49 protein-coding genes and 1 tRNA gene (2 of these 50 cut by a window edge) are annotated in these 57671 nt (G+C 37.7%); 9 read left to right on the top strand and 41 right to left on the bottom strand.

The annotated features are described in order from the left end of the window. From pyk to dnaE, 3 genes are all read right to left on the bottom strand, one after another. Positions 1-608, bottom strand: partial view of a pyruvate kinase gene (gene pyk / locus IGJ63_RS03815; protein ID WP_135952880.1) — the beginning only. 1150 nt of this gene lie to the left of the window's left edge; the window shows 608 of its 1758 coding nt (coding positions 1-608); its start codon is at positions 606-608; the stop codon falls past the left edge of the window. Positions 609-672: 64 nt separating this feature from the next. Beyond that, on the bottom strand, positions 673-1635 hold the full coding sequence (gene pfkA, locus IGJ63_RS03810; protein ID WP_002355947.1) for a 6-phosphofructokinase: 963 nt from the start codon (positions 1633-1635) through the stop codon (positions 673-675). Positions 1636-1807: 172 nt separating this feature from the next. Beyond that, entirely contained in the window at positions 1808-5137 is a 3330-nt protein-coding gene (gene dnaE, locus IGJ63_RS03805) for a DNA polymerase III subunit alpha (RefSeq protein ID WP_284955266.1), read from the bottom strand. 117 nt (positions 5138-5254) lie between these two features. Between dnaE and IGJ63_RS03800 the strand changes: the two genes are divergently transcribed. Next, entirely contained in the window at positions 5255-5440 is a 186-nt protein-coding gene (locus tag IGJ63_RS03800; protein WP_002355945.1) for a YjzD family protein, read from the top strand. 54 nt (positions 5441-5494) lie between these two features. On the opposite strand, the gene IGJ63_RS03795 is transcribed toward IGJ63_RS03800, so the two are convergent. The 3 genes from IGJ63_RS03795 to IGJ63_RS03785 form a co-directional block, all read right to left on the bottom strand. Beyond that, entirely contained in the window at positions 5495-6691 is a 1197-nt protein-coding gene (locus IGJ63_RS03795; protein WP_002381323.1) for a multidrug efflux MFS transporter, read from the bottom strand. A 209-nt stretch (positions 6692-6900) separates the two neighbouring features. Continuing rightward, positions 6901-8307: an NCS2 family permease gene (locus IGJ63_RS03790; protein ID WP_002355943.1), complete on the bottom strand. Its 1407-nt coding sequence runs from the start codon at positions 8305-8307 to the stop codon at positions 6901-6903. A 152-nt stretch (positions 8308-8459) separates the two neighbouring features. Then, on the bottom strand, positions 8460-9035 hold the full coding sequence (locus IGJ63_RS03785) for a DUF1361 domain-containing protein (RefSeq protein ID WP_002386206.1): 576 nt from the start codon (positions 9033-9035) through the stop codon (positions 8460-8462). Positions 9036-9240: 205 nt separating this feature from the next. Between IGJ63_RS03785 and IGJ63_RS03780 the strand changes: the two genes are divergently transcribed. Then, positions 9241-10044 (top strand): Cof-type HAD-IIB family hydrolase, encoded by an 804-nt coding sequence (locus IGJ63_RS03780; RefSeq protein WP_002355941.1) that lies wholly within the window; start codon positions 9241-9243, stop codon positions 10042-10044. Between the two features lie 115 nt (positions 10045-10159). Here the strand turns inward: IGJ63_RS03780 and IGJ63_RS03775 are convergent, their stop codons facing one another. The 6 genes from IGJ63_RS03775 to IGJ63_RS03750 form a co-directional block, all read right to left on the bottom strand. Continuing rightward, on the bottom strand, positions 10160-11245 hold the full coding sequence (locus IGJ63_RS03775; RefSeq protein WP_438745951.1) for a hypothetical protein: 1086 nt from the start codon (positions 11243-11245) through the stop codon (positions 10160-10162). Positions 11246-11387: 142 nt separating this feature from the next. Beyond that, positions 11388-12998, bottom strand: a complete 1611-nt coding sequence (gene aspD / locus IGJ63_RS03770) for an aspartate 4-decarboxylase (RefSeq protein WP_002379214.1) — start codon at positions 12996-12998, stop codon at positions 11388-11390. A 159-nt stretch (positions 12999-13157) separates the two neighbouring features. Beyond that, positions 13158-13568: a nucleoside-diphosphate kinase gene (ndk, locus tag IGJ63_RS03765; protein WP_002381321.1), complete on the bottom strand. Its 411-nt coding sequence runs from the start codon at positions 13566-13568 to the stop codon at positions 13158-13160. A 109-nt stretch (positions 13569-13677) separates the two neighbouring features. Then, positions 13678-14331: a DUF4767 domain-containing protein gene (locus IGJ63_RS03760; RefSeq protein WP_010717525.1), complete on the bottom strand. Its 654-nt coding sequence runs from the start codon at positions 14329-14331 to the stop codon at positions 13678-13680. Between the two features lie 42 nt (positions 14332-14373). Further along, entirely contained in the window at positions 14374-15318 is a 945-nt protein-coding gene (locus tag IGJ63_RS03755) for an aminoglycoside phosphotransferase family protein (RefSeq protein ID WP_016617721.1), read from the bottom strand. A 79-nt stretch (positions 15319-15397) separates the two neighbouring features. After that, a complete protein-coding gene (locus IGJ63_RS03750) occupies positions 15398-17857 on the bottom strand; it encodes an amidase family protein (RefSeq protein WP_438745949.1) in 2460 nt (819 codons plus the stop codon). A 161-nt stretch (positions 17858-18018) separates the two neighbouring features. On the opposite strand from IGJ63_RS03750, the gene IGJ63_RS03745 reads away from it, so the two are divergent. Next, on the top strand, positions 18019-20256 hold the full coding sequence (locus tag IGJ63_RS03745; protein WP_141439557.1) for an ATP-binding cassette domain-containing protein: 2238 nt from the start codon (positions 18019-18021) through the stop codon (positions 20254-20256). Between the two features lie 48 nt (positions 20257-20304). Here IGJ63_RS03745 and IGJ63_RS03740 read toward each other — a convergent pair whose 3' ends face one another. Continuing rightward, a complete protein-coding gene (locus IGJ63_RS03740; RefSeq protein WP_016634667.1) occupies positions 20305-21360 on the bottom strand; it encodes an endonuclease/exonuclease/phosphatase in 1056 nt (351 codons plus the stop codon). Positions 21361-21382: 22 nt separating this feature from the next. Continuing rightward, positions 21383-21967: a hypothetical protein gene (locus tag IGJ63_RS03735; protein ID WP_033595348.1), complete on the bottom strand. Its 585-nt coding sequence runs from the start codon at positions 21965-21967 to the stop codon at positions 21383-21385. Between the two features lie 176 nt (positions 21968-22143). On the opposite strand from IGJ63_RS03735, the gene IGJ63_RS03730 reads away from it, so the two are divergent. After that, on the top strand, positions 22144-22878 hold the full coding sequence (locus IGJ63_RS03730; protein ID WP_002358908.1) for an alpha/beta fold hydrolase: 735 nt from the start codon (positions 22144-22146) through the stop codon (positions 22876-22878). After that, positions 22875-25406: a bifunctional lysylphosphatidylglycerol flippase/synthetase MprF gene (gene mprF, locus IGJ63_RS03725; protein ID WP_002358907.1), complete on the top strand. Its 2532-nt coding sequence runs from the start codon at positions 22875-22877 to the stop codon at positions 25404-25406. The genes IGJ63_RS03730 and mprF overlap by 4 nt, the downstream gene beginning before the upstream one ends. A 70-nt stretch (positions 25407-25476) precedes the next feature. On the opposite strand, the gene IGJ63_RS03720 is transcribed toward mprF, so the two are convergent. Continuing rightward, positions 25477-26289, bottom strand: coding sequence for a pyruvate, water dikinase regulatory protein (locus IGJ63_RS03720; protein WP_002355927.1), 813 nt, complete (start codon positions 26287-26289; stop codon positions 25477-25479). 12 nt (positions 26290-26301) lie between these two features. Further along, positions 26302-26931, bottom strand: coding sequence for a helix-turn-helix transcriptional regulator (locus tag IGJ63_RS03715; protein WP_002355926.1), 630 nt, complete (start codon positions 26929-26931; stop codon positions 26302-26304). 169 nt (positions 26932-27100) lie between these two features. Between IGJ63_RS03715 and ppdK the strand changes: the two genes are divergently transcribed. Next, entirely contained in the window at positions 27101-29746 is a 2646-nt protein-coding gene (gene ppdK / locus IGJ63_RS03710) for a pyruvate, phosphate dikinase (RefSeq protein ID WP_438745947.1), read from the top strand. 113 nt (positions 29747-29859) lie between these two features. Here the strand turns inward: ppdK and IGJ63_RS03705 are convergent, their stop codons facing one another. From IGJ63_RS03705 to sfsA, 16 genes are all read right to left on the bottom strand, one after another. Further along, positions 29860-30192 (bottom strand): putative quinol monooxygenase, encoded by a 333-nt coding sequence (locus IGJ63_RS03705; protein ID WP_002355924.1) that lies wholly within the window; start codon positions 30190-30192, stop codon positions 29860-29862. Between the two features lie 33 nt (positions 30193-30225). Continuing rightward, positions 30226-30299 (bottom strand) — tRNA-Arg (locus tag IGJ63_RS03700). 320 nt (positions 30300-30619) lie between these two features. Next, positions 30620-31813 carry a GNAT family N-acetyltransferase gene (locus IGJ63_RS03695; protein WP_010824490.1) on the bottom strand — a complete coding sequence of 398 codons (1194 nt, stop codon included), beginning with the start codon at positions 31811-31813 and terminating at the stop codon, positions 30620-30622. 57 nt (positions 31814-31870) lie between these two features. Then, positions 31871-33265, bottom strand: coding sequence for a glycoside hydrolase family 1 protein (locus IGJ63_RS03690; RefSeq protein ID WP_002355921.1), 1395 nt, complete (start codon positions 33263-33265; stop codon positions 31871-31873). Between the two features lie 83 nt (positions 33266-33348). Beyond that, positions 33349-34626 carry a PTS sugar transporter subunit IIC gene (locus IGJ63_RS03685; protein ID WP_002355920.1) on the bottom strand — a complete coding sequence of 426 codons (1278 nt, stop codon included), beginning with the start codon at positions 34624-34626 and terminating at the stop codon, positions 33349-33351. Positions 34627-34691: 65 nt separating this feature from the next. After that, positions 34692-35012, bottom strand: coding sequence for a PTS lactose/cellobiose transporter subunit IIA (locus IGJ63_RS03680; protein ID WP_002355919.1), 321 nt, complete (start codon positions 35010-35012; stop codon positions 34692-34694). A gap of 22 nt (positions 35013-35034) precedes the next feature. Beyond that, positions 35035-35361, bottom strand: coding sequence for a PTS sugar transporter subunit IIB (locus IGJ63_RS03675; protein WP_002355918.1), 327 nt, complete (start codon positions 35359-35361; stop codon positions 35035-35037). 275 nt (positions 35362-35636) lie between these two features. After that, positions 35637-36047 carry a DUF3284 domain-containing protein gene (locus IGJ63_RS03670; protein WP_016622502.1) on the bottom strand — a complete coding sequence of 137 codons (411 nt, stop codon included), beginning with the start codon at positions 36045-36047 and terminating at the stop codon, positions 35637-35639. Beyond that, the gene (locus IGJ63_RS03665; RefSeq protein WP_002355916.1) at positions 36047-36247 is read right to left on the bottom strand and encodes a DUF3188 domain-containing protein; all 201 of its coding nucleotides are present in this window, start codon (positions 36245-36247) and stop codon (positions 36047-36049) included. The genes IGJ63_RS03670 and IGJ63_RS03665 overlap by 1 nt, the downstream gene beginning before the upstream one ends. A gap of 13 nt (positions 36248-36260) precedes the next feature. Next, positions 36261-36479: a hypothetical protein gene (locus tag IGJ63_RS03660; RefSeq protein WP_002355915.1), complete on the bottom strand. Its 219-nt coding sequence runs from the start codon at positions 36477-36479 to the stop codon at positions 36261-36263. 43 nt (positions 36480-36522) lie between these two features. Next, complete coding sequence (locus IGJ63_RS03655; protein ID WP_002364646.1) at positions 36523-37986, bottom strand: PTS sugar transporter subunit IIC; 1464 nt, start codon at positions 37984-37986, stop codon at positions 36523-36525. A 141-nt stretch (positions 37987-38127) separates the two neighbouring features. Further along, entirely contained in the window at positions 38128-38445 is a 318-nt protein-coding gene (locus IGJ63_RS03650) for a PTS sugar transporter subunit IIB (RefSeq protein ID WP_002355913.1), read from the bottom strand. Between the two features lie 228 nt (positions 38446-38673). Further along, a complete protein-coding gene (locus IGJ63_RS03645; protein WP_002355912.1) occupies positions 38674-41379 on the bottom strand; it encodes a sigma 54-interacting transcriptional regulator in 2706 nt (901 codons plus the stop codon). Between the two features lie 44 nt (positions 41380-41423). Continuing rightward, on the bottom strand, positions 41424-42725 hold the full coding sequence (locus tag IGJ63_RS03640) for a DEAD/DEAH box helicase (protein WP_241408302.1): 1302 nt from the start codon (positions 42723-42725) through the stop codon (positions 41424-41426). A gap of 26 nt (positions 42726-42751) precedes the next feature. Beyond that, positions 42752-43750, bottom strand: coding sequence for a Gfo/Idh/MocA family protein (locus IGJ63_RS03635; RefSeq protein WP_002355910.1), 999 nt, complete (start codon positions 43748-43750; stop codon positions 42752-42754). Between the two features lie 105 nt (positions 43751-43855). Then, complete coding sequence (gene sfsA / locus IGJ63_RS03630) at positions 43856-44587, bottom strand: DNA/RNA nuclease SfsA (protein WP_142957270.1); 732 nt, start codon at positions 44585-44587, stop codon at positions 43856-43858. A gap of 198 nt (positions 44588-44785) precedes the next feature. Between sfsA and IGJ63_RS03625 the strand changes: the two genes are divergently transcribed. The 3 genes from IGJ63_RS03625 (at position 44786) to zwf (ending at position 47517) form a co-directional block, all read left to right on the top strand. After that, positions 44786-45154: a DUF4828 domain-containing protein gene (locus IGJ63_RS03625; RefSeq protein ID WP_002355908.1), complete on the top strand. Its 369-nt coding sequence runs from the start codon at positions 44786-44788 to the stop codon at positions 45152-45154. A 171-nt stretch (positions 45155-45325) separates the two neighbouring features. Next, entirely contained in the window at positions 45326-45994 is a 669-nt protein-coding gene (locus IGJ63_RS03620; protein WP_002358896.1) for a metal-dependent transcriptional regulator, read from the top strand. Then, positions 45994-47517, top strand: a complete 1524-nt coding sequence (zwf, locus tag IGJ63_RS03615) for a glucose-6-phosphate dehydrogenase (protein ID WP_002355906.1) — start codon at positions 45994-45996, stop codon at positions 47515-47517. The genes IGJ63_RS03620 and zwf overlap by 1 nt, the downstream gene beginning before the upstream one ends. A 51-nt stretch (positions 47518-47568) precedes the next feature. Here the strand turns inward: zwf and ileS are convergent, their stop codons facing one another. The 9 genes from ileS to IGJ63_RS03570 all read right to left on the bottom strand — a co-directional run. After that, positions 47569-50349, bottom strand: a complete 2781-nt coding sequence (ileS, locus tag IGJ63_RS03610) for an isoleucine--tRNA ligase (protein WP_438745943.1) — start codon at positions 50347-50349, stop codon at positions 47569-47571. A gap of 310 nt (positions 50350-50659) precedes the next feature. Further along, positions 50660-51361, bottom strand: coding sequence for a cell division protein DivIVA (gene divIVA, locus IGJ63_RS03605; RefSeq protein ID WP_002355904.1), 702 nt, complete (start codon positions 51359-51361; stop codon positions 50660-50662). A gap of 151 nt (positions 51362-51512) precedes the next feature. Continuing rightward, positions 51513-52295, bottom strand: coding sequence for an RNA-binding protein (locus IGJ63_RS03600; RefSeq protein WP_284955284.1), 783 nt, complete (start codon positions 52293-52295; stop codon positions 51513-51515). Positions 52296-52321: 26 nt separating this feature from the next. Next, the gene (locus IGJ63_RS03595; protein ID WP_002355902.1) at positions 52322-52579 is read right to left on the bottom strand and encodes a YggT family protein; all 258 of its coding nucleotides are present in this window, start codon (positions 52577-52579) and stop codon (positions 52322-52324) included. Between the two features lie 28 nt (positions 52580-52607). Beyond that, on the bottom strand, positions 52608-53252 hold the full coding sequence (locus IGJ63_RS03590) for a cell division protein SepF (protein ID WP_002355901.1): 645 nt from the start codon (positions 53250-53252) through the stop codon (positions 52608-52610). Positions 53253-53265: 13 nt separating this feature from the next. Then, positions 53266-53943: a YggS family pyridoxal phosphate-dependent enzyme gene (locus IGJ63_RS03585; RefSeq protein WP_002358890.1), complete on the bottom strand. Its 678-nt coding sequence runs from the start codon at positions 53941-53943 to the stop codon at positions 53266-53268. Between the two features lie 16 nt (positions 53944-53959). Then, a complete protein-coding gene (gene ftsZ, locus IGJ63_RS03580; protein WP_002355899.1) occupies positions 53960-55192 on the bottom strand; it encodes a cell division protein FtsZ in 1233 nt (410 codons plus the stop codon). Between the two features lie 26 nt (positions 55193-55218). After that, positions 55219-56541, bottom strand: coding sequence for a cell division protein FtsA (gene ftsA / locus IGJ63_RS03575; protein WP_002355898.1), 1323 nt, complete (start codon positions 56539-56541; stop codon positions 55219-55221). A 173-nt stretch (positions 56542-56714) separates the two neighbouring features. Next, positions 56715-57671, bottom strand: partial view of a cell division protein FtsQ/DivIB gene (locus IGJ63_RS03570; protein WP_002355897.1) — the 3' portion only. The gene runs 168 nt beyond the window's last position; the window shows 957 of its 1125 coding nt (coding positions 169-1125); its start codon lies off the right edge, out of view; it ends in the stop codon at positions 56715-56717.

The raw sequence follows: 57671 nt of genomic DNA, 5'->3' as shown, positions 1-57671 counted from the left end.
ATTTCTAAAACGTCAGAAGCACGACGAACGAAGCTAGCTGCGATAAAGTCAATTCCTTGACCAATTCCGAAACGGATATCGTTAGCATCTTTTTCAGTGATCCCTGGTAAGTTTACAGAAACGCCTGGTACGTTAACGCCTTTTTTGTTTTTCAAGACGCCTTCGTTTTTAACAACTGTTACGATTTCGTTTGCATCACGGTCGATATCAGTTACTTCTAAATCGATTAAACCATCATCTAAAAGAATGTGTGAACCTACGTTTACATCATTGATTAATTCTGGATAAGTGATTGAGAATTTTTCATTTGTTCCTAAAACTTCTGTCATAGAAATACGTACTGAGTCACCAATTTTCATTGTGATTGCGCCATTTTCCATGTCATTTGTGCGGATTTCAGGACCTTTTGTATCTAGTAAGATCGCTACGCGTTTCCCTGTAATTTTTACAGCTTCACGAATGTTTTTAATACGAGCACCATGCTCTTCGTAGTCACCATGTGAAAAGTTCAAACGGCAAACATTCATACCTGCATTAATTAAGTTTACTAGCATATCAACGGATTCACTAGCTGGTCCAATCGTACATACGATTTTCGTTTTTTTCATTACTAAAACGCTCCTATTCCAAATTTGTTTATACAAAGCTAATAAGATTAGCTAATATACAAGATTAAAAAGAAATTTCATGATTTAACTCATAAAGAGATAAATCTGGTTTGTGTTTATTGTTTTCTAACGTGTCAATAATATCAGCTGCAACTACTTGGTTATCTAACATACCGATACATAAACCGCCTTTGCCTTCTTTTAGAAGTTCAACAGCATATGACCCAAATTTACTTGCTAATACACGGTCACGAGCACTTGGCGAGCCCCCACGAACCACGTGTCCTAAAATTGATACACGCGTATGGAAATCACCGTATTCAGAAAGTTTATCAGCAAATTCATTTCCGCCCATTACGCCTTCTGCTAAAATGATTAAGCAATGTTTTTTCCCGCGGTCGCGGCCTTCTTGAATACGTTTGGCAACGTTTTTCATATCAAAATCATGTTCAGGAATAATGATTTCATCTGCTCCGCCTGCCACGCCTGACCACAATGCGATATCACCAGCGTTACGTCCCATTACTTCGATAACGAATGTACGAACATGAGAAGTCGCTGTATCACGAATTCGGTCAATTGATTCCAAAACAGTGTTAATCGCTGTATCAAAACCGATTGTGAAATCTGTTCCAGGAATATCATTATCAATCGTTCCAGGAATTCCAACAGCCGGGAAACCACGTTTTGTCAAAGCCATTGCGCCATGATAAGAACCGTCTCCACCAATAACAACTAAGCCTTCAATACCGAATTTTTTCAATTGTTCGATTCCTTTTAATTGCCCTTCTTCAGTAGCAAATTCAGGATAACGAGCAGAGTACAAGAATGTTCCACCACGTTGAATCTTATCGCCAACGTCAGCAACATCTAAACGACGGATGTCGCCTGCGACTAAACCGGCAAATCCATAGTTAATACCGTAAACTTCGATTCCATCAAAAATACTTTTGCGTACGACTGCACGAATTGCAGCGTTCATTCCAGGGGCATCTCCCCCGCTGGTTAAAATACCAATGCGTTTCATTCGCTATTTCACCTCATATAATATACTTTCAACTGCCAAAAGAAACCTTTTCGCAAAAATTGATATACAAAAATATTACGTCATTCATTTTACCATTAAAGAACCAAAATGTCTTGAGTTAAGAAGAAAAAAATGAAAAAAGTTGAAAACAACTAGTATTTTTTACCGTAAATCATTTGAAAATGACGTTTTGCTCGCCTAAAACGTAAGCTAATTGTTGCTGACTAGCGCTTGTATGAGCGACCCAATTTTCTTCATTTAATACTATTTTCTTACCTGTTTTTTCAAAATAGACAATCACTGGAATGTGTCCAGCGTGACGACTGAGTACCTCTTTCATTTTCTGAAAAACGTCCGTTTGTTCGACATCTTTTGTAATTCTGATAAAACACGTTTCGTCACTAATTGATGTTTCTACTTGTTGCGCTTTTTCTATTCGTTGAACCAATATTTGCAATTCTTGATTGTACGTACTGCGTTCCACTTTTCCTTCCACATAATAAACTTGCCCTTTCTCGACACTCTGTCTTAACTGGCGAAAAACGGTTGGGAACAACGTTAGTGAAATACTTCCTGTTGTATCATCCCCATCAACAAAGGCCATTTGTTCTCCCTTTTTGGTCCGAATCGTCCGAATGTTTTTGACATAAATCAATAATTTCGTGGGCTGATTTTCAACAAGTTCATGAACAAGTTGCGTTTGCTTGGCTAAGCGTGTTTTTTTGAACTCTTCTGTCGGATGTCCTGATAAATAGACTCCTAAATATTGTTCTTCTTGTTCTAGTCGCTCTTCTAGCGGATAATCGGCAATTTCTTCTTCCTTTGGCTTCAACGTTTCTAACAAATCCATACTACCACCGCTGAGAAGAATACTTTGGATATTACTCTCTAAACCTACCGCTAATTGACGGCGATTAGGCGCAATTTCGTCAAATGCACCGATGGCAATCAATGGTTCGATATTTTCAACTTTCAACCACTTACGGTCAATTCGCAAAAGAAACTCATCGAACGTTTTGTACGGTCCATTTTCTCGGCGTTCATTTAAAATATTTTGAATGAAGTCTCGGCGGATTCCTTTTAAAGAACTAAAACCAAATAAAATTTGCTGTTGCTGATTTAGGTAAAAGCTGTAGTGACTTTGGTTAATTGACGGCTGCAAAATCGTCTGCTTGTTTTTTCTAGCTTCGCCAATATATTCTTTAATTTTTGTTGGATTATGACGAACAGAATGCAACAATGCGACATAAAAAGCACTCGGATAATGAACCTTCAAGTAAGCCATTTGAAAACCAATAAAGGAATAGGCAAATGCATGCGAGCGGTTAAAGCCATAATTAGCAAAGCGCTCAATATAATCGTACACTTGGTTAGCTGTTTCTTGGGGATAGCCTTGTTGTAACGCACCATTAACAAAATGATTCCGTTCTTCATCTAGCACATCTTTTTTCTTTTTACTAATGGCCCGACGTAAAATGTCAGCTTGCCCTAAAGAGAAGCCAGCCATTTTCGCAGCAACTTGCATAATCTGCTCTTGGTAAACAATAATTCCGTAAGTATTTTCCAAAATGGGGGCGAGACTAGGCTCTGGATAACTAATTTGTTCCAAGCCTTTTTTCCGGCGGATGAAAACCTCAATATTTTGCATCGGACCAGGACGATACAGGGCATTGACAGCAGCAATATCTTCAATGCTAGTTGGCCCTAATTTTCTTAATACATTCCGAATTCCAGCAGATTCAAACTGGAAAACGCCACTTGTTTCCCCTTTTCTAAATAAAGCCAGCGTTGTTTCGTCATCTAATGGAATCTGATTCAAACGAATGGTTTGATTATAGACGCGTTTAACAGCTGTGAGGGTATCATCAATGATGGATAAATTTCTTAAGCCCAAGAAATCCATTTTCAGAAGACCAATTTTTTCAACATCATTCATAGTAAATTGGGTCAATAAAATTTCATTCGATCCTGGTTGTAACGGAACCAAATTCAAAAGATTTTCATCACTAATTACCACACCTGCTGCGTGCGTAGAAACATGGCGAGGCAATCCTTCTAGCTGAACAGCTGTTTTATAGAGCAATTGATTATTTGGTGAAAAATTGACCAATTCTTGCATCCGTTTTGACTCTTGGTATGCTTCTTCTAACGTAATTTTTAGCTTGTTGGGGACAGCTGCCGACCAACGATTCGCTTCACTCTGGGACAACCCGAAAACACGTGCAACGTCCCGTAAAACCATTTTCGCAGCCATCGTACCAAACGTGGCAATTTGCGCCATGTGATAATGACCATATTTTTGACTGACATAAGCTAAAACTTCCTCCCGCCGATTATCAGGAATATCTAAATCAATATCGGGCATCGTGTAGCGTTCTGGATTCAAAAAACGTTCAAAAAGCAAATCATATTTGATTGGATCTACATCTGTAATTGATAGCACATAGGACACTAAAGAGCCTGCAGCTGAACCTCGGCCAGCGCCTGTAACAATTTGATTGTTATGACAGAAGTCCATCACATCCCAAACGATTAAAAAGTAATCATCAAAACCCATATTGTGAATGATGGTTAACTCTTTTTCTAATCGTTTTTGGTAAACTTCATTTAGATGAGGCACTCTTTCTGGTAATTTTTCTAAACACAATGTGCGTAAATAAGAACCAGCCGTTTGATTATCAGGCACAGGAAAATGCGGTAATAATTTTTGATGTAAAGGAATGTCAACTCGGCAATTTTCAGCTAGCTGAATCGTATTCTGGACCACTTCTGCACCAGCTATTTGAAGCATTTGTTCCATCGTCGTCTCTGCTTCACGCAAGTAATTCAGACCTTCTATTTCCGGTGTTTGGCTTGTAATATTCAATTGATTATTTTCTTTGATGCTCTCAAGAACAGTTACGGCAAAGCCTTCTTCCCTTGTTAAATGACGTACCTCTTGCAAAGCCACGCCAGGTAATTGTTCTCTTTGGTAAAAAGAAAAGAGCGCTGGATTGCGTTGTTGATTCATTGAAAAAGAATGTTCAACAAATAACGACTGGGGATCAAAATATGAAGCAAGTTGTTGGAAAGCGTGAACCGCTTGTTGTTCATCTTCAAAAAATGTTTGGGCGACTTCTCCTTTAGCTGACAAAGTCACGGCAAATAAATCACTTAATAAGGATTGATGTTCCGCTAAGTAAAAGGGACCCTCTGTCGTCATTTTGCTGCTAGATAGTTGCATTAATTGCTGATACCCTTTTAAATTTTTAGCAAATAAAAGCAACTCGGAATGCCCTTCTTTTTCTGCTGGGGTATATTCTAATCTTAAACCGATAATTGGTTGAATTCCCGCTTCTTGGCATGCTTCATAAAATTCAACCGCCCCATGCAAGACATTGATATCGGTAATCGCTAATGTTTGATAACCTAACGCTTTCGCTTGTTTTACATAGGAACGAATCCTAACCGTACTAGATAAAAGCGAATAGGAAGTAACGGTATGTAATTGTGGAAATGACATTGGACAGCTCCTTTTTGAATCCTTGCTATTTTTTGCCTCTTCTCTTATTTTCCTATCGCGGATTCTTTACTTTTAAAGAAAATATGCTAAACTAAGAGCTAGAAAAGAGGTGCTCATATGCGTTATCTTGTTGTATTTTTCTGGACCTTCGCATTAGGCCAAGTCGTTGGATATATCGGCGGTGCATTATCTGGTGGTTCATACGACTTTAAAATGACAACGATTCTATCGTTGGCAACAGCCGTTATTATTTTATTAATTGCACACTTTGCAGTACCGAAAGAAACCAAACCTGTTAAATAAGAAAAAACCAGTTACTAAAGTTATTGTAACTGGTTTTTTTATCTTTTCAACTGTTTAGAGCTTTTTATTTAAAACTTTTCGGAAATTAAAGAAGGACAGCCCAATGTTTCCTAAAACGAAACAAGCGGTTACCAGAAAAACAGAAGAATAGCCAAAACCATGGGCAACTGTCGACCCTACCATCGGTCCTAAAACTTGACCGAAATTACTACACATCTGATTGTAACTATAAACTCTACTTACGCCCTCTGTTGGCGTTATTTTACTAATTAACGTATTGATTGATGGCATTAAAGCACCTGTTGAAAAACCTAAAAGGAATCGTAAAACACCTAACTGAAAAGGTGTTTGCACAAACGCCATGGGAATGTAACAAATAAAAGAAAGAATTAATCCGCCTAATAAAACTTTTTGGTTCCCAATGCGGTCCCCAATTTTTCCCAAAGTTGGAGAAGAAATAATTGCTGAAACGCCGGCAATCGAAACAATCAAACCACTAACAAATAATACATTCTCTGTATCGCCACTTAAAGATCGAATATATAGCGTTAAGATTGGGCTGATACTTGTAATTCCTAATTGTAAAATTAACGTAGTCACAAACAAACCAATCAATACTGAAACATGATCCATCTTACTAAAAATTTCTTTCGTCGTTAATAAATCCTTTTTCTCAACTGGTTGAAAATCTTCTTTAACTAAAAAGATAGTCAACAACGTTGTAATGAATAAAATAACGCCGGTAATAATAAAGACATTTTCCATTCCAAACCACTGTGCCAACGCACCGCCAATCGATGGCGCAATTAACGTCCCAGCAATTGCACCTGTTGATAATGTTCCTAGAGCCCAGCCATTTTTCTCTTTTGGCGCCTGCGACGCAATCATCGCTGTTGCGTTAGGAATATAGCCGGATAAAATCCCGTTCATAAAACGCATAATCAACAGCCAGTAAACATTAGGGACAAATGCTAACGCCCCCATTGTAATCGTCATTCCTGCTGCAGCCCGAATCATCATAATTTTCCGACCTTTTCGATCAGCTAAATTTCCCCAAATCGGCGCAACAATCGCAGCAGCAAATGCCGTGACAGAAATTGCCAATCCAGAAAACAACTCTACTTGGCTCTTAGGCGTCCCTAATTGTTCAACATATACTGGAATAAACGGCATAACTAAGCTAATACTCGCCCCTGTAAAAAAGCAACCAATCCATGCGACTAATAAATTCTGCTTCCATTTTATTTTCATACTTTTATCCACCTTATCACCTCTTCACCTACCACTATACTCTAAAAGAGTGAATCTCTCAAAAGAAAATTCTTTTAAAAAAAAGTCTGGCAGACCGGTCAAAACGACCAATCTGCCAGACTTCTTAACACTTGGGCTTAAGATAAATAGCTGAATAAATGCAACACCTTCAAAGCTAACCGCTGTTATCTTAGCCTCACTTCTGTTTACTATAAAATAGCTAAGATTACAAAGTTTAAGATAAATAACGCATCAATGACCCAAATAATTGGTGAAACTTCTTTGGCTTTTCCTTTGACTACTTTCACCACTGCATAAAAGATGAACCCAGCAGCAATCCCATAAGAGATGCTATAACATAATCCCATGAAAATTGAAGCAAAAAATGCTGGAATCGCATCTTCTAAATCCGTCCAATTGATGTCTTTGAAAGAAGCTAACATCATAATTCCCACTAAAATTAACGCTGGAGCCGTAGCTTGTGCTGGTACAATAGCAATAAGTGGTGAAAAAAGACTACTTAGGGCAAATAGAATTGCTACCACTACCGATGTCAAACCTGTTCGACCACCCGCACCGATTCCTGCTGCACTTTCTACATAAGTTGTCGTATTCGATGTACCAAAAATCGCACCGATAGATGTTGCAATAGCATCTGCAAATAGAGCTTTGTCCATTTTAGTGCTGAAGCCCTTACTATCTTCTAAAGCTAATTCATCTTCTTTAGAGAAAATTCCTGTTCGACGTCCCGTACCGATAAATGTTCCAATTGTATCAAACGTATCTGATAAACTGAAGGCAATAATGGTCATTAAAACTTGAGGAATTTTTGAAGAATCGCTAAACAATGACTGTAAGCCCTCAGCACCAAAAGCAGCGCCAAAAGTTGTACCTAATTCTTTAAATGAATTGCCCAACGAATTAGCATGCCAATCAACCGAAGCAGTGTCTACCACCCCCATTGGAATTGCGACTAACGTAGTAACCACAATGCCAATTAAAATAGCCCCACGAACATTAGTGACAACTAAAATCGTTGTTAAAACTAACCCAATTACCGCCAAAATAATAGCTGGATTATCAAAATTTCCTAAAGCGGGCACGATACTCGAACCATTCACAACACCATTTTGAGGTTCTGCTTGTACTGTGAAACTTAATAAGCCAGCATTTTTCAACCCTACATAAGCGACAAAAATTCCAATCCCACCACCAATAGCATGTTGTAAACTCTCTGGAATTGCTTTAATAATCATTTTGCGAATTTTTGTCACTGTAATCAAAATATTAATCAAACCACAAATAAAAACCATTGCTAATGCTTGTTGCCAAGTATACCCCATCCCAAAAACGACCGTAAACGTGAAGAAAGCATTGAGTCCCATTCCCGGTGCTTGAGCGTAAGGTACATTAGCAAACAGCCCCATAATTAATGTACCGATGATTGAAGCAATAATGGTCGCTAAAAAAACAGCCTGAAAAGGCATCCCTGTTTCTGAAAGAATGGACGGATTAACAAATAAAATATAACTCATTGCAAAAAAGGTCGTAACCCCCGCCATTATTTCAGTTGATACCGTTGTCTTGTTTTCCTTTAATTTGAAAAACGTATTCATAATTGCACTTCTCTCCCTTAAAATCCATGTTTTCGAATAATTACTCTTTGATTATAAGAGAATCGCTATATTTTTACAACAAAATATTAACTATTATATATACTTTTCTATATAACGTTCGTGTTTTGCAGATATAAAAAAAAGAAAAAGCTTTACATTGCTTCTTCTTTTCCTAATAATTGGATTAGCCCAAACAACAGCATCTGTAGAAACATCATTAATAAAATAAACATTAATTTTTGAAGGGACCAGTCAAAAAAGATAATTTTCACTGTTTCAATTGGACTCATAAAAAGATAGACACTGTGTAATCGATCAAAACGTCCAACATAAATCGCCAAAGCAGACAAGAAATGAAGGCTGGCTTGAAAGACTACAATTGTTCTATAGTCACAATAACTTTGCAATTTCTGACTAACAGTTGTTACTGTTTTCATCCCTAAAAGTCCATATATAACAATCCCGCTAGTTAAGCAAACAAACGCCCACCAATCACCAATTTGGTTTGCAAAAATCGTATTAAAGCCTCGATAAATAGATAGCGTTTCTAAATGAAAAAAATCCGTAAATAGGTACGGCGCATTAGGATAAAAAATTAACCAAGCAAAACCTATCAACCAATCCCTTTTACGTTTTTCTGCGTTTAAAAGATAACTAAGTTCAATTGGAATATAGGCTAACAACACGTTCAACGCCATAAAATGAAAATGCGTAGCAAATAACCACATATAGATACAATAGATTAAGGTGATCACTCGTAAATAATTTCTAGAATTTTTCAAGATGCTCTGCGCTCCTTTTTCAAACGGTTTATTTTAGTGTAGCATACTTCTTAAGCTTTTTTTTAAACCTTATAAATGAACATGCTTCTCCCCTTGATAATCTTCGGTTTTATGCTAGACTGAGTAAAAGGCATTTAGGAGGAATTTTTACTTGAAAAAATTAATTGCTATTGATTTAGACGGCACAACATTAAATGCACAGTCTTTAATCAGTCCAAAAACCGAACAAACACTAAAAAAAGCGATTGACAACGGTCATTACGTCAGTATTGCCACTGGTCGTCCCTATAGAATGAGTCATCAATTTTACCAACAACTTGGCCTAACGACCCCTATGGTTAACTTTAACGGCGCTTTAGTCCACATTCCAGAGAAAAAATGGGACTTGGAAAGCGAAGCCAATATTGAACGTGACCTAGTCTTTGATATTTTGGCACAGAAAAAAGAATTACAATTAGATTTTGTTGCTGCTGAAAACAAAGAAACATTTTATATCGATACGTTAGATGGGTTCGATCCGAAATTTTTTGCTTCCAAAGCAACCTTAGATAATTTACTTACTGCTAAAAATTTACGAACAAATCCTACCTCAATGATGGTTCGGACCACACCAAACCAAGCTGAAAAAGTTGCTGATACATTGACAAAACAATATGGTGATTATATTGATGTCCGCACTTGGGGCGGTCCAATGCCTATTTTAGAAATGGTCGCAAAAGGAATTCAAAAAGCCCATGGCGTTGATCAAGTGGCGAACTTTTTATCTGTCAAACCAGCTGATATCATTGCTTTTGGCGATGAACATAATGACGAAGAAATGTTAAGTTATGCTGGTTGGGGTGTTGCTATGAACAATGCCACGGATAAAATTAAATCCGTAGCCAACGATGTCACTGAAAAAACAAATGATCAAGATGGTTTAGCAGATTATTTAGAAAATTATTTAGATCTATAAAAGGCTAAGATAAAAGTATTTCTTTAAAAAGAACTTGCTTTGGTTTAGCTGATAATCTTAAGATTACGAAAGTAGGGCATAAGTCGAAACGACTTATGCCCTACTTTCGTTTTTTTTATTCCTTCAATGAATTTTGAAACGTGCTGATTTTTTCAGCCAATCTTTGATAAGTAGTAAAAGACGGATGCTTTAGCTCTTGTTCTTCGTTAACGGATAAAGTTTGTTGTGTCGTAATGGCCTTTGTTAGTGTATCTACAAAATGAATAAAAGAATTGTTGGTTTGTTTATTGTATCCTGGTGAATAATATTTCGATTGACGATAAAAAGGCCGCAGAGCTGTTTCTGTGATTTTTTCCTGTTCATCTGAAAAGTATTCATCATAGCTGAAATGTTTTATTTTCTGCTCTTCTGTTATCACTTGAAGTCGAGCGATTAGGCCATTGCCTAAATCTTCTGCGTAACCGATATACGTTTCTTTCGATGGCTCTTTTAGCCAAGTGTCCATCTCTGCTGCTAAAGGCATTAATCCTTCACGCGCAGAAGTTGATGAACCACGTACCGTATAAAAATTACCTGTGACACGATTTTCGTCACGCATTTGTTTTTCTACATAAGTAATACCATTAACAACGGTGACTAACGTATCGTCTGTGCGCGTGTTGCTTGCTTGAAATTCAGGATAATCCGACAGGCGTTTGTTGACACCCGAATATCGTGTATCGTAATAAGGATCACTAGCAAACTCTGTAAACTCAACATTCAGAATCCGTTGCGTTTCAGGTTCCGTAATAATCTCTACAATGCCGTAATTTCCGCCAGTAAATACACCTTCATTTTTATAATAGTTACCCGTCATTAATCCCAAAGGCGGTTGATTGGACCAAAACATTTTTTCCTTTTTTTCTTCTGGTGTATATTTTGCTGGTGGGGTTGTCCCAAATGTCGTTTGTGTGGCCCCTGTAACCACTTCGTACGTGTATTCATGAGAATCAAAAGTCAATTGATTAGCAATCAGTTCGTCATTTTTAGTCGGCGCTTGTTTTTCCACCGCAGAAGTCGTTTGATTGGTGACGGTAACTTGCTTCACTTGCTTTGTCTCTTGCGGACCACTTGTTGTTTGTTTCGTTGGCTCTTGATCTGGCGCACAACCAACCAAAATAAATAATCCGATAAAAACCAACATTCCTTTAATATGTTTCATTCACTTCTCTCCTTTTTATAAACGCTTAATTTCCTCTTATCTCCAGTGTAGCAAACATTTATAAACCAAAACTGACGGAAAAATGAATAAATAATAAACAAAAACGCTAAGTCTCCTGCAGCTTAAGAGACTTAGCGTTTTTTTATTTAATTGCTTGGCGCTTTTGGCGCAACCACTCTTCTTTAATGTGTTCAGATAGGCGAATCATTCGTTTACCAACTTCACTATATTGGTTAGTAGCTAAATTGGCTAAAGAAATTCGAACTGACCATTTGTCACTCCCGAAAGCATCCGCTTTTAAAAGCATTAATTTTTCTTTTTCTGCTAACGAAGTTAATACTTTTGTGATCGTCCACGATTTCGTTAAATAACTTGAAAATTCTGGGCCATAACGTTTTTCTGTCCAATCTCTAAAGTTAATTTCACAATAATAGGCTGTATTTAAACTTGCTAAAGGCTCTTCAATGCCTAAGGTGCGGAACAAGAGCTTTTCACGCGTATGACAAATATCCATCACTTCGTCTTTATATGCTTGACCGTCTTTTAACAAAGCATACAAACTAAATAAAGCCATCATTGCTTGCTGAATAGAAGAAAGTCCCGCTGCATGGTTCAACGCAATATCGCGGCTGTCTGCGACTAAGCGGCTGATAAAGTTAATTTGGCTTGTGTCTGCATTCAATGTAGCATAACGTGCCTGTAATTCCATTTTTCGAGCCACTGGCAATTCTTTTAATAATTGATCAAAGATGTTCTCTTGACTGACCGCAATAGTCCCCACACGCCAACCGGTAGCGCCAAAGTATTTAGAATAAGAATAGATACAAGCTGTATTGTAAGGTAACTCCGTAAATAATGAACGGAAAGCTGGCACAAAGGTTCCGTAAACGTCATCTGTTAAAATCATTAGCTTAGGGTTATCCACTGCAACGATTTGTTTGATTTGTTCAATGGTAGGTTTTCCCATAGCATTAGCAGTTGGATTGCTGGGATTTACGACAAAAACCGCTTTGATGGACGGGTCTTTTAGTTTATCAATTTCCTTGTTTGAGTATTGATACGTCGTTTTTCCATCAATAATCATTTGCTCTGCTTTGATTTTAACCACGTCAAAATCATAACGTGGTAGTTCTGGAATTTCTAGATAAGGAGCAAACGTTGGTAATAACAACGCAATACGATCACCTTTTTCTAGTAAATAATTATTTGCCAACGTATCAAACAAGTAACAAATCCCTGCTGTACCACCTTCAACGGCAAAAATATCAAACGGTTGTGCTTCGCTGGAAAATAATTCTTGATTTAAATATGCTTTAATCGGTTGTTCACACGCCTTCAAGCAACGAACAGGATTCGGATAATTATCCCCAATCACATAGTCTAACATGGCATCTAACCACATTTCCTTATCCATCCCAAAATAGTTATGCTCTGCTGTCCAAATTTCTTGTAAGAAGGTTGCCCCTTTGCTATGATTTTCTGCTAAAAAGTTTAAGAAGCGTTGCGTTCTACCAAAACTTGGCTGAATCATACCAGCCGTTTGTTCGCTCCCCTCTCTTAACGTTTCTTTTGTAGCAAATTGACCTAATAAAAAAAAGGCTTCCCTTGGTGTTGGCGCCGTCCAATTAGGATTGCCTCGCCCTGCATTTAACAATGTTTCTAAATTATGATTTTCTTCATGTAATTTCTTCTCTAAAAATAGACTTAATTCAAACGGACTAAGGTTTTCTGTCAATTCATCACTTGTTATCATTTTATCCTCCTGAAGCACACGCGGTCATTTAGTATTTAGTATGTAGTCTATACTACTCTTCTACCTCCAGATGTCAACCATTTAAGCGGAATATTCTGACAATTAATAAAAAAGAAACAATCCTTTATAAAAAATAAAGGATTGCTTCTTTTTTGATGATTAACCAAAGAACCGTTGCATCTCAATTTTTGCTGATTGAACAGAATCAGAAGCATGGATTAAATTTTTGGTGACAGACAACCCATAATCCGCTCGTAAGGTGCCACTTTCAGCATCTAACGGATTCGTTGCTCCAACTAATTTACGCACTTTTTTAACCACATTGTCCCCTACAACGACCATCACAACCACTGGGCCACTTGTCATATAGGCTAATAATTCAGGGAAAAATAGTTCATCTTTTAAATGCTCATAATGTTCCTTCACTGTTTCTACTGTTAGTCGTTCGAATTTAAGGTGCAATAAGTCAATACCTTTATCTTCAAAACGTTGAATGATTTTGCCAACTAACTTTCGTTCAACGCCATCTGGCTTAATAATTACTAAACTTGTTTCCTTCATTTTTTCCATCCCTTTCAAAACTTCCTTTTGCCCTTTCCCAAGGGGTAGCTACAGAATAAAATGAAAGCGGATACTTTGTCAATGATAAATTTTCTTTTCCTTTTGATTAAATAAAAAATTAAAGATTATTCACAAGGTTTGTGAATTGTTCTTTCAGTTCTGTATTGCTTGTTTCTTTTAAAAACAAATAAGGTTGCTCCTCTACTGGCTGTTCTTTACTCACATAAACTTTGGCTTCACCATTCACTAAAGTAAATAAATAGACATGCTTCTGGGCAACTTGTGTCGCACTGTCAGAGTATACTGCCACCAGACAATAACCCCCTTCGCTGCCTGTTTCTGACCAATTTAACCAAATGGGATTGTTCCCAATAGCTGGTTGTATTTTAGGTTCATAACTCAATAAATCATCAGGCACTTGAATCGTGTAAAAAGCTACAGAGTGACCTGGTTGGTACGCTTGATAGTTCTGATTGCGTTCTTGACCCCAGGTTTCCATGTATTGTCCTAACTGTTTTGCTTTTTGCTGATTCCAAATCGTCCCTTCTTCTGTAACTAATTCAATTAATTCTTGTGTTTGCGTTGTTTGCTCTAATTCCAACGCCGTGGTTTGACTAACTTCGGTTGCTGAAATTGCTCTTGTTTCTTCAGTATTTACATTGTTTGTTTGTACGGTTTGTACTTTCTGTGATTCCTCTTTCGATTTTTGCCAACCACAGCTAGATAAAACGCTTCCAACAATCGCTATCATAATAATCCCGTTTAGTTTCATTCCTTAAACTCCTGTTTTTATTTTTATTCTATCGAAATAAACCTAAAATCTCAATCCCTTTCTTTGGATAGTTGAAAACCATTTGGGAACTAGTAATTCTCCACAATTATAGTCCTCTAGTAATTGTTGGTATTGCTGTTCCATAGTCCTGATTTCTTTTTCACCAAAGCTCAGTGCCCAAACTAAAGAATAGAGTCCTGCGTGAAAAGTATAAAGCTTTTGAAACTGCCAAAATAAGGTAGGAACTTTCCCAGCAAAATAACCTTGTAATTGACCATAAGCAAACAATGGCGAAACATTTCTTGAAAAAAATTGTAACTTGTAAAATTCTTCATAAGGATCCCCAAAATCCCATCGATTAAAATCAATCACACCGACCTGCCTAGTTGGCAAGTAAATAAAATTTCCCACATGGAAATCTCCATGCTGATAAACTACAGGCCGTTGTTGCAATAACGGTAATTGTTTTTCTAAATATGAAATTATTGGCTGCTGGTACGGCATACAAAATTGAGATTTCTTATACTTATTTAGTTGGCTCTGCTTTTTTTCGTATAAATTTCGCGCAATCTCTCTTTGACTAATCCTTTCAGGCAACAAAAGCTTATGGATTTTGTTTAAATAGCGGCCTGCCTCTACGCCTAAGTTCAGTTGTCTTTTAGGAGAAAGAGCGGGTAAAACATCGCTTAAGTCTTCACCTTCTAGATACGTTAATAACATGTATCCTTGTTCACTTTCAGGAATAGGTGCACATAAAAAAGGTTTAGAACTGGGAAATCCTAACGCCGCTACTTTTTTGATAAATTGATATTCTTGTTGTTTGGCTAATAACTCTTCTTGTTGAAAAATTCGCAATAAAAAGGTTTCTTGATTTTTGGTAACTTTAAACTTTAAATCAGTTGACCAACCACGGTGAATAGCTTCAACTTTTTGCCATTGCTGAAACGCTGTAATCTTCTCAAACGCCCTCATTACTTTCGCCTCCATTTCCCTATTGGTTTTAGTATACCAAAGAAAAAAGGCTGGAGACAATTGGGGATAAATTGTCTCCAGCCTTCACTGGTTATCATTTTCTAGTTTTCCTTATATAAATCGTTCCACTCGTTACTAAGAAAGCTCCTCCTAAAACAATCCAGAAAGTACTAGGTACTTCTGCACCTGCTTTTGGTAATACTTTTTTGGGAAGCTGTTCTTGTTTCCCAATCATACTTTTATTAGAAAAAGCATGCGTACTTTCTGTTGATTTGGTTCCCTGATTTGCTGATGAATTCAGCGAATTATCTAAGGATGACTCACTAGTAGTTTTTCCAGCTTTGTCTGGGTTTTGGTTTTTTCCTTCGATTGGTTCTTCACTTGTTTTTGTTTCTTTGTCTTTTTCTGGTTTGCCACTTGCATCTGAGTCTTTGTCTTTTTCTGGTTTGCCACTTGCATCTGGTTCTTTGTCTTTGTCTGCTTCGCCACTTGCATCTGGCTCTTTGTCTTTGTCTGCTTCGCCACTTGCATCTGGCTCTTTGTCTTTGTCTGCTTCGCCACTTGCCTCTGAGTCTTTGTCTTTGTCTGGTTCGCCGCTTGCATTTGGCTCTTTGTCTTTGTCTGGCTCGCCGCTTGCATCTGGCTCTTTGTCTTTGTCTGCTTCGCCACTTGCATCTGGCTCTTTGTCTTTGTCTGCTTCGCCACTTGCATCTGGCTCTTTGTCTTTTTCTGGTTCGCCACTTATATCTGGTCCTTTATCTTTATCTGGTTCGCCACTTGTATCTGGTTCTTTGCCTTTGTCTGGTTCTTCTACATGTGGTTGATTTATCTTGTGGTTATTTTCAAATAAAGCACCTAATTGTAGCAACGTTCGGTCTTCATTTAATGCACTATTAAATTGAATCCCCAAAGGCAGTCCTTCTTTTGAAACGTAAGTTGGTACACTTAATGCTGGATGTCCAAATAAATTTGCTTGTTGTGTAAACGGTGTATATGTGAACGCCGTCAGCCATTGGTCATAAATCAATTGTTTTTGTTCTGCTGGTGACAATTGATCAATTTTTTCCATCTGTGCTGCATGTTCTGGTTTTAGTAACGGATTATCAATACTAGGTGCCGTGGCAGCTGTCGTTGGTGTTAATAAGATAGGATACTGTTGATAAAATTCGTCCATCGCTTGTGCTTGTAAAGCAATATCTGTCCAAGCCGCAGTTGTCTCTTCACTCGTTATATTTTTTCCTGTTTGAAAAAGCGCCCATGTTAACAGTTCTACATCATTTCGTTCAAGCGGTCTTTTCAATTTCTGCCGCGCCATAAAATCGGCAATTCCTGCTGAGCCAGCAGCTACAGTATAATAATTTTTCATTAAACGTTCCCCATCAACAGGGTGCTTCACTTCAACCAATGTGTACCCTTGGTCTTTTAAAAAAGCAACAGCTTCAGCGACCGCCTCTTTTGCTTCGGCACTTACAGGCGTTCCGGCAGGGGATTCTGTTGTATAAGCAATGGGTTGCGCTTGACTTAAATGTCCCGCAGGAAGATCTTTTTTGGTTAATAAGGTTTCAAATAATGCATTTGTATCCGCCACGGTTCGACTTAAACCAAAGTGAACAGTTTGACCTTTTGCACTATTAGAATTGCCAATGATTACTCCTCTAGAAGGTTTCAAGCCTACGGTGCCTGTCCAAGAAGCAGGGATGCGGATAGAGCCACCAGCATCACTTCCAGAAGCAATGGGAACAAATGCCGCGGCGACACTAGCACCCGCTCCGCCTGAAGAACCACCTGAATAATGGTTAGGATTCCATGGATTGACGGAAACGCCATATAACTTTGAATCTGAAATATTCTTCCAACCTAATTCTGGATAATTCGTTTGACCAATGATTATGAATCCGGCATTTTGTAGTGCTTTGACAAAGGTCGATGTCCCACCAGCTACTTGATCTCGGAGAAAACCAAAACCGTTCGTGTTGCTTTCACCTTTCAAGGATTGTCCTAACCCTTTTAGTAAGAGCGGCACACCTAGAAATGGTTGACCTGTATCTTGTAAAGCTTTTGCTTCTGTCAAAGCCGCTTCTTCTCGTAAAGTAATGACCGCATTTAATGTAGGATTTTCACGTTTAGTGATGGCCAACGCAATTTTTACTAGTTCTTCGCTCGTCACCTTTTTTTCTCTTACTAAAGTTGCTAACTCCAGTGCAGTTGCTTGTTTATAATCTGTTTCTGAAAAAACACTCTCTGCAGAAACAGCTTTTCCATCTGTATCACTATTTTGTATCTCATTTGTGGTTTCAGTGGTTACTGCAACCACATTTCGGCTACTGCTTTCGGCGATTGCCGAAGAGGATTCTTTTTCCTGCATCACCGTTTGGCTAGTAGTTTCAGATTCCAAGTTAGCTACAGTCTGACTGGTTTCTGTTGTTACTGATTCCGTCTCTGTTTGAACGGTTGTTTCTAGTATACTTTCTTGTGCCAACATTGGTACCCCTACCAGTGTTTGGCTAATTAATAAAATAATCCCTAACATTTTGAACAAAATCGACTTCTTCATAAGTCACATCCTTTATCTATTAATACAGTTAAAAAATCTGTATTACTTATAGCATAAATGAAAGCGATTAAAAAGTAAAGTTCTCTTGAAAATTCCCATGTTCAACTTTTAGGCTAGGTTCTTTTTATATGCTAAAATAGAATAGAAACGGAGGTTTTTTAATGGAATGGATTGAAATTAAGCACGCAACACAAAATAATTTGAAGAATATCTCTGTCAATATCCCTAAAAAGCAACTAACTGTTGTTACTGGACTTTCGGGTTCAGGAAAGTCCTCCTTAGTATTTGACACATTAGCCGCTGAATCACGTCGTGAACTAAATGATACATTTAGTTCGTTTGTTCAAAATTACTTACCCAAATATGGTCGTCCAGAAGTTGAAAAAATCGAGAATCTTCCTGTTGCAATTGTCATTGACCAGAAAAAAGTAGCAGGTAATTCTCGTTCGACAGTGGGAACGTACACAGATATTTATACGTTTTTACGTTTGCTGTTTTCACGAGCAGGTTCTCCATTTGTTGGTTATTCAGATACTTTTTCGTTTAATCATCCAGATGGAAAATGTCCAACATGCGACGGCTTAGGAAAGATTACCGAAATCAATCTTCATCAGCTAGTTGATTATGACAAATCATTAAACGAAGGGCCTATCGATTTCCCCACATTTACAGTTGGCAACTGGCGGTGGAAGCGTTATGCCCATAGTGGTCTATTTGATTTGGATAAAAAAATCAAGGACTATTCTCCTGAAGAGTTAGCATTATTTTTATATGCTCCACAACAAAAACTAGCTAATCCACCCAAAGAGTGGCCTCATACAGCTTTGTATGAAGGAATCGTCCCGCGCATGCAACGTAGCATATTGCATACAGACGAAGGCAAACGTCATCAAAAATACCTTAATCACTTTGTTACCGTAAAAAGATGTCCTGATTGTTTAGGAAGTAGAGTCAATGAACGTGTTCGTAGCTGCAAAATTAATCAGAAAAGTATTGCTGATGCTGTTGACATGCCACTCACTGAATTACATTCTTTTATTCGTTCAATGGACCTATCCTTAATAAAAACTATTCAAGAAGAGCTACTTGTACGTCTAGAAGCATTAATTAATATCGGTCTCTCCTACCTCACATTAGGACGAGCAACTGAAACACTTTCTGGTGGTGAAGCACAGCGGATTAAAATTGCTAAGTATGTAAACAGCGCCTTAAATGATATTATGTATATTTTAGATGAACCAAGTGCTGGCTTACATCCAAAGGACATCGAACGGATCAGTCGTGCATTGCTCAATTTAAAAAATAAAGGAAACACCGTGGTTCTCGTGGAACATAATCCACAATTAATTAGAGAAGCTGATTTTATCATCGATATAGGACCTTTCGCAGGCGAAAATGGTGGCCATGTCCAGTTTTCAGGAACGTATGACGCATTTTTAGCCTCCAAAACCTTGACTAGTCAAGCGCTTCAAGAGCCGCTCCTTTTAAACGTCCAACCAAGAAAAGCAAGGAAGTCTTTAACAATCGAACATGCGACACTGCATAATTTAAACAATCTATCTGTCGAAGTTCCGTTAGGAGTTTTGACTGTTATTTGTGGGGTCGCTGGTTCAGGTAAATCATCATTAGCGGAAGAAATTTATCAAAAAGCCCAGGCTGATAACCAAGAAATTATTCATCTTTCACAAAAAAGCATTACCGCAAATTTACGATCCACACCTATGACCTATCTTAATATTTTTGATAAGGTCCGCAAACTGTTTGCGGAAGAAAATCATGTTAGTCCAGCTTTATTTAGCTATAATTCCAAAGGCGCCTGTCCTACTTGCAAGGGGAAAGGCATAATTGTCTCCGATATGTCTTTTATGGAGGATGTTACTAGTATTTGCGAAACCTGTCACGGAACGCGTTACAAAGAAGAGGTGCTTCATTATCTGTATAACGGAAAAAATATCGTTGAAGTACTAGCTTTAAGCGTTAAAGATGGCTATGATTTTTTCAAAGACCAGCCTTTTGCTCTTTCATTAAAAAATTTACTGGAAGTTGGCTTAGGCTACCTTAAACTCAATCAATCGCTCTCAACATTATCTGGTGGCGAATTGCAAAGGGTAAAATTAGCAGACACACTTCACCAAAAAAAAGCTATCTATTTAATGGATGAACCTACAGATGGCTTACACTTAATTGATATCCAACAAAGTCTTCAACTTTTCAATCGAATGGTAGAAGAAGGAAACAGCTTGATTTTATTAGAACATCACATTGATGTGATTAAAAGTGCCGACTGGTTGATTGAACTAGGTCCCGAAGGTGGAGAAAATGGCGGACAGCTTCTTTTTACAGGAACCCCAGCAAATATGTTAAATTCCACTCACTCTATTACTAAAGGCTATCTGTAAAATAAAAAGTACAAACGGTGCAAGCAACAAGCACCGTTTGTACTTTTTCTATTTCAACCCCACTTCCATCTTCACAGGTTGGTGATCTGTATATTTAAATTGTTCGTCCTTTGTTTTCACGCTATGAACAGCCACATTATCAGAAACAATAAAACCATCAATTACATACACTTGGGATGTTTCATAAGAGCCAGTGTAAGGCTTATTAAGCACCCGCACAGTCGGTTGTTGGTCATCATAAGCAAGTGAAAAATGTTTAGGTAAGTCTGCTGGATCAATTTCTCCTGGTGCCCAACCAGCTTCACCTAGGTCAGGATATCGATGACTGCCTTTGAAAACTTGATTAAAGTCACCTCCAGCAATTACATAGTTTCCTTTAGCGTATTCTTGGGATAATACGTCAGCTAACTTTTTGCTTTGAGCAATCTTCCCTTCCCCATTGTCATAGGCTTCCAAATGTAAGTTAAAAACCACTAATTCTTTGTCTGTGCCTTTAATTGGAAAGCGCGTTTCTAGAAGCGCTCGTTTTAAGTTACTAATGCTAACGGGCCAACGAAAGGGATTGGGTAAAGCAATACGTTTGGCCTCTGTTATTTTTTCATTTGATAATGTTAATAAACCACTTTCTACTCGTCCAATCGGCGGCCAAGGAATGGGCACATAATCTACCTTAAAATTATAAGCAAATGCGCTGTTCAGCTGTAGCTGTTTTTGTAATTCTTCCTCTTGATTGACTTCATAAGAACGTTGCGAGCGACGATCAACTTCTTGAAATAAGTAAATCATCGCTGGTAATTCTTTTAAGGTTCCTTCAATGCCTGTTAAATTCTGTTGGACCATTGCCTTATTAACTGGTTGGACAGTTTTGCCACCGTCCATAAAAAAATCTTCTGTTTGTCCTAGGCCGGCATAGCCTATGTTATACGTGACTAAAGAAATGGATTGCTTTTTTTCGATGGTTTGCTCTGAAAATTGTTTATTTATAGCAACTGGTTCAACCGCTCGTGGTCGAAACTCTCGGAAGGTTAAATATCCTATCAAAATTAAAGCTATGCTTAGAAGAAGGACCATCAAGCTACCGAGATATTTAAAAAACTTTTTCATTGATTCCGATGTTCCTTTCACATTATGTCAAACCAAAAGTAGTAATTATCTTCGTTGCTACTTCTTCTGGTGTCATGTTTGAATTATTTATTTTCGTTATTTTTACATTTGGAAATGTACTTTCTAGTTCACCTTCGTGGCTTACTAATCGATGTTCTTTAAAGGTATTGAGTAATTCTTTTCGAGAAAAGTCGACATCGCGTTTTGAAGGTTTTGCCTCTAGCCGCTCTGGATGAACATTTCGTTCTAGGCGGATTGATGTTGAAGAGACGAGTTCGACGAAATAAACGGCCTCATGTTTATTAAGAAAAATTTCTGATATTTCTTCTAAAAATTGAAAATCCTGTTCTTGATCAAAAGCAATCACCACTGTAAAAATAATGTTTTTTGTTGTATTTGTGGCTGGATTTTCTACAAAGGCATGAAAAAGTTCCTTTCTAACGGAATCAGACAATTGAAATGCACGTTCCGTATACCCAAGATAGTTTGCAAATAAGTCAATGGTTTGATGATTAAATAGTAATTTAGCATCTAACTGCTTTTCTAAAGCCTTGCCAACGGTCATTTTCCCGACAGCTTGGGCACCAATTAAAACGATTAAAGACATCAACTTTCCCTCCTCTAGTCTAATTTTTAGGTGGCTATCTTCTACTATATCACACTATATTACAACACCTTACAAAACTGTTCGGAAAATTTTCTGTTTTTTATTACAAAAAAAAGACAAAAGACTCTATAATGAGAGAGGACTCGATTGATTATAGATGAGATAGGTGACGGAGAATGGCAATAGAAAAATATTTTCAAACAATAGATGGCAGTCAAATTTTTTATCAAATTTTTGGCAAAGAAACAAATTACCCCCTTGTGTTACTTCATGGTAATGGCAATGATCATACTTTTTTTAATTATCAAATTTCTTATTTCTCCAAGGAGTATCAAGTTATTGCGGTGGATACCCGCGGACATGGACGTTCCACCAATACACAAAGTCAATTAACTTTTCCGCTTTTGGCAGAAGATTTAGCTGGTATTATTCAACAAGAACACTTAACAAAAATTAATTTATTGGGCTTTAGTGACGGAGCAAATATTGCCATGGTTTTTACCCATTTATATCCTGATTTCGTCAACAAACTCGTCTTAAATTCTGGAAATGTCACCATGTCTGGTCTGAAAAAATATGTAACGATTGCCACTTATTTTCAATATTGGTTTTGTCGTATTGGCGCCTTTTTTTCAAAAAAATTGCGCGCACGGCTCCCTATCGTGGCTCTGTTATTTGAAGATACTGGACTGACAAAACAAGATTTAGAACACATCCCCTGTCCTACTCTTGTTATTACTGGCAGTCGAGATTTAATTGCGCTTTCCCATTCACGGGCGATTGCTGATGCCATTCCTGCTGGCAAATTGGTCTTGGTAAATAAACAGGGTCATTTATTTGCCAAAAACTCACCAGATATTTTTAATAAAACAATCGAAAAATTCTTAAAGGAAATGAAGGTGTCTAAATGAAACAAATTATTCATTGGATCAAAACGCATACAGGATTACTAAAAACACTGTTTGTTATTGCGGTCTCAATTATTGTTGTTGCCCAACTTTTATCAATTGGTAAAACGATCTCATTTGAACAGTTAAAACAGATTTTTGATGAGATTCCGCTATGGAAATTGTTATTGATGATGGTTATCGGTTTAGTTTCCGTTACTCCGATGCTAAATTATGACTTAACATTAAATCGCATTTTAAACTTGAAAGTCTCAAAACGGGAACTCCTTGAATCTAGCTGGATTGTCAATACCATCAATAATATTGGTGGATTCGGTGGTTTGGTCAGCATGGGACTTCGTTCTGAATTTTATGGAAATAAAACAGAGGAAAAGAAAATTTTACCTGCGTTAACCCATATTTTACTTTTTGTGTTATCCGGTCTATCTATTTATAGTATTCTTTGCTTTTTCCTTGTTCAGTTTGATCCAAAGATGGCTTATTTACAGCAATATTGGATTTGGTTATTAGGTGGCGGTCTTTATTTCCCGTTACTTTATCTTATTTTACATTTCCAAAAAAATAGTTCCTTTGGTAACCTCGATGCAAAAAATCGCTTATCTTTAGTTGTTTCTTCGTTTTTAGAATGGACAGGTGTTTTAATTACCTTTATTAGTATTGGTTACTTATTGGACGTGCCGATTCCTTTAATTGATATTGTTCCTTTATATGTAGCAGCTTCGATTATTGGGATTGCTTCGATGATCCCAGGGGCTTTAGGTAGTTTTGATGTCATGATGATTTTAGGACTAAGCAACTTAGGTGTCGATCGTGAAATTATTGTTTTGTGGTTATTGCTCTATCGTTTATTCTATTATATTATCCCTTTCTTAATTGGCTGTTTGTTCTTTACAAAACACTTAAGCCAAAAGTTGGATACTCACTATCGTCAATTGCTAAAACAAATTACTTTGGAAATTGCCCACAAGCTGGAAGTGGTTTTACTTTATTTTTCAGGAATCATGATGGTGCTCCTAGCCACTATTCCAGAAGCCTTCACTCAAGTGCATTGGTTAAGAGATATTAACCCCTTCCGTTCTCATATTATTATTCAAATTCCGAGTATTGTTTTAGGCTTTGCATTATTAATTATGGGACGTGGGATTGCTGATCGTGTTAAAAGAGCCTATTATCCAACGATTATTTTATTAATTGGTGCTATCTTGTATTCATTTGTTGTTGACTTTAGTATGTTTTCCATTTTCTATTTAGCTATTTTATTATTTATCGTTATTTTTTCAAAATCAGAATTGTACCGTGAACAACTGGTTTACTCTTGGGAGTGGATGACGATTGATGGGTTTATCTTTGGCTTGTTGACCTTGTTATACCTGGTAATTGGTGTTTATAATTTACCGAACTTCCCACACCATCGTCATCATTTTGTGGAATTTTTCTTGTTCCCTTCCGAACGGATCTGGTTGTCAGGATTTATCGCTATCCTCTTAGTTATGAGTTTTAACTTTCTATTTGTTCGCTACCTCCAAGGGAAAAAACACCAAGTGGGTGAGTTTCCAGAAGATAGTATCTTGCATAATATCTTAACAACTTATGGCGGGAATATTGACAGTGAACTTGTCTTTCTTCATGATAAACAGGTTTTCTTATATCCCAAAGAAGAACCGACTGTCTTTTTACAATTCAACACCATTAATAATAAATGCGTTGTGATGGGCAACCCTTCTGGGAACAAAGAAGATTTTCCTGCGGCGATTGATGCATTCCTTAAAGAAACAGATCGTTTCGGCTATGTACCCGTCTTTTACGAAACAAATGAGGACAGCGTGATGTTACTACACGAATACGGCTACGAATTTATCAAAATGGGCGAAGAGGCCTTAGTTAATCTAGAAACATTTACGATGTCTGGGAAAAAATTCAAAGGTACCCGCGCAGTGTTTAATAAAATTACCAAAGCCGGCTATTCATTTGACGTACTCCAACCTCCTTTTAGTGCCGAACAAATGCACGAATTAAAAGCTATTTCGGATAGTTGGTTAGACAATCGAAAAGAAAAAGGCTTTTCACTAGGATTTTTCGATGAAGCGTATCTTCAAAGAAACCCAATTGCTGTTGTCCGAAATGCTGAAGGAGAAATGGTCTCTTTCGCTAATATCATTCCTAGTTACACAAATGAAGTTGGTACCATCGACTTGATGCGTCACCATAAAGAAAAAGCCCCTTCTGGAAGTATGGATTTCCTATTTATTCATTTATTTGAATATATGAAAACAGAAAATATTCATTATTTCAATTTAGGGATGGCTCCGTTAGCCAACGTTGGTCAATCAAGAAAAAGTTTTATTCAAGAACGGATTGCTGCGTTAATTTATGAATTTGGTTCAGAAATCTACTCCTTCCAAGGATTACGCGAATACAAGGAAAAATTTGCTAGCAAATGGCAACCCCGCTATACACTTTATTCTAAAAGTAGTTGGATTGTCTACGTGATGATCGCTTTACTCATTGTCGATCAAAAAAATATTGACTAACAAAAAGAAGCCCAATTAAGTATAAAAAGCTTGGCAACTTCACTGAAATTTAGTGAGGTTGCCAAGCTTTTTAATTTCTTTCATCTAGTTTTTCTTTAATTAAAAAGGCTGTTTCTTCGACAGATTTTGCGGTTACATCAATCACTGGGATGCCATACTTCGCAAAAATTTCTTCGGCATAAGCTAATTCTTGTTCAATCCGTTCAACATTGGTATAACTGGTCTCATTACCTAAACCTAAGGAAGCCAACCGACTGCTACGAATCTGTCCTAATGTTTCTGGCGAACAAACTAAACCAATCATTTTTTGTGGATCCATTTCTTCCAAAATTGGCGGCAATGGAACTTCTGGAATTAATGGTAAGTTAGAAACGCGGTAGCCTTGATTTGCTAAATACATACTGACTGGCGTTTTTGAGGTCCGCGAAACGCCTAACAACAATATATCAGAATCAAGAAACCCTTGAGGATTTTTGCCATCATCATATTTTACAGCAAATTCAATCGCTGAGATTTTATCAAAGTAAGCACGATCTAGTTGGTGGCGTCGTCCAGGCTCTTCAATAGGATCTACTCCGGCTTTCGCTTGAATTAATTCAAAAAATGGCGCCATTAAATCTAAATATAACAACCCTGTTCGTTCACTAAATTCTTTCGCCGCTGTGATTAGTTGTTTACTGACTAATGTACTGACAACTAAGGCTTTATCTTTTAAGGCATCTTTTAAAATCTCCAATAATTCTTCTTCTGTTGTGACAAAAGAAAAATTGTATCGATTAAGAAAAGAAATATCTGGATATTGTGCGCTTGCTGCAGCTAACAATTTTTGTGATGTTTCTCCAAGTGAATCGGAAATAGTATAAACAATGATCTCTTTTTTCATAATTAAGCTCCCTTATCTGTTTTGTGCGGCTTCTTTCGCTTGTTGCGTAATATAGGTTAAAATTTTCGTTTTCGTAATTTTTCCAATAACTTTTTTAGGATTTTCTTTTTCAACGACTGGCAAAGAATCCACTTCGTATTTTTGCAAAGTGTCAGCAGCTTCAAGAATAGTAAATTCTGGTGTGCAGGTTTTCACATGTGGCACTCTTGTCATACAAACAGCAACAGGTGTGCCATCAATATTTGTATTTAAAGAGGCCCGTAATAAATCTTTTCGTGACAAAACCCCTAATAATTCTTTTGCTTCATCCATGACATAAAGAGAACCGACATCATACATAAATAAGTTGGTAATCGCATCTCGAATTGAGGTGTCTTGGGCAACCATCAATGGTGGACTCATGATCTCCTGAACTTTTGTTTGAAAAACATCAAAAAAGAAAAAAGCCTCCATATTATCACTTTCGTAAGTATACCCAACTTTCGGACTTGCTTTTAAAATTCCTGAAAGTGTTAAAAAAGACAAATCAGAACGCAATGTCGCACGTGAAACGGCTAGTATGTCCGAAATGCGTTCACCACTAACTGGCTGATGCTCTTTTACAACAGCGATAATTTGCTCTTGTCGTTTACTTAATTTCATCATTTCCTCCTCAATTCCTCTTAAACAAATTGTGCATTCGCTTACAATTATACACATATTTATTGTTTTTTCAACATATTGATAAGAAATTTTTTCTATTGACAAACTTATTTCCGTCTATTATGATGTTTATTGAACATATAAGACACATATTAAACGGAGGTCACGCATGAAAAAGTTTATTTATTCTTTTAACGAAACACACAATGAAGGTAAAGAGACTCTTGGTGGTAAAGGGGCGAACTTGGCAGAAATGACACGCTTAGGTTTGCCGATTCCGCAAGGATTCACGATTACAACCCGTTGCTGTATGGACTATTTGGCAGATGCTACTTTCTTTGAAGAACACTTACAATCAGAAATTTTGAAAGCGGTTAAAAATCTAGAAACTGAAACAGGCAAATCTTTTACCGCAGACAATGAGATTCTCTTAGTTTCCGTTCGCAGCGGTGCTGCCTTCTCGATGCCTGGTATGATGGATACTATTTTAAATTTAGGTTTAAATGATCAACGTGTGAAAAAATTTGCGACCTTAACCTCTCCTGGTTTTGCTTTTGATTGTTATCGCCGACTTATTCAAATGTTTGGAGACGTCGTCTATCACATTCCCAAAGAATTATTTGACCAACAAAAAGAGCGCTTGGAACAAGAGTTAAACAAAAAAATTACCGCTTTTCAAGAAGAAGATCATTTTGCCTTGATTGTCCGCTACCAAGAAGTTTTTGAACAACATCAGGTGGTCTTCCCGCAAGACCCTGTCGCACAACTTTTTGAAGCAATCAAAGCTGTTTTTGATTCATGGAATAATCAACGTGCGGTGGTTTATCGAAACTTACATCATATTGCACATGATTTAGGTACAGCTGTCAACATTCAAGAAATGGTTTTCGGCAATCGTGGACTAGACAGTGGCACTGGCGTTGTTTTCACTAGAAATCCGGTCACAGGGGAAAATCAACTGTTTGGAGAGTTTCTTTTGAACGCGCAAGGAGAAGATGTAGTGGCTGGTATTCGGACGCCAGAACCCATTCGTCGTTTACGTTTGACTATGCCAAAAGTTTATCAAGATTTTCGCCATTACGCAGAACTTTTAGAATATCATTATCGTGACATGCAAGATATTGAATTTACCATTGAAAATGAAAAATTATATATTTTACAAACAAGAAACGGGAAACGAACCGCCGCAGCTACGGTTAAAATTGCTTTAGACTTAGCCAAAGAAAATCGCATTACTAAACAAGAAGCACTGTTGCGTGTGACACCTGATACGATTGATCAATTAATTCATCCCGTGTTTGATCAAGAGAAACGACAACACATGGAACGTTTAGCTATGGGACTTCCTGCTAGTCCTGGTGCAGCAAGTGGCCAAATTGTTTTTACAGCAGAAAAAGCCAAAGAACTGACCAATCTAGGAAAGAAAGTCATTCTTGTTCGTCAAGAAACTTCACCAGAAGATATTGAAGGCATGGTTGTAAGCGAAGCAATTGTGACCAGTCGTGGCGGAATGACTTCTCATGCCGCTGTGGTCGCACGAGGAATGGGAACTTGCTGTGTGACTGGTTGTGAAAGTTTAACCGTCAATGAAGAAACCAAACAACTACACTGCGGGCCACAAGTCATCTTAGAAGGAACAATCATTTCCGTCGATGGCTCAACGGGGGAAATTTATCTTGGCGAAATTCCTACAATTTCTGCTGATAATAACGATGACCTTCAAGAGCTCTTGTCTTGGGCAGATGCGTATGCTGATTTAACTGTTCGTGCCAATGCAGAAACTACACAAGATTTAGAGACTGCTATCCGTTTTGGCGCAGCGGGGATTGGTTTAGCGCGAACAGAGCATATGTTTTTCGGTGAAGAGCGTGTCTTGGAAATGCGTCGCCTGATTTTAGCAGAGTCTGAAAAGGAAGCAACCTATGCGTTGGAGCAACTTCTTCATTTTCAACAGGAAGACTTTTATCAAATGCTGAAAGTAGTTCAAGACAAGCCCATGGTGGTCCGCTTGCTGGATCCGCCGATGCATGAGTTTTTACCTCATGAAAAGAATGATATTCAATTATTGGCGAAGCAACTACAACGGTTCCCAGTGACCATCGCCAAACAAATTGAACGGTTACAAGAAACCAATCCAATGTTGGGTCATCGTGGTTGTCGTTTAGGTGTGACCCAACCACAAATATACAAAATGCAAGTTACAGCCTTATTTACTAGTGCCATTCGATTAGTCAAAGAAGGAATTACTGTTTATCCAGAAGTGATGATTCCTCTAATCGCCGAAAAAGAAGAACTTCTCTATCTCAAACGCATTTTAAAAGAAACGATTGATGGTCTCTTTGAAGAACATAAAATGACTCCTTTCCCTTACGAAATTGGGACAATGATTGAACTACCTAGAGCTTGTCTGATTGCGGATCAGTTAGCAGAAGAAGCAGACTTTTTCAGCTTTGGAACAAATGATTTAACACAAATGACCTATGGTTTTTCTCGTGATGATATCGGTAAATTCATTAATACGTATCGGGAAAAGAAAATCATTACCCAAGATCCGTTTCAATCACTAGATCAAACAGGTGTTGGTCAACTGATTCAATTAGCTGTAGAGAAAGCGCGTCGTACTAAACCAAACATGAGTATTGGCGTATGTGGAGAAGTCGGTGGTGATCCGCAATCCATCACGTTTTTCCAAACACTTGGCCTAAACTACATCTCTTGCTCACCTTATCGGGTACCTATTGCGAAACTCGCAGCTGCCCAAGCCAAAATTTTAACCGAACCGGCTATGACTGAAGAGCAAATGGTCCTTCTTTAATTTAACGTGTGTAACAAATGATTCATCCTTACAAGATAAAAAGTGCTAGGAACATCAGTCGAAACGGCTGATGTTCCTAGCACTAAATTTTAAGATCAATGATTGCACTCTAGTTATTTTCTTATAAACGCGGCATCTTTTGTCAAGGGGTCTGTTACATCTGATACATATCTTTCTACTTTCATATGCAAATCATATTTTTCTCTAAGTTCCGTAATACGGGTCATCATTGGAGAAGCGTGGTGTTTGTCTAATGCTTCCTGATCTGTCCAACTATCAATCAGCAGAACTGTTTCTTCATCGTCCATTGGAAAAAAGTATTCATAGCGACTATTCCCTTTTTCTGCACGAATTGCCTCTACAATTCCGCTGGCAATCATTTCTTTGGCAAATTCTCTTGCACCTCCATTTGTCCCACTATAATAAATATTTATAGTAATCGCCATCTGTCTTCCCCCTTAAATTTACTTGCCTTTTTACATTCCCGACTGGAATTGAACCAGCGACCTACCGCTTAGGAGGCGGTTGCTCTATCCTACTGAGCTACGAGAACAATCTGTTTTAATTTTAGAAGTCTTCACTACATCTGTCAATAGACAAAAAGAAAGTATCTCGCATAAACAATTATGCGAGATACTTTCTTTCAGTGAAACACGTCGTTCTTTTATCTATTATTTTTTTTGCCGCCGATCAAGAATCATTTTTCCTAAATAATAAAGTCCTGTCGCAATAGCTATATATTGCCCAATTTTATTATTGCGTGCAACTTTTTCTTGTTTCGTTTTCGCCATTGTCCCCATCACCTTTCTAAAATAATTCTTTTTACATTTTTATTATAGTAGGTTCTGTCATTTTTTGCGAATAAACACACTTTTAAAAATAATCTTCTAAAATTGGCATGCCTTTGACTAAACGTTGGCCTAAACGTTGAACTGTCGTTGCGTCTCCTTGCAAGCGTTCATAAAAAGATAACGTTTCTGCTGAACGATAGCCCAAGAATAGTTGCGTCCACGTTTGGATATCTGCTTTCAAAGCAGCAGTCCCTTCTTTTTCCGCAGCACCTTTAGTCACTGTTGCTTTTCCTTGTTCGTCAATTGTGATTGTCCAAATGCCTTCATTCCATGGCCCATAGGAATCTTCAATCTCTAAAGAATACGTTTCTTTTTTTCCTGATTGAAATGGATACTTTTCCAGAAATGTTTGTAACTCAACGATTCGTGCCATCATGTAAGGTAAAATTTTTACAGAAGCTGCTGGCGTTGGCATTAAATCATTTAAATCTTTTCCAGCAAAACCATTAATCCAATGGAACGATTGAACGGAACCACTATGTGAGCCAATAAACCCAGCTAAAGCTTTAAAAGCTGTATTAGTTAAATAGTTCCATTCTACGATTTCAAAGGTGCCAGCAGCTATCCGATAAATCACATAGCCTTCCGCTTTCCCTTCTGACGAATAATAAATCGCTTGATTATTTGGTTTACTTGCACGATTCAGCGTATAATCCAGCCACCAAGTTTCACGGATCACACCACCAGAGTGCGCTCTTTGATTTTCAAGGTATACGTCTTTAATGACCTCTTTACCGTCAGCCCAAGAAACTCGTTTAATGGTACCTGGAACTCGTTTAACACGTGGCCAATCTTCCGTTTTAATTGTATACTCCGCTTGTTCAAATGTTTGTTCATAGCCATATTGACGATAAAATGGATATGAAAACGGTGCTAAGTAAGAAAGGGCAACCTTTTGTTTCGCTAAATCAGCCAACATTTCTTTCATAATAGCAGAGATGCCGCCTTCACCACGATATTCTGGATAAGAAGCCACATAGCCAATCCCAGCCATGGGATAGCCGACACCATGGAAATTCACTTGAAAAGGTGTCGCCATCACTTGACTTGTTAATTGCTCATCAATTAGGAAGCCATAGCTTTGCGTATGTGACAACAATTTTTCAAAACGTTCTTGGCGTTCCGCCGTGGGTTCCTGATTAAAAGCATAGATAACAAGATCAAACATCTCTTTCATTTCTTCTTTGCCCATTTTTTTGACTCTTTTAGTTGTCATTTTCTTTCCTCCTCGCACATTGTATCAATTCATTTTATCACAGAAATGGTTCTCTTTCTAAAAGCCGTTATTTGCTGTCATTTCTTTGAACCAACGACCGCTTTTCTTAATGGTCCGTTTCGCATCATCATCTAAATCCACAGCGATGAAGCCATAACGATTTTTATAGGCATTAAGCCAAGACCAGTTATCCATACACGTCCACATATGATATCCTTGAACATTACTACCTTCTTGAATCGCTTGATGCACCCATTTCAAGTGATCCTGCACGAATTCAATCCGATAATCATCTTCAATGACTCCTTGTTCATTGACAAAGCGTTCTTCTCCTTCTACGCCCATGCCATTTTCTGAAATGTAGCAGCGAATGTTGCCATAATTTTCTTTTAAATTCATTAATGTATCATAAATACCTTTTTCGTAGATTTCCCAGCCACGGTAAGGATTCATTTTTTTGCCAGGCATATCGTAGACATCATAAAAATCTTCTGGAAGTAAGCCTTCTGGTCGTGTTTCAACAGGTGTTTCTTTTGCTTTGGCACGACGTGGTTGATAGTAGTTTACTCCTAATAAGTCCACAGTATTTTCAGCAATTATTGCTAAATCTTCTGGCGTTGTTTCTGGCAATAAGTCATTTGCTTTCGCCCAAGCAACCATATCTTCTGGAAAATGACCTTTAACAGCCGGGTCTAAAAACGAACGGTTAAAGAAACCATCGACAAATTTAGCCGCATTTACATCGGCTTCGTTGTGCTCATCACGAGGATAAGTCGGCGTTAAGTTTAAAATAATGCCAATTTCACCTGATAAGTTCATAGAATGATAGACGGCAATCGCTTTGGCACTAGCTAAAGCTTCATGATAGAGTACTTGAATCCCTTCTTTTAGATTCACTTTATCAGGATAATGCCAGCCATAGAGATAACCACCTTCAACTGGTACAATTGGTTCATTGTGCGTAAACCATTTTTTCACGCGATCGCCAAACAATTCAAAACAGGTTTTGGCAAAGTCAACATACAAATCAACCACTTCACGGCTTTCCCAACCGCCTTTTTCTTGAAGTACCATCGGCATATCAAAATGATACAAGTTCATAAAGGGCTCAATCCCGTGTTCTAATAAATCATCAATCACTTGATTATAAAAATCAACTGCTGTTTGATTGACTTTTCCTGTTGTAGGATCTGGAATTAAACGGCTCCATTGAATGGATGTTCGAAAAGAGTTATGTCCCGTTTCTTTCATTAACTGAATATCTTCTTGGTATTTTTTATAAAATTGTGAGGTCTTATCTGGACCGACTTGTTGAAAGAATTTTTCTGGCGCTTCTTGATACCAAAAATCCCAAATGTTTTGACCTTTACCATCACCTTCAAAAACGCCTTCTGTTTGAGGACCGCTGGCTGCAGAACCCCACCAAAAATTTTCTGGAAATTGATATTTCATGTTATTTGCTCCTTTACGATTTAATCATTAAAAAAAGGATTGAACCCTCCGTAAGAGTCCGGACGATTCAATCCTTCGATTTTTTACTCAGCTGCTTCTGCGGCTGCTTCTTGTTTCAAGTATTGATCTGTTGCTACTTTTACGAAAGGCATGTAGATCAAAATAGAAATCAATAAGTTAACAGCTGCTAAAACTCCGCCGGCGATACTCTTCGTTGCTAAAAATCCGCCAATAATTGGTGGTGTTACCCAAGGTGGCATAAAGGTTGCAGCTGGTACTAAACCAGTTGCTGTCGCCACATACGCAACAGTTACAAGAACCATTGGGACTAAAATGAATGGGATAAACATAATTGGGTTTAAAACAATTGGTAAACCGAACATAACTGGTTCATTAATATTAAATAGTCCTGGTGCTAAACTTAAGTTTGTAATGACTTTGTATGGTTTGTTACGACGACCAACGATAAAGATAGCAATTAACAGACCTAATGTTGCCCCTGTTCCACCTAAGTTTACAAATGAATCAAAGAAAGGTTTGTTTACAATATAAGGAATTGCTTTACCTGCTTCTAAAGCTTTAATGTTCGCATCAATCGCTGGTACGTTGATTGTTTGCATTAATGGGTCAACCATGTTGGCACCATGTAAACCAAAGAACCATAAGAATGGTGTAATGAAAGCTAACAATAATGCTGATGGGTAGCTGTTTGCAAGTCCCATAAATGGTTGTTGAACTGCTTCATAGAATGAAATAACGATATTGTCAATTCCTAAAGCAAATAGAATTGATGTAATTAAACTAAATAAACTGATTGTAATCATTGCTGGTAATAATGCCGCAAATGATTTTGCTACTGCTGGTGGTACACCATCAGGCATTTTGATAACTAATTTAGGATTGCCAGATAAACGTTGGAATAGTTCTCCTGAAATAAGTGCAATAATCAAAGCAATAAATAATCCAGTTGCGCCCATGCCTTCTAAGCCGCCAACTGCGAAGAATGAAGCTACAGAAACTGTACCGGCTGCAATGCCGTCTTTTCCATAAGATTTAACTAAATTGTGTGCTACTAAAAAGGCTACTAAAACGGCAAAGATTGCGAATGTACCGTTCCAAATGTTACCACCAAAGCTTTTCCAAATTGGTGCATCGTTATACATCATTGGGAAAATTTTGTTTAAAAAGTCCTCATATCCTGGAATTGGAATATTATTAATTAATACCGCCAAAGCCCCTAAAATCATTAATGGCATCGTTACGACAAACGCGTCACGAATTGCTACCAAGTGCCGTTGCGCTGCGATTACTGACGCTTTCGGCATAAAGTGTTTCTCCATCCATTGAACAAATCCGTCCATTGTTATTCCTCCTAATTAACGCTTTCTCAAGCGCTTTTTTCTTATAAGACGCATTGACAACGAGATTACTCGTTATCAATACGGCGATAAAGATCGATAATTTCTTTTGCTAAATCTGTAAATGCAATCGCAGTCATTAAATGATCTTGACTGTGCACTGTTAACAATGTTACTTGCATGTTATTGCCTTTTGCTTCTTCTGTTAACATTCCTGTTTGCGAATGATGTGCATGTACAAGTGATTCTTCTGCATCTGCAATTTTTTTGTCTGCTAATTCAAAATCCCCCGATTTTGCTGCGGCAATCGCTTCCATTGCATCGCTTTTAGCATTTCCGCCATACATGATTAAACCCATGATTGCTTCTAAGTTCTGTTGTCCGTCCATTACCTCTACCCCATTTTCTGCTCTAGTTTGATGATCCCATTAATGAAATTGCTTGATCTAAAACTTTTTCGCCATTCATCATGCCATAGTCCGCCATGTTAATGACATCTAAAGGAATCCCTTTTGGTTGTAATTTTTGTTCAAATTGCCCTTTCATGAAACGAACTTGTGGACCTAAAAGTAAAACATTCACCTCTTTATTTTCCAAGTTTGTATCTGCTTCAGAAGCCGATACTGCAAAGATGTCTGCTTCCATGCCACGATCTTCTGCTGCTTTTTGCATTTTTGTTACTAATAAACTTGTGCTCATTCCTGCGGAACAAACTAACATAATTGTTTTTTTTGCCATTTTCCTTCATCTCCTAAATTCTCTTTGTTTTACTTTACACCTTTATATAAGCAAGAAGCGTGCCAAGTTTTAACACATTGAAAACATTGATATGACAACGTTTTTCAACATAGAAAGCGTGTACACACTAAAAATAAAACGATTACACACAGCTTTTTTGTGTGCGTTTCCAAAATAATAGGGCAACAAAAGAAAGTGAGCGATAAGCCGAAACGACTCATCGCTCACTTTCTAAAGCTGAAGAGAATCAACTGGACAAAAGCCACTTTTTCCCTTTAAGCAGTTTCCATCATTTTAAGCATTTTATAAAACTGTTTCTTTTTAAAATAACTTAAAAAGATACCTAATACTGCGTCATTCAGTTTTTGTAACGTCCCATAAGAAACCATTGTTTCTGTATAACGCAGTTCACAGCTTTTTTCATCAATTGGCTGGAGCTCATACCGCACCGAGAAATCATTTTTAGTTGTGGATGTTCGAAATTGATAGGTCTTATTTTCTACAGCTTCTTCAATAACTATTTTCGCGCGACTATTTTTACTATATTCTTTGATATATTCAAACTTACGTAACTGCTTTCTTGTAAGAGTTTTGCCTGTTTGCTTACGGATATCAAAAATAACAGAATTCATTAATTGCGTGTAAAATTCATCTGCTGAAATAGTTAATGTTTTCGTAATTTCCATTACCGTTTCACCTCATCCTTTGTCGCCTCTTCTTCAGCAACTTTTTTTCCTTTAAAAAACAGGTAACCACCAAGTCCAATGAAAAAAATCCCCGTTGTCAGACTTAATAAATCATAGTTTAAGGAGCTGGGATTCAACGAATACAAAACAATCAAGAAGCCAATACTACATAAAAATAATCCATTTCTAATCATTTTCATCCATCCTATCTTTTTAGACTACCGTTGCTTGGAAGTATAAAACGCCACCCCAAGGTTGTTCCTTAATCAGCTGTTTTGCAACTTGTGCAGCAGTTTCAGGGTCTCCTTCAACTTCAAAAAATAACTTAATACCATTCTTTTCTTTAAAAGTAAATGTTTCATTTTCCCCTTGATATGCCTCTAGTAAAGTAATAATTTCCTCTTGCTTCATTGCACTTGCAATCGAAATCATGCCGCTCGCTCCTTTCTATACAAGTAATTACTGTTTTTATTGCCTATTGCTCACTTTCGCCTAATGCAGGATCCATTTTGTTAGCAGCGATAACAAACGGTGTCCAAATCAAGAAAGTGACTACCATACATACCAACGCTACGATTGGTGCGCGCCAGTCGGCACCTGTCGCTAAGAAAGATAATAGCAACGGCGGTGTCACCCATGCGACTTGTTGAGAAACTGGTGCGACTAGCCCAAGATACGTTGCAACCCAGCCAATTGTAGTAGCAACTAATGGCGCAATTACAAATGGAATAAACATAATTGGATTCAGAACAACTGGTAAACCAAACATAATCGGTTCATTGATATTAAAGATCCCAGGTCCTAATGATAATTTACCGACTGTTAAATAATCTGCTCGTTTGGAGAATAACAAGATTGCAATAATTAGGACGATTGTACCGCCTGAACCACCAAACCAAGCGAAAGCATCAAACGAACCACGGACCCACATGTAGGCTTTACCGTCGTCAATAGCGGCTAAAACCGCAGCTGTTCCTGTTTTTCCTTCATAACCTTTTTGGAAAATATCAATATTGATTAATTGTGCTTGTCCCCAAATGCCTTCAAGAACTGGTGCCAAAACGTTTGGCCCGTGAATACCAAAGAACCAGAAAATTTGAACAAAAACTGTTACGATTAACACAGCGCCTAGTCCTTGTGATAACCCAAGGAACGGTTCCGCGATATATTTTTGAATTAAGTCAATTAATAATTGACCGCCTGAAAGTTTTGACACCGTAAAGTTAATAATTGCTACGACATACAATGCGATTGTTGCTGGTAAAATTGCCGCAAACGCTTTTGAAACTGCTGGCGGAACAGAATCAGGCATTTTTATTGTTAAATCCGCTTGCATTAATTTACAAAAAATAATGGTTGATAAAGCGCCCATAATCATCACTGTAAAGAAAGCGTTACCATTTAGATGGTTGAGATTTAACCAACCCCATGGATTGACAGTCAATTGATTATTAGCAATTGACGCACCAATTTCTGCCCCATTAATTGCGTTGGCAATCTTTTCTGGCACTTTCACAGCTAATTCAGCTGTGTTATTTGGTGCAAAAGCAACACCTGAAATTAAGGTAGCTAAACTGACAATCCCACCAGCTAGCTCATTCACATTGTATGCTTTCGCTAAGTTATAGCCCCAAGAAAAAGCGAAAATCAAACCAGCGATAGCCAATGTACCATTCCAAACAAAACCATTAATCCCAATGATGACATTCAATACTGCAAAAATACCTTTGTCTGCTTCCAAACTTGCCGCATAAGTTGAGACAAACTCTTGGGGAAGATCTCGAATAATTGCGTTAATCATTACGGCGACTGATCCAGCCATTGTCGCAGGTAATGTACCAATAAAAGCATCCCTTAGTGCCACCAGATGTTTCTGTGCACCAATTTTTGCGGCAGTTGGTAAGATATATTTTTCCATCCATGCCATTAATCCGTTCATTTTTATTCCTCCTGTATCCATTTATATTTATTAAAAAGGCAGTAGCCTCATTAAACGAATGAATCGAGCGTACAAAATAAAACCTTTGGTAACATGCACTATCCTTATTTGCTATTCACTTTTCTTGAACGTTTTAATTCCTTATCCCATTAATGAGATTGCTTGATCTAAAACTTTTTCGCCATTCATCATGCCATAGTCTGCCATGTTAATTACATCTAAAGGAATCCCTTTTGGCTGTAATTTTTGTTCAAATTGCCCTTTCATGAAACGAACTTGTGGACCTAAAAGTAAAACATTCACCTCTTTATTTTCCAAGTTTGTATCTGCTTCAGAAGCCGATACTGCAAAGATGTCTGCTTCCATGCCACGATCTTCTGCTGCTTTTTGCATTTTTGTTACTAATAAACTTGTGCTCATTCCTGCGGAACAAACTAACATAATTGTTTTTTTTGCCATTTTTTCTTCATCTCCTTAAAAGTTATGACGTTATACACTTTATTTATAGCAATAATTGTGCCAAGTTTTTTCCTTATTAAAATGCTGATATAACAGCTTTCACCATCAAAAAAAGCGTGCACACACTAAAAGAAAACGCTTACACACATGAAATTGTGTGTAACTTACAAAAAGAAAACATCAAGAAAAAAGAGAGCGTTTTCTCATTTCTTGATGTTTTTTTATTTATTATTGTTTACTTTTAATTTCATTTTCTAAAAACATTTGGGTAACATGCGCAACTTCCGCTTCTGGAATCGTCACACGATACGCCCGTTCAATTAACATAAAATTCGTGCGTACGACATCGATTTCTAAACGATGTGTTTTAACATATTCCGCTAAGTTTGGAAAAGTTCTTGCTTCTTCTCCTTTAATTAAAGCATCTACCAGAAAAGCCAAATGAATCATGATTCCGGCATCCACCCCTGGTTCAACAATAATATGCATGTCTGTTTGTATTTGATGAACTGTTTTTTGTAACATGAGAATTAATTTTTGTAAGGAGTCCACAGAAGTAATGACGCCACTTAGTGAATGAACAATTGTATCAATCGCCACTTCATCACTAGCAATCCGTTTCAGTACATTTAATTTTTCATCATCAAAAATATCATAGACGGAAAAGAAAGGAATATTTTGATATTCAACATCCACAGTTCCCGCAATGGCCTTAATTTCATATTCTTCCATCAAGTTGTCGATATGCTTTTTAAATGTTTCTCGTTCAATAAATTGCATTTGAATCAGTTCCACTTTTGTTTCATCAATAACTGGTAAGATTCGTTGGTATAGTTTTGCGGCAACCCCTTCTCCTGTAAAGCACGTCACGATTACTGCTTTTTTTACGTTTTGACGTTTTTGCAGACTAGAGCGAAATTGTTCTCTCACAACGCTTTCAAAAGAAAGTTGAATATTTTGGTAAATGTCCTCTAAACTTCGTCCCACGCTTGCCATTCGAATAGCTTCTAAGACAATCATTGTGCTCGTCATTGTAATCGCCTTTGTTCGGATACCTGTTTCTTCAAACAACATATTTCCAAACGAATTTAATGAACCCATATCAGTCAGTAATAAAATCCCATTATTTAACGATTCTTTTTGCGTAATTACTTGGTTTCGTAATTGTTCATACATTGTTTGAACTTCCATCGTTAACGGCATATTCATCGCTGTTCCGATTGACGTTCCTAAAAGTTCTTGGGCGGTTTTCAACATACTTGAGGCAGTAGAATCCCCATGCATTAAGACGAACACACCAACATTATTTTCTGGAGTTCTTTCTTCTTTACCGACATTAATAGATAAAAACATACTAATAAAGCCAATTTCATCGAAAGGAATCTCTATGTTGTTCTCTTCTTCAATAATAGAAGATAAATCTAAGGCTACTTGAAATTCTTTTTTCATGTTTTTACGGACATTATTTAAATCAGGATGGACAATCACATGACCTTCTTTGACACGTTCAATCGTACTTTGTAAATGAAGCGCAAAGGCAAAGCGCGCAGTTTCGTTGTACGTGTGTTCCAAACGCTCTTCTGCGATATCATAAAGACGATTCGTTAAGTCCCAAATAGCTTCTGGTAATAACTCCTTATGTAAAGAATGTTGGGTTAATTCTTCGACATAATTTTTAAAATACGCATTCATATCTTTAGAAATCAATTCTTCTAAATCAACATTTTCTAAGTCAGCTTCAGACAAGTCAGCGACTTTTTCTTCGATTTCATTGTAAACTTGCATGTCTCTAGCTGGATCTTGCGACCAAACAATTTTGTTGGTACCTGGTTGGAAAGATAAATAATTACTTTTACTGTCGACAAATTGATCCAAGCGCTCAGGTACTTCTTTAATTTTTAATAATCCTTTTTGGACAGGTAACGACAAATCCCGTTTACGGATAACCAAATGTTCTAAATTGTGCGTCCGATAATAAAGAAATGACTTAGCACAAACTAATTTTAAGTCCCGCTTCACCTGACCAATATTTCCTTCTGCATCGTATAACATGAACGCCAAAACTGCTTCGCGTTCGATATCAATTTGTTGGCCCAAACGTGTTGCCTCTTGCTGAATAAATAACGAAATAATGGCATAACGCTCATCTAGCGTCCGTGCGTCTAAAGATGGTAATGTAATCGACATCGGAATCCGCCGATTAAAAGTGGTTAAAAAGTTTTCTGAGGATTCCGTTGTCGCACCAATAATTTGAACAGAGGCTTCATAGGTTTGGCCACTTTCTCCTAATGGACGGTACACGCCTTTATCAATAAACGTAAAGAGCATTTCTTGACCTTCTGGCGGTAAGCGATGAATTTCATCTAAAAAGAGAATCCCGCCATCTGCTTTTGCCATTAAGCCTGGACTATCTTCATTCGCACCAGTATAGGCACCTTTTTTTACGCCAAAGATATGACCAAATAATAATTGTGGGTTTTGTGCATAATCAGCACAATTAAAAGAGACAAAAGGGGCATCTTCATCTAAGGTTTTTGAATCAATGGCAAAACGGTACATACATTCAGCAAAAAGAGATTTCCCTGTTCCTGTTTTCCCAAAGATAATCGTATGCAAACCTCTTGGTGGATATAAAATAGCCGCCTTGGCCTGCTGAATACTCACTTTTAAAGAATCATTGGCACCTACTAATGTGTCAAAACTAACAGAGGTGGACTCATCTACATGGACTTGTTCTCCTTCATTGATTGTTGGCACTGAATAGATAACAGGACGTCCAGTACTTCTAGTAATTTTCTTTTCTTTGAATAATTCATTTAAATAACGGCTGGCATTACTGCGATCAATCATTAACTGTTCTGCTACCGCTCCTGCCGTTAAGCCAGTTTCATTTTTTTGAAGTAACGCTAAGATTTCTTCCTTCCGAGATTTCATGGAATCCTCCTCGATACAACGTTCTGCTTGAAGCTCGTAAAGCGTTATTTCTTCGCTTTACGAGCTCCTTTGTTTTTCGTGTTTTTCTTTTTGTTTTTCTTCTTTTTGCGTGTTTCTTGTGGTTCTTTGACAACAGAATTTACTGTTTCTGGTTTTCTTTCTTTCGTACTCTTTTTTTCTGAATACGTACCTTTGACTACGTTCTTTTTTTCTAGTTCATCTTTGGCTTTTGGCTGTTCATGAAGTGCACCATCATATAAAAAGATTTCCTGATAGGGAATGGCCAATTGTTTCATCAAACGTTGATAATCTCTTTTGGTGCCATCGTTGATAAACGTAATCACTGCCCCTTGTGCACCCATCCGGCCAACGCGACCAGAACGATGAATATAGCTCTCTTCGGTTAAAGGAACATCTACGTTTACGACGTAAGGGACCCCTGTGAAATCTAAGCCCCGTGCCGCAATATCCGTGGTTAGTAACAACTTCACTCGTTCTGCTTTAAATTGATCGATCGCCAATTTACGCAACTGTTTACTTTGATCTGAAGCCAGACCAATAGCCGGCACATTCTCATAAACTAATTTTTCTTCTGCTGCACCTAAATCAGCAACTTGATTGAAAAAGACCATGCTTCTGAATGCTTCTGTATGGGCCAAACGACGTAAGTAATCAGCTTTTTTTCTTGGTGCTAACCGAATAAAGTAGTGGGCGACTTGACCTGCTGAAGTATCTTCTTCCGTCACATCAATCACCTGTAATTTTTGGCTTAAAGATTGCGCTTGATTCACGACACGATCAGCAGTCGCTGAATAAAAAACAAGTTGGTATTCGGTTGGTGTGTGTGTCAAAATTTGCTTGGTTAAACTTAGCTCTTCCTCTTGGAAAAGTTGATCAACTTCATCCATTACAATTGTTTTTACCAACTGAGCTTTGACTTTTTTGTTCTTCATTAACTCTAAAATCCGACCTGGTGTTCCGATTAACACTTCGGGACGTTTTTTTAACTTGTCAATCTGGCGTGAAACATTTGCCCCACCGATTAACGTTTGAACCGTTAATTGAAGTGGCTTAGCCCAAGTCCGAGCAACTTCAGCAATTTGCATAGCTAATTCTTGAGACGGAGCAATAATCAACAATTGATTTCCCTGTCCTTTTTCAACAGTTAAGAGTAAAGGCAGCATGTAAGCAAGTGTTTTTCCAGTTCCTGTCGGCGAAATTCCTAAAACATTTTCTCCTTCGCGAAGGGGCGTAAAACTTTTTTCTTGAATTGTTGATGGTTCGTTAAAGCCAGAAGCTTGCCACTGTTCTTGCCAAGCCTCTGGAAGTTGTTCTAAAAATCTCATATTGTTCCTTTCCTATCGCTTAATTCTTATTTATCAGCATCAAAAATAATGCCGGCACTATGACGTAAATCAGTGACTACTTTATTGACATTTCGAGCAAGCTCAACCCATTCTTCATACTTGGTGCCCCAATACTTATCTGTTGGGTTATTTAAAACTGCTGCAAAATCACGGGCTTCTTCAATCATTGGATTATCGGCTACTTGAATATCTAAGACATCACGTTCTTCATGTGCGCGATCATGGTACTCAGCCGAAGAAATAGCATTGACACTATCTAAAATCAAGGTCCCGTTTTCAAAGTAAATTTCGGATGGCGCAAAAGAATCACTAATTTTCCCAGTGTTTAACGTCACGTCAAACTGATCATATCGTAAAATAATTGTTCCTAAGCCATCGACACCTGTCGCAATTTTACTAGCAAAATAATGGCTTTCGTTTGGTACGCCAAACCAGCCCAAGGCTGCATAAACTAAATAAACGCCTAAATCCGCTAAGGCTCCCCCAGAAAAATGAGGAGAAAAAATATTTGGCTCTTTGCCTTCTAATACTTGATCATAGCGAGAAGAATATTTCATATACGTAAAATTCGCACCTAAAATTTGGTTTTTTAATGGCAATAATTCAGCAATTTTTTGGAAACTTTGCTCATGAATATTACGGGCCGCTTCAAAGAAATACACACGATTTTTATTCGCTAATTCAATAATTTCTGCCATCTCATCAGGTGTTGAAAAAGCTGGTTTTTCAACAATTACATTTTTTTTCGCTAAAATTGCTTGTTTCGCTTGTTCAAAATGTAATGAATTTGGTGAGGCAATATAAACCGTATCCATATGTGCAATACCAAAAAACGTCTCTAAATCAATTGCATATTCCACATCCCCATAGCGAGAACCAAATTCTTGTGCCGTTGCTAGTTTCCGAGAATAAACAGCCGTTAAATCATACGCACCCGTTTCTAAAGCTGCTGCAACAAATTGATGACTAATCCAATTGGTACCAATTACGCCTAAATGTATCATAATCAAAAACCTCCATTTTTTGTTTATTTACTCTCTTTATAATAGTAATCTCTCGTACAAAAGTCACGTAATTACCCTGCCTTAAAGCGCTAGGAGTTCTTCAAGTTATTTATTAGGATCATCAAATGCCTGTAATAAATCAAAGGTTACCTGTGACTTAAGTTCAATCGTTGCTGGTGTTACGTGGCAATTGTAAGCAAGGACTTGCACACCTTGATCAATTGCAGCACCCAGATTTTCAGCAAAGGCAGGTTGCATCTCTTGGTGAATCGTTGCTTGCTTAATTTCTTCAAATTGGACCACAAACAAAACGTAACAGCGGTAACCAGCTTTAGTTGCAGCCATTAGTTCAGTGACATGCTTCAAGCCACGAAGTGTTGGCGCGTCAGGAAAAGCACCGATGCCTTTATTTTCTAAAGTCATGCCTTTCACTTCGACAAAAGCTTGTTCGTCCGCATCCGTTTCCACTAGAAAATCAAATTTTGAATGTGCGAATCGTTGCTCACGTTTAACAGTTTGGATCGTACCAACTAAACCAGGAAGCACAATTTGACCATTTTTTAACGCTTCATTGACTAATGTATTCGGTACTTGGCTATCAATATTAATCCAAAAAGAACCTTTTTTTACTGCAATCAAATCGTAATCTGTTTTTCTTTTAGGCGATGGTTGATAACTAAGCGCCACAACAGCACCTGGTAAAAAAACTTCTTTCCCTCTGCCAGTATTTTTGACATGTGTGACCACTTCTTCATTCGTTTCCATTAAACGACAGTGTGCAATAAACCGATTGGGTCGTTCGATAAAATAAGCAAGTTGGACATTCGGGTACTTCATACACAGACTTCCTTTCTTACACACTATACCATAAAAAAACAAGGAAAAGTATAGACCAAAACCAACAATTTTACTATCTTGTGTCAATCATTAAATATTTGTCAATTCTCAGCGATTTAGTCGAATATTTTAGACAAGTTCTATATAATAAAGGTAACGAAGACGAATAAATGAAAATGAAGGTTAGGAGGAATTTCTTTGAAAAAACATTGGACTTTCTTGGTTGGTGCATCTTTACTTACTGGATTAGCAGGCTCTATCCTCTGGAAAAAAAATAAACAGCTCCCTTCCCCACAGGAGCTTCAACACAACTATACTGGGCATTGGTGGTTTGTAGACGTGAAGAAAGCCACGCAACACACCTTGGAAATCACCTCATCTTTCAATGTTTTCATTGATGGCAAACAAACGCATGCCTTGCTTGTTGAATTAACCCCTAAACGCTTAGTTATCTTAGACAAGTTAGGTTACCATTTAATCATTCAATGTGAAAATGGTGTCCCTGCAACGCTTTACGATGAAGCCGACGATGAAACCTACACACTAGAACGGGCCATTTACAATTAATAAATCACCCACGACACATAAAATGAAGTATGTGCGGTGGGTGATTTATTTTTTTACATCCCTTGCAAAAGCATTCAGAAAGTTTTCTTACAACTTGAATATTATTAAATAGTCAAATGCGCCTTTTTCTGATAAACTTAGGATGATGTTTTTTTGAAAGGATGAGCCCCTATGACACCAAATCGCGAAGACTATTTAAAATTAATTTTTGAATTAGGTGGCGACGAAGTTAAAGTGAATAATAAACAAATTGTTTCTGGACTCGATGTTTCGGCAGCTTCGGTTAGTGAGATGATTTCAAAGTTAGTAAAAGAAGATTTGGTTGAGCATTCTCCTTATCAAGGGGTACAATTAACTGAAAAAGGCTTAAAAAAAGCGAGTACGTTAATTCGCAAACACCGAATCTGGGAAGTCTTTTTAGTAGAGCACTTAAATTACACTTGGAATGATGTGCACGAAGAGGCAGAAGTTTTAGAACATGTCACTTCACAGACGCTTGTGAACCGTTTAGCGGATTATTTAAATCATCCAGAATTTTGTCCACACGGTGGTGTTATTCCCGAAGATAATCAACCCATTCATGAGGAGAAACGCCAAACGTTAACAGACTACCCTGTTGGCACAAAAATTCGGATTGCACGTGTCTTAGACGAAAAAGAATTACTGGATTATTTAGTTTCCATTGATTTAAATATTCAAGAAGAATATACGATTAAAGAAATTGCTGCATATGAAGGACCAATCACCATTTATAATGAAAACAAAGAATTATCCGTCAGCTTTAAAGCAGCAAACACAATTTTTGTTGAGCCGTTGATTAGAGAAAGTGAGGAAAACTAATGAATGAAAAAGTAGCATTATTTACTATTTTCGGGGGGACAGGTGATCTTGCCAAACGCAAATTGTATCCTTCCCTGTTCCGCTTATATAAAAAAGGATTATTAGCTGAGCGTTTTGCGGTGATTGGTACCGCACGTCGGGAATGGACAGACGAATACTATCGTGAAATCGTTCGTGAAACCATTCAAGACTTAAATCCCACGGCCGAAGAGGCGACTGAATTTTCTAGTCATTTCTATTACCAATCACATAATGTGAATGATACGGAACATTATAATACCTTAAAAGAATTATCTGATCGCCTAAATGAACAATACCACTTAGAAGGCAATCATGTTTACTATTTAGCTATGGCCCCTCAATTCTTTGGAACCATTGTTAATCACTTGAAATCACAACATATTATTTCGGAAGAAGGCTTTGATCGTCTAATTATCGAAAAGCCATTTGGTTCTGATTATGAATCTGCCTACGAATTAAATGAAGAAATTCGTGCTGCATTTCCTGAACAAGATATTTTCCGAATTGACCACTACTTAGGCAAAGAAATGATCCAAAATATTTCAGCCATTCGTTTTGCCAATAATATTTTTGAATCACAATGGAACAATCGTTACATTGATAATGTCCAAATCACCTTCGCTGAAAGCTTAGGTGTCGAGGATCGTGGCGGCTATTATGACCACAGTGGCGCACTAAAAGATATGGTTCAAAATCATATTTTACAAGTCGTTGCATTGCTTTCTATGGAGCCTCCTGTTGCTTTTTCTGAAAAAGAAATTCGGACTGAAAAAGTAAAAGCTTTACGTGCCATCCGCCTTTATTCTGAAGAAGAAGCCCTTCAAAATTTCGTGCGTGGCCAATACGGCGAAGGTCAGCTAGCTGATCAAACATTTGCAGCCTATCGTGATGAACCAAATGTGGCAGAAACTTCATCCACTGAAACTTTTGTTGCTGGTAAATTTTTAATTGATAATTTCCGTTGGTCTGGCGTCCCTTTCTATGTTCGCACAGGTAAACGATTAACTGAAAAAGGCACACGCATTAACATCGTCTTTAAACAAGTACCTATTAATGTCTTCAAAGATGATACGTGTGAAGAATGCGATAAAACCGATTTACCACCGAATGTTTTAACTATCTATATCCAACCAACTGAAGGATTTTCATTAACCTTAAATGGAAAAGAAATCGGTCAAGGGTTCAATACAACTCCAGTGAAACTTGATTTCCGTCAAAGTGCTGAAATGACTGAAAATAGTCCAGAAGCGTATGAAAAACTTCTATTAGACTGCCTAAATGGCGATAGTACAAACTTCTCTCATTGGGACGAAGTTGCCCAATCTTGGCGCATTGTTGACATTATTCGACATGCTTGGGATAAAACAGACGTTTCTTTCCCTAATTATGCCGCTGGCACAATGGGCCCGCAAGCTGCCTTCGACTTATTAGAAAAAGATGGCTTTACTTGGGAATGGCAACCAGATAACTGGTACCGTGACCGCGGTCAACTTGATCAATAAATAAGCCAAAAAAGATCCGCTAGTTAACGACTAGCGGATCTTTTTTCTTGTTTATTCGAATCCTTCAGCAACCGCTTCTGGATAATTTTCTTCAACAATGTGTGCACAACGGCCACAAAGTGTTGGTAATTTTTCATCTGAGCCGACATCTTGACGAACGGAACGACAACGGTCACACGTTTCGCCTTCTGCTTTTTCAACTAAAATAGCCATGTCTTCAAATTGAACAGCTTCACTAGGTGCTACTTCTTTTGATACTTCAAAGTCGGAAACAATTAGTAATTGAGCAATATCTGCATCAACAGCTGTCATTAATTGACGAATTTGTTCATTTGGATAAACGGTCACTTTGGCTTCTAACGATTTACCGATTAATTTAGAATGACGAGCTTCTTCCAACGCTTTTAAGACATTGTCACGGAAATCCATAAAGGCTGCCCATGTATCCATTAATTCTTCTTCATTAGTAAACGTTTCGTAACCTGGGAATTCAGCTAATTGCACATACTCTTCTTCTTCTTGTAAGAAACTCCAAATTTCTTCCGCTGTATGTGGAATAATTGGTGTCAATAATTTTGTTAACGAAACCAATGTTTGATAGAAAACAGTCTGCATACAACGACGTTGATAATCATTTTCTGCTTCAATATAAACGACATCTTTCGCAAAGTCTAAATAGAAAGAAGATAAATCTACAGTTAAGAAGTTCATAACTGTCCGATAAATATGCATGAAATTATATTTTTCATAACCATTTTCACGGATTTCTTGAATGACTTGATTTAAACGAACCGTCATGTATTTATCTACAGAACGTAAATCAGCATAAGCTACAGTATGCTCAGCTGGATTAAAATCACTCGTATTCGCTAACAAGAAACGCATAGTATTACGGATTTTCCGGTACACTTCAGATACTTGGTTTAAGATATCCATTGAGACACGCACATCGGCTTCCGCGTCAACACTACTTACCCACAAGCGTAAGATATCTGCACCCATTTGATTGATAACTTTTTCAGGTAAGATAGTATTGCCTAACGATTTACTCATCTTACGGCCTTCACCATCGAGAACCATCCCTTGAGAAATGATTGATTTATAAGGCGCTACCCCATTGATAGCAACACTTGTTGTAATACTTGAGTTAAACCAACCACGATATTGGTCAGAACCTTCTAAATACATATCTGCTGGGAAAGTTAACTCTTCTCTTTCTCGTAAAACTCCTTCATGTGAAGAACCTGAGTCAAACCAAACGTCCATGATATCTGTTTCTTTGGTAAACTCGCCATTTGGTGAACCTGGATGTGTAAAGCCTGCTGGTAGTAACTCTTTTGCTTCACGCATAAACCAGATATTTGATCCATGTTCTGCAAATAAATTCGCTACATGTTCAATTGTTTCTGGCGTAATGATGGCTTCCCCGTTTTCAGCATAGAAGATCGGTAATGGTACACCCCACGCTCTTTGGCGAGAGATTACCCAATCACCACGGTCACGAATCATATTATATAAACGTGTTTTTCCCCAAGGAATTAGCCATTCAACTTTCTCAACTTCATCTAAAATATCTTGACGGAATTTAGAGATTGAAGCAAACCATTGTGGCGTTGCACGGTAGATAACTGGTTTTTTGGTACGCCAATCATGTGGATAACTATGCGTAAAGAAATCTAATTTTAATAACGCGCCTTTTTCTTCTAATAACTCAGTAATCATTGGATTCGCTTTGTCATAGAAAATTCCTTCAAAACCAGGTGCTTCATCTGTAAAGACCCCACGACTGTCAACAGGAGAAATAACAGGCAAATCATATTTACGGCTAACGATATAGTCATCTTCACCATGCCCTGGTGCGGTATGAACTAAGCCAGTCCCAGCATCTAGCGTCACGTGGTCGCCTAGCATAACAAGTGATGTTCGATCATAGAATGGATGTTGAGCTGTCATACGATCTAATTTTTCACCAGAAAATTCTCGCAAGACTTCTACTTCTTCCCAACCAACCGCTTCTTTAACTGTTGCTAATAAATCTTTAGCAATTACAAATTTACGACCGTCTGCCTTCACTTCAACATACGTAAAATCAGGATTAACTGAAATACCTAAGTTGGCTGGTAATGTCCAAGGGGTTGTCGTCCAGATGACGAAGGCTGTCTCGTTATCTAAAAGACCTTTACCATCGGCCACATTAAAAGCTACGTAAATAGAAGGTGATTTTACATCTTTGTATTCAATTTCTGCTTCTGCTAAAGAAGATTCACTTGAAGGAGACCAATAAATTGGTTTTAAGCCTTTATAAATATAGCCTTTTTCTGCCATCTTACCAAAAACACGAATTTCTGCTGCTTCATACTCTGGATCTAACGTAATGTATGGATGTTCCCAATCGCCTGACACACCTAAACGTTTAAAATCGTTACGTTGTTTATCGACTTGTGATAAGGCATACTCTTTACATTTTTCGCGATACTCAGCGACAGTCATTTCTTTACGTTTAACCCCTTTATTGGTTAACACTTGCTCAATTGGTAAACCATGAGTATCCCAACCAGGCACATAAGGAGAACGGAAACCAGACATTGATTTTGAACGAATAATAATATCTTTACTGATTTTATTCAAAGAATGTCCTAAATGAATATTTCCGTTTGCATACGGAGGGCCATCATGTAAAACAAAGGTTGGTTTTCCTTCGTTTAATTTTTGACGTTGTTCATATAAGCCTTTTTCTTCCCAGTCTTTTTGCCATTCTGCTTCACGGTTTGGCAAGTTCCCACGCATTGGAAAAGCTGTTTTTCCTAATTGCAATGTTTCTTTCATTTTCATATGCATTTGCCTCGCTTTCATTTTATCGATTTAATTGTGTTAGTTCATACTAAAGATGAACGATAGCTGATAAAAGTAGATAAAAAAAGAGTACTCCATCCCAAGGGACGAAGTACTCGTGTTACCACCCAAATTCAAAGTAGAGTTGCCCCTACTTTCTCTGAAATTGATAACGGTAATTATCCGGCAATTCCTACTCAAGTGTTCAGAACTGCATCTAGGATAGAGGATCTGTTTAATGCCAGTGTCTGTCAAACTTTCACTATCATTGACTCGCTGCTAAGAATAAACATTAAACGTTCTGTTCTATCTATTTTGATTCTTCTTCAATTGTTTCTTCAGTGACTTCAATTACAGGCTTTTTTTCTACTACAGCATCTGTGTTCTCTTCAGAGTTTACAACAGTTTCATTTTCGTTGTCAAGGTCTTGTTCATCAAGAATTTCCTTAACTGCTGTATGTTTGTCTCCGACATAACTAGAAAAAGGCTTTAAAATCTCTTCCCACTCTTCACTCTTCACTTGCTCTAATTGAGTTTCAAGCATTAAGCTTAAGCGTTGATGGAAGACACGTGTTTTCTTCTTCAAGTCCTCTGTTTCCCCAGCTAATTGGCGAGCACGTTCAATTGCTTCTGCTAAGATTTGTGTTGATTTCGCTTCAGCATCTGCAATCATTGCATTTGATTTACGTTCAGCTTCTACCAAGGTTTCTTTGGCTTGGTTATCTGCCGAAGTGATAATCATTTCTGATTCTTTATTGGCACTTGATTTCACTTTATCAGCGGTATCTTGTGCAACAATAATTGATTGGTTCAATGCATCTTTCAATTCATTGAAGTATTGTAATTTTTCTTCTGCGTGTTTTAATGATTTCTCAAGTTCACGATTTTTTTGTAATGCATCTTCATAATCACGTGTGACTTGATCTAAAAAGTCATCTACATCGTCTTGGTTATAGCCTCTCATTTTTGTTGAGAAGTCTTTGTTTTGAATATCTAATGGAGTTAATGCCATATTCCTTCACCTCTTTGGATTATTTTTGTAAAACCCCTTATGAACACATTCTCATACTAATCCTGAAATAGCAAATATCTTACTTTTTTTATTATACACAACTTCGTCTGAATGAACAGCCAAAATGGTTTTCTTAAACAAAAGTTCGAGATTATTTTCTCAATACCCCTAAGAGGACACGAAATTTTTCTTTCTTTGTTTTTCCTTCTAATTCTTGAATCTGAAGGCGCCCAAATCCTCGTATCGAAACAATATCTAATAAGTCTAAGGCAAAATCTGGTCGTGTCGTTTCTGTCCAATTGACTTTTACTTTACCAGATTCGATCAATTGTTTTGATCGCTGCCTTGAAATATTAAATACGGCGGAAATCACACTATCCAGCCGCAAAGAGCTCATAGTCGTTCGCTCTTCTTGCCAACCATCCTTCGGTATCAAAATTTGTGTATAATCCCGCTCTTCTAAGCGAACAGTAATTTTACCAATTTTGTCGACTTGGTTAACAACGAAGGCAGCTACTTCTTGTGCTATAAAAACCTGCCACTTATCACCATCGGAAATAATATCTCCAAAGGCTTCCCTACGAACCCCAACATTCATCAAGGTGCCTAAAATTTTCCCATGAGATAATGTCGCAAATTTAGATGGATAAATAATTTCAAATAATACAACACCAAAATCTGTCTCTTCTGGTATGTAATACGCTGGATAAATCAAGCAGCGTTTTCGTTCTGCTTGCTCATAACCACCATAAAAAGTAAACGATAAATCACTGTTTTGTCGAATCAACGTTTCCAAAATATACGCCTGTCTAGGATCAAGAAAGTCTGTCAAATAAGGCGCGTATTGCATCTCCACTTGCTCTAGCCAATCCCCGACAGTGTCAATAAAAGGATGTTCATCTTTGCGGAAATGTTGATACACATTTGCGTTCATAGATAAATCATCCTTTCTAAAAGTTATTAATAAACAATAGCTCGTAAAATGACTGCTAAGCCACCCGCTGCTAGGTTAAGGACAATAATCCCTACCATTACGTTAAATCCAACCATTCCAATCCTTAAATTCAAACGGTCAAACAAACTTAAGTATGGTTCACAAATTCTAGAGAGCAAACGCCCGAAAGCAGAATCATATGCTCCTGGAAACCATGAAAGTAGCGCGTAAATCACTAGTAATCCTGAATAGATTTGAACGCCTTTGTATAATAGAGTAATCAGTGTTGCGATAATAACACCTCCCTAAGGCTTAGAAATCAAAGAACTGTTTGTTGGCTAAAGATTGTGCTGTCGCACTATCAATTTCCATATTCGCTGGTGTGCATAAGAAGATTTCATTGCCAACGCGCTGAATATCTCCGTCTAAAGCATACACAGTACCAGTTAAGAAATCAACGATGCGTCGTGCTTGGTCTTCTTCTACTAATGTAAAATTAACTAGCACAGCTTCTTCAGCAAATAAATGTTTCGCAATGCTCATTGCTTCTGAATACACACGTGGTTCAATAATAGTAATTTTATGTGTTTTTGCATTGGCGGTGCTTTCTTGTGCTCGTCTTGTATTCGTAGTCGCTGATTGATTAGAACTACGCATAGAAACCACTTTTTTCTCTGTGTAAGCCGCTTGTTGTGTGTCTCTTTCTTGATGCGCTTCAGCAGAACGATAGCGTGCAGAAGGTTTTTCAACTACAGGCTCACTTTGTTGTGTATAAGCTGGCTGACTGTAACTTTCCTGTTGTTGAACAGGGCGTTGTGGTTTAGGCCGAGCTGCACGACGCGGTGGTTCATTAACTGCTTTGCGCTCTTCATATTCTTCGTAGTTATCATAATAATCATCTTCTTCGCCAGATAAGCCAAAAAAGCTCGATAACGCATCCTTGTTAAAAATTGACATAAATTCCTCTCCTTTACGCATCTCTGAATAACGCTGTTCCGATTCGTATAAAAGTTGCACCTTCTTCAACTGCGATTGGGAAATCGTTACTCATTCCCATGCTAAGTTCTGTACAAGGAGCAAAAGATAAATGTTTCTCATTTACGGTCATTTGCAGCTCTTTTAATTCTCTAAATGTTGCATGTAATACTTCTTCACTTGCCCCAAAAGGTGCCATAGTCATTAGACCGACGATTTGAATTTTGTCCAAATCAGCAAGTTCTTGAATGAAAGGTAAGACGTCTTCTTTACGAAAGCCGTGCTTGCTTTCTTCCCCAGTTATATTCACTTCAACAAAACAACGAATAACTTTCGTTGCTCTTTTTTGAATTTCTTTGGCCAGACTCAGACTATCTAATGCATGAAAATAATCTATCTCATTAATAATTAATTTTACCTTCCTACGTTGTAAATTACCAATTAAATGCCACTGAATATCATTAAATTTTTCCAATCCAGCTTTCTTTTCTAGTAACTTATCTACTCGGTTTTCAGCTAAATTCTGGACACCAAGCTGAACAAGCTCTGCTGCTTCCTCAATTCCTACTGATTTAGTGACGCCAATCATTGTCACATCAGCAACAGAGCGCTGTGAGCTTTTGCATGCTAGCTGAAGTTGATTATTAATATTTGTTAAGTTTTCAGCTATCATTTCTAATCGATGCTCCTTATCGTTTTCTGCGGAAAAATGGTGGCGTACTTAATTCGTCATCATTGTGATTTGGTTCTTCACGGTGGAATGTGTCAAATTCTTTTTTGTCTACTTGTTCTAATGAAGATTCATCAACTTTTGGACGTGTATTTTGTTCTCTGCGAATATCCCAATCGCCAAAAGCACTTGCTTCTTCTTGTGATTTTGGTTGATCCATTTCCACAGATTGAGTTGTTTGTTGCATTGGTTGAACCGCTTGTCTTGTTTGACGGTGCGGTTTTCTATCCTTTTTTGATTCATCAATACCTGTAGCGATTACTGTTACACGAATTTCGTCGCCTAAATCTTCGTTGATTGATGTACCTAGGATGATGTTCACATCACCTGAAGCAGCATTTGTAACGATATCTGAAGCATCTTGCGCTTCAAACAAGGTCATATCTAAGCCACCAGTAATGTTTAATAAGACTTGTTCCGCACCATCGATTGATGTTTCTAACAATGGTGAAGAAATAGCTTTTTTCGTTGCTTCAATTACGCGTTCTTCGCCGCTCGCTACACCAATTCCCATTAAAGCTGTTCCTTGGTTTTCCATCACTGTTTTCACGTCAGCAAAGTCCAAGTTTACGTAACCTGGTGCAGTGATTAAATCTGAAATCCCTTGAACACCTTGACGTAATACATTATCAGCTTCTCTAAATGCTTCAAGCATTGGCGTTTTCTTGTCAACGACTTCTAATAAGCGGTTGTTTGAGATAATTAATAGTGTATCAACGTTTTCTTTTAATAAGGCAATTCCTTCAGCGGCAAAACGACCACGCTTTGGACCTTCAAAACTAAATGGACGAGTTACTACACCAACTGTTAAAGCGCCTAATTCTTTAGCGATTTTTGCAACTACTGGCGCAGCACCTGTACCAGTTCCGCCACCCATACCAGCAGTAATGAAAATCATATCCGCGCCTTGTAATGATTCTGAAATCACTTGTTCACTTTCTTCTGCAGCTTTTTGGCCAACTTCAGGTTGTGAACCAGCACCTAAACCACGAGTGTATTTAGGGCCTAATTGAATCACTGTTTCTGCTTTTGAATGTTTTAATGCTTGAACGTCTGTATTGGCTGTGATAAATTCCACACCTTTAACGTTTTCTTCGATCATACGGTTTACAGCGTTTCCGCCGCCGCCACCTACACCGATAACTTTAATGACTGCACCGTTGTTAATGTTATTGTCTAATGAAAATTCCATGATATCGTATCCTCCTGTTTGTGTGATTAGTCGAAAATGTTCGAGAAGAAGTCTTTGATTTTGCCTGTCACTTTTTCACCAGACTCACGTTCGTTGAATTCTTCGTATTCTTCTTGAGGCTGTTCAGCATATGTGTCATAGCGAACTTCTTGTTGGACAGCGACTGATTGTGCTGGTTTCGATTTTTCACCAGGGATTGCATATTTGGCAATGTGATAAATATCGTTTAGTTGCGCTGAATATTCCACAATGCTAATGACATTAGCAAAGACTGGGTTACGTAAGCCCATGTGATTTGGTACGTATAGTTTTACGTTGGCTTCAAAAATTTCTTGCGCCAAATCGACAATACCTGGCATACTAGCGGCGCCACCAGTTAACACAACGCCTCCAGGTAATTCAAACGCATCAATTTCATCCAGAACTTCTTTTGATTTTCTCAAAATTTGTTCCACACGCGCTTCAATAATTTCTGAAAGGTAACGTTCGTCCACTCTTACAGGCTCTGACTTACCGATAACATCAACAGGAAACTCTTCGTTTGCTGAAGTTCTTTCTGGATAAGCATCCCCATAATTAATTTTTAAGGCTTCGGCGTTGTTAAAAGAAGTATTCAATACGATTGAGATATCTTTCGTGATGAACTCGCCGCCTTCTTGGTTAACATGAGTAAATTTCAATTGTTTGTCGTGGATAACAGATGTCGTTGTTTGACCGCCACCCATATCAATGACAATTGTTCCAAAGTCTTTTTCGCCATCTGTTAAAATTGTTTCCGTTAAAGCAAGCGGTGTAATCACTAATTCGTTAATTCCTAAGCCAGCTTTTTCAACACATTTACGGATGTTATGGATGATTGTTTTTGGTCCAGTATAGACAACGCCAAACATCTCCATGCGAACGCCAAGCATTCCACGTGGGTCTTTGATGCCTTCAAAGCCGTCGACGGTAAAGTCTTGCGGTAAGATTGCAACAATTTGACGTTCAGGAGGAGTTGAACGAACCAAAGCTGCAGATGCGACGTTGCGCACATCCTCATCTGTAATTTCTTTTGATTCACTGCTAACAGCTATCATTCCTTGACAGCTTTCTACTTCTAATAAATTCGCTGGTAATCCAACATTTACGCTTTTAATTTGAATGCCGGCTTTTTCTTCGGCTTGTCGAACGGCCCGTTGGATTGCTTGAACTGTTTGATCAATATCGACGACAATCCCTCGATTCAAACCGTCTGATTTTGCATTTCCAACGCCGATGATGTTCATTTGACCTTCAATATATTCAGCGACAACTACTTTGACAGAAGTTGTACCAATATCGAGGCCTACATACATTCCTGTTTTTGCCATGAACGGAATTCCTCCTCCTATTAATTCCAATATCTAAGCGGACAAAGGCGTCCGTTTAACTATCTCTTTTTTAGTATTATTCACTTCTTCCAATTTTACCATAAAAATGGGGGTTTTAGAAAGCAGATTATACGAATTTGTTCGTTAATTTTTGAAACATTTTTGTAAAAAACTTATTCTGCTTGTTGCACTTCTTGATTTTCTCCATTTGTCGGCGTACCGTTATTCGCTTCATCCGTTGCTGCGCCTGCATTTGGGTCCACAACTTCTTGATTTTCAACCGCTGAATCTTCGGAAACTTCACTGCCCGTTTCTTCACTTTCTTTTTCATACGGATAAGAAAAAATGCCGACTTCCATATCAACGATTCCAGGTTTGTCCATTTGCTCGGCTACTTGTGAATAATAAGCCATTTTTTCACTTAAATCAGAAATATTAACAATCACTCGATTTCCATCATTCATATAGACATTAATCAAGTCTTTATTGGTTTTTGATGGTGCATATTTAATTTCTGAAATTCCTTGTTTAATTTCTTGAGGTAATTTGTTGTAAGAGGCCATTAATTCAGGGATTAATTTATCCTCTTTGAAATTCTCAAAAATTGGTTTGCCACTTTCAGCAGCCTTGGTGGTTTCCGCCAAAGTTTTACCATTCTCTAAAATCGGATGATAGCCGCCTTTAGTCGCAGCAAGAGCGACAATTTGATACTCTTGAATATCAATTTTAAATGAATTAATACCATTTAACTTAATGTTCGCCTTTTTTATAATTGGAAACTTTTTCTGAATATTTGCAGAAAAATAATTTCTATTTGAATACTGCTCCCATAAGCCACTACCCGTTTCAAGTTTTGACTGCTGAATAATCGCTTGGCTCTCCACACTTTTGTTACCTGAAACTGTTACTTCACTCAATCGACTAAGAGGCGAAACAAAATACAATGCCACTAAAATGGCTGTCCCTAAACAAGTTAAAATAAAGGCTAAACGCCTGTATAAGCGCTTGTTCCGTGTTTTCTTAACGTTCGGTAAACGATCTGCAAAATGCTCCTCTTCTTCCACTGTTTCTTGTGGAAGATGTTGTTGAGGCTCTTCTTGACTTTGTTCTTGTAAAGTGATGGTGACTTC

It is taken from the genome of Enterococcus sp. DIV1375a (assembly GCF_051712205.1).
Lineage (GTDB): Bacteria > Bacillota > Bacilli > Lactobacillales > Enterococcaceae > Enterococcus > Enterococcus faecalis.
This window is presented reverse-complemented; position numbering and strand designations above follow the sequence as displayed.

Bases quoted from the DNA above. Each gene is read 5' to 3' on its own strand.
- IGJ63_RS03795 (WP_002381323.1), bottom strand. From the start codon at position 6,691: ATGAAAATAAAATGGAAGCAGAATTTATTAGTCGCATGGATTGGTTGC.
- ppdK (WP_438745947.1), top strand. From the start codon at position 27,101: ATGAAAAAGTTTATTTATTCTTTTAACGAAACACACAATGAAGGTAAA.
- IGJ63_RS03640 (WP_241408302.1), bottom strand. From the start codon at position 42,725: ATGAGATTTTTAGAACAACTTCCAGAGGCTTGGCAAGAACAGTGGCAA.
- IGJ63_RS03645 (WP_002355912.1), bottom strand. From the start codon at position 41,379: ATGAAATCTCGGAAGGAAGAAATCTTAGCGTTACTTCAAAAAAATGAA.
- mprF (WP_002358907.1), top strand. From the start codon at position 22,875: ATGAAACAAATTATTCATTGGATCAAAACGCATACAGGATTACTAAAA.
- divIVA (WP_002355904.1), bottom strand. From the start codon at position 51,361: ATGGCATTAACTCCATTAGATATTCAAAACAAAGACTTCTCAACAAAA.
- ftsZ (WP_002355899.1), bottom strand. From the start codon at position 55,192: ATGGAATTTTCATTAGACAATAACATTAACAACGGTGCAGTCATTAAA.
- IGJ63_RS03670 (WP_016622502.1), bottom strand. From the start codon at position 36,047: ATGGAAATTACGAAAACATTAACTATTTCAGCAGATGAATTTTACACG.
- ndk (WP_002381321.1), bottom strand. From the start codon at position 13,568: ATGGAAAAAATGAAGGAAACAAGTTTAGTAATTATTAAGCCAGATGGC.
- IGJ63_RS03655 (WP_002364646.1), bottom strand. From the start codon at position 37,986: ATGAACGGATTAATGGCATGGATGGAAAAATATATCTTACCAACTGCC.
- IGJ63_RS03730 (WP_002358908.1), top strand. From the start codon at position 22,144: ATGGCAATAGAAAAATATTTTCAAACAATAGATGGCAGTCAAATTTTT.
- IGJ63_RS03590 (WP_002355901.1), bottom strand. From the start codon at position 53,252: ATGTCAATTTTTAACAAGGATGCGTTATCGAGCTTTTTTGGCTTATCT.
- dnaE (WP_284955266.1), bottom strand. From the start codon at position 5,137: ATGTCATTTCCACAATTACATACCGTTACTTCCTATTCGCTTTTATCT.
- IGJ63_RS03785 (WP_002386206.1), bottom strand. From the start codon at position 9,035: ATGTGGTTATTTGCTACGCATTTTCATTTTATGGCGTTGAACGTGTTG.
- IGJ63_RS03650 (WP_002355913.1), bottom strand. From the start codon at position 38,445: ATGGCAAAAAAAACAATTATGTTAGTTTGTTCCGCAGGAATGAGCACA.
- IGJ63_RS03760 (WP_010717525.1), bottom strand. From the start codon at position 14,331: ATGAAACTAAACGGGATTATTATGATAGCGATTGTTGGAAGCGTTTTA.
- IGJ63_RS03585 (WP_002358890.1), bottom strand. From the start codon at position 53,943: ATGATAGCTGAAAACTTAACAAATATTAATAATCAACTTCAGCTAGCA.
- ftsA (WP_002355898.1), bottom strand. From the start codon at position 56,541: ATGGCAAAAACAGGAATGTATGTAGGCCTCGATATTGGTACAACTTCT.
- IGJ63_RS03755 (WP_016617721.1), bottom strand. From the start codon at position 15,318: ATGGAGGCGAAAGTAATGAGGGCGTTTGAGAAGATTACAGCGTTTCAG.
- IGJ63_RS03705 (WP_002355924.1), bottom strand. From the start codon at position 30,192: ATGGCGATTACTATAAATATTTATTATAGTGGGACAAATGGAGGTGCA.
- IGJ63_RS03680 (WP_002355919.1), bottom strand. From the start codon at position 35,012: ATGGACGGACAACAGAACTTAGAAGCAATCATGGGTTTAATCATGTAT.
- IGJ63_RS03745 (WP_141439557.1), top strand. From the start codon at position 18,019: ATGGAATGGATTGAAATTAAGCACGCAACACAAAATAATTTGAAGAAT.
- aspD (WP_002379214.1), bottom strand. From the start codon at position 12,998: ATGATAACAAGTGATGAATTGACAGAAAACCTTAGTCCGTTTGAATTA.
- IGJ63_RS03775 (WP_438745951.1), bottom strand. From the start codon at position 11,245: ATGAAACATATTAAAGGAATGTTGGTTTTTATCGGATTATTTATTTTG.
- IGJ63_RS03750 (WP_438745949.1), bottom strand. From the start codon at position 17,857: ATGAAGAAGTCGATTTTGTTCAAAATGTTAGGGATTATTTTATTAATT.
- IGJ63_RS03620 (WP_002358896.1), top strand. From the start codon at position 45,326: ATGACACCAAATCGCGAAGACTATTTAAAATTAATTTTTGAATTAGGT.
- ileS (WP_438745943.1), bottom strand. From the start codon at position 50,349: ATGAAAATGAAAGAAACATTGCAATTAGGAAAAACAGCTTTTCCAATG.
- IGJ63_RS03740 (WP_016634667.1), bottom strand. From the start codon at position 21,360: ATGAAAAAGTTTTTTAAATATCTCGGTAGCTTGATGGTCCTTCTTCTA.
- IGJ63_RS03660 (WP_002355915.1), bottom strand. From the start codon at position 36,479: ATGATTTCGATTGCAAGTGCAATGAAGCAAGAGGAAATTATTACTTTA.
- IGJ63_RS03665 (WP_002355916.1), bottom strand. From the start codon at position 36,247: ATGAAAATGATTAGAAATGGATTATTTTTATGTAGTATTGGCTTCTTG.
- IGJ63_RS03720 (WP_002355927.1), bottom strand. From the start codon at position 26,289: ATGAAAAAAGAGATCATTGTTTATACTATTTCCGATTCACTTGGAGAA.
- IGJ63_RS03715 (WP_002355926.1), bottom strand. From the start codon at position 26,931: ATGAAATTAAGTAAACGACAAGAGCAAATTATCGCTGTTGTAAAAGAG.
- IGJ63_RS03635 (WP_002355910.1), bottom strand. From the start codon at position 43,750: ATGATACATTTAGGCGTAATTGGTACCAATTGGATTAGTCATCAATTT.
- IGJ63_RS03675 (WP_002355918.1), bottom strand. From the start codon at position 35,361: ATGGCAAAAAAAACAATTATGTTAGTTTGTTCCGCAGGAATGAGCACA.
- zwf (WP_002355906.1), top strand. From the start codon at position 45,994: ATGAATGAAAAAGTAGCATTATTTACTATTTTCGGGGGGACAGGTGAT.
- sfsA (WP_142957270.1), bottom strand. From the start codon at position 44,587: ATGAAGTACCCGAATGTCCAACTTGCTTATTTTATCGAACGACCCAAT.
- IGJ63_RS03735 (WP_033595348.1), bottom strand. From the start codon at position 21,967: ATGTCTTTAATCGTTTTAATTGGTGCCCAAGCTGTCGGGAAAATGACC.
- IGJ63_RS03790 (WP_002355943.1), bottom strand. From the start codon at position 8,307: ATGAATACGTTTTTCAAATTAAAGGAAAACAAGACAACGGTATCAACT.
- IGJ63_RS03690 (WP_002355921.1), bottom strand. From the start codon at position 33,265: ATGAAATATCAATTTCCAGAAAATTTTTGGTGGGGTTCTGCAGCCAGC.
- IGJ63_RS03800 (WP_002355945.1), top strand. From the start codon at position 5,255: ATGCGTTATCTTGTTGTATTTTTCTGGACCTTCGCATTAGGCCAAGTC.
- IGJ63_RS03600 (WP_284955284.1), bottom strand. From the start codon at position 52,295: ATGAACGCAAATGTGTATCAACATTTCCGCAAAGATGAACATCCTTTT.
- pfkA (WP_002355947.1), bottom strand. From the start codon at position 1,635: ATGAAACGCATTGGTATTTTAACCAGCGGGGGAGATGCCCCTGGAATG.
- IGJ63_RS03685 (WP_002355920.1), bottom strand. From the start codon at position 34,626: ATGGACGGATTTGTTCAATGGATGGAGAAACACTTTATGCCGAAAGCG.
- IGJ63_RS03695 (WP_010824490.1), bottom strand. From the start codon at position 31,813: ATGACAACTAAAAGAGTCAAAAAAATGGGCAAAGAAGAAATGAAAGAG.